Here is a 57,671-nt window from a genome sequence, read left to right as displayed (position 1 = left end):
AATTTGCCCGGCCACGTAGGCCCAACCGAATGCGGAGAAGATATAACCGAGGGTAACCGCGTCGATGCCGAGGTCTTTTTGCAGGCTGGAGCCCGCGATGGCGATAGTGGCCCGGTCGGCGTAGTTGATCGTGGTCACCAGGAAAAGCATGAGCAAAATCAAATAGCGGACGTGAGTCGGCTTGGTCGCTTGCATGTAGATGTACTCCCACTGATTATTTTTATGCGCGGGTGAATCTTTGGTTTTTCTGTGGGAGCAGCCGGTCGACGCTCGATTGCTCGCGATGCAGACGCCGCGCAGTGTCAGTCTCAACGCGGTGATGCTATCGCGAGCAAGCTCGCTCCCACAGGTATTGCGGTGTATCAGGAGCCGATGTAGCTGGTCTTCACGACCGTGTAGAACTCTTGCGCGTAGCGACCTTGCTCGCGGGAGCCATAGGATGAACCTTTACGCCCACCGAATGGAACGTGGTAATCCACGCCCGCCGTCGGCAGGTTGACCATCACCATCCCCGCCTGGGAGTGGCGTTTGAAGTGGTTGGCGTACTTCAACGATGTGGTGGCGATGCCCGCGGACAGACCGAATTCGGTGTCGTTGGCCATGGCCAGCGCGGCCTCGTAATCCGCTACGCGAACCACGTTGGCGACCGGGCCGAAAATCTCTTCACGGCTGATGCGCATCGCGGCTTCGCTGTCGGCAAACAGAGTTGGCGCGAGGTAGTAGCCCTCGGTATCGCAGGTCACCAGACCGCCGCCGCTGACCAGACGTGCACCTTCGGACTGGCCGATGTCGATGTACTTCATGTCTTGTTCAAGCTGAGCCTGGGAAACCACCGGACCGATGTCGGTGCCGGTTTTCAGCGCGTGACCGACCTTGATCGACTTCATACGCTCGGCCACCGCTTCAACGAACTTGTCGTGAATTGCGGCGGTGACGATGAAGCGGCTCGAGGCGGTGCAACGCTGGCCGGTGGAGTAGAACGCGCTCTGCACCGACAGCTCGACCGCTTGCTTGAGGTCGGCGTCGTCGAGAATGATCTGCGGGTTCTTGCCGCCCATTTCCAGCTGAACCTTGGCCTGGCGCGACACGCAGCTGACGGCGATCTGACGACCAACGCCCACGGAACCGGTGAAGCTGATGCCGTCGACTTTCGGGCTCTGCACCAGCGCATCGCCAACCACTCGACCGCTGCCCATCACCAGGTTGAACACGCCGGCCGGGAAGCCTGCGCGGGAGATGATTTCGGCCAGCGCCCAGGCGCAACCCGGCACCAGGTCCGCCGGTTTCAGCACGACGCAGTTGCCGTAGGCCAGGGCCGGAGCGATTTTCCACGCCGGGATCGCGATCGGGAAGTTCCATGGCGTGATCAGACCGACCACACCTAGCGCTTCGCGCGTTACTTCGACGTTCACGCCCGGACGCACCGACGGCAGGTAGTCGCCGGACAGGCGCAGGCATTCACCGGCGAAGAACTTGAAGATGTTGCCGGCGCGAGTGACTTCGCCGATGGCCTCAGGCAGGGTCTTGCCCTCTTCCCGGGCCAGCAAGGTACCGAGCTCTTCGCGGCGAGCGAGGATTTCGCTACCGACTTTATCCAGCGAATCGTGGCGAGCCTGGATGCCTGACGTGGACCAGGCCGGGAACGCGGCGCGAGCAGCGTCGATGGCGGCGCGAACCTGAGCCAGATCAGCCTTGGCGTATTCGCCAATGGTGTCGGACAACTCCGACGGGTTGATGTTGGTGGAGTAGTCGGCGCCGGCAACCCATTGGCCACCGATGTAGTTATCGAAACGCTTTAAATCAGTCACAGACTTTCCCCTTAAAAAGAAGTCCTCACGCAAAAAGCCGCTGATCACTCAGCGGCCTTGTTTAATCGGTTGTTATTGCGCGCCTTGCTTGTCGATCAGCGCAGCCAGAGCTTCGTACTCTTCTGGCAGCAGATCGGTCAGCGGTGCACGCACAGGACCTGCGTCGAAGCCGGCAATTTTTGCCCCGGCCTTGACGATGCTCACCGCGTAACCGGCTTTGCGGTTACGGATGTCCAGGTACGGCAGGAAGAAGTCGTCGATGATCTTGCCGACGGTGGCGTGATCCTCGCGGGCAACGGCGTGGTAGAAATCCATCGCGGTTTTCGGGATGAAGTTGAACACCGCCGAGGAGTAAACCGGCACGCCCAGGGCCTTGTAAGCCGCTGCGTAGACTTCGGCGGTCGGCAAACCGCCCAGGTAGCTGAAGCGATCACCGAGGCGACGACGAATCGACACCATCAACTCGATATCGCCCAGACCATCCTTGTAGCCGATCAGGTTCGGGCAGCGCTCGGCCAGGCGTTCCAGCAATGGCGCGGTCAGGCGGCAGACGTTGCGGTTGTAAATTACCACGCCGATCTTCACCGATTTGCACACGGCTTCAACGTGGGCGGCAACACCTTCCTGGCTGGCTTCGGTCAGGTAGTGCGGCAGCAGCAACAGACCTTTGGCGCCCAGACGCTCGGCTTCCTGTGCGTATTCGATGGCTTGACGAGTCGAACCGCCAACGCCGGCCAGAATCGGCACGCTGGTTTCGCAGGTGTCGACGGCCGTCTTGATGATTTCCGAATATTCGCTGGCCGCCAGAGAGAAGAACTCACCGGTGCCGCCCGCGGCGAACAATGCCGAGGCGCCGTATGGGGCCAGCCATTCGAGACGTTTGATATAGCCCGCGCGATGGAAGTCGCCCTGAGCATTGAAATCGGTAACCGGGAAAGACAGCAGACCGGAAGAGAGGATGGACTTCAGTTCTTGTGGATTCATTATTCGAACACCCTGAGTAGCGACGTATGTGTGTGTGTGAGAAAACCATTCAGCCTGCGCCGAAGTTGTAGGTCATCGTACAACTTAATAGGTAACCGTCAACTGCATTTCATCGCCAACCCTAAATTTCGAGTCGGAAAAGTAATTCCTTGGCATTGGAAATCTTCCCTTGTCGATTACAAGGGCAGCCGTTAGCTAGGCGATCAAGGACGGGAAACAACGCCTCAAGGCTAACGGCGAATTAGGTGATACGTTGTCGGAGGTGTTGATAGGACCGACGAAGGCGGCAGTTTCACCCGGCTCCGTCTTCATGGAAGCAATACGTGAAACTGGCGGGAACAATGCTGATCACTTCAAAGGATCGGGTCGACTGGCTTATGCCGCCGGCCGCCGCAGCTCGCAATAAACAATGATTGGGCCAATCGATCAGCGGTGTGTCGATTGAATGGACTGAGTTGCCACTCATCTGAACTGTCATTTCTGACAGTAGATGACGAAGACTCTTCAACTTAGAGTCTGGCTTGGGCCGGTATCGACCGTCTCGAGCAATTCCAGGCGATCCCAATTCATGAAGAAGGACATTCCAGCATGACTACGCAACCCGAAGACTATCCAGCTCCGAAATATCAAGATATCCATCATCGAGATCTCGGAGGCGAGATTTCCGTATCTGGTAACCCGGGAGACATTTATGTTCGCGTCGATACCAACGGTATGCCGGAAGACACTATCGTGTCGGTATTCATGACGTGGCAGTTTGGTAGCGAAGACCATACTGTAAAGCCTGGTAACCCAGGCTACGTTGACAGCAGAATCCGGCACAGCAACTTCGCAGACAAGGTAGGCGAAAAAGCTACCGCTAGGTACACCGTGAAGCTCCCGAACGAGCCAAACAAAGTCACATCTGACGAAGCAACTGCATCTGTAGTGGAGTAGTCAAGCCCGCGACAACGGTTGTTGAAAATGCTTCTGTCGCCGAGCAGTTAAACGCCTACCCCCGCTGCGCCTCTGCCTCTTCATGCGCATGACGCAGCCGCTCCCGGCTATTGGTCAGGTGCAAGCGCATAGCCGCCCGGGCCGCATCCGAATCCTGGCGGGCAATCGCGTCGTAAATTTCTTCGTGCTCACGGCTCAGGCGATTCATGTAGTGCTGCTGATCGTCATGGGCCAGGCGCGCGGAGTTGAGGCGTGTACGCGGAATGATGCTGGTGCCCAGGTGGGTCATGATGTCGGTGAAATAGCGGTTGCCCGTCGCCAGGGCGATTTGCAGGTGGAACTGGAAGTCAGACGCCACGGCATCGCTGGCATGGGAGACACTTTCATTCAACGCGTCCAGCGCTGCTCGCATCAACGCCAGCTGCTCGGGGCTGCGGCGTTGCGCGGCAAGGCCGGCGGATTCCACTTCGAGGCTGATGCGCAATTCCAGAATCGCCAGCACATCGCGCAACGTCACCACGGTGGCCGGGTCGATACGGAAACCGCTCGGGCTTGGGGTATCCAGCACGAAGGTGCCGATGCCGTGTCGGGTTTCTACTTGCCCTGCGGCCTGCAGACGCGAAATCGCTTCGCGCACCACGGTACGGCTGACGCCATGGGCATCCATGATCGCCGACTCGGTGGGCAACTTGTCGCCACGTTTGAGGTGACCGTCGCGGATCTGCTCGGACAGCACCGTCACCAGTTCCTGAGCGAGGCTGCGGCGCTTGCGAGGGAGGCGTGGTGCGTCGATCGGGTTTTCCATGGTGAACGTCTTTCTCGAAAGTTGCGGCTGAAACCGCATCATAGCTCAACGCGGTTGTACGATCACCACCGACCCTGTAGAGACGGCGGTGTTTATGCGGTCACGGTTTGATCCACCAGATGCCCATTTTCAATGCGCACATGCCGTGGATGGAACCGCTTCAGGCTGCTGCGATGCCCGACGCTGACAATGCTCAATCCCGGAATTTCATCGATCAAGACCTGATACAGCGATGCCTCGTCCTCCTCGTCCATCGCCGAGGTCGCTTCGTCCATATACAGCCATTGCGGTGCATACAGCAGCGCACGGGCAAAGGCCAGACGCTGTTGCTCACCCGGCGACAGCATGCGCTGCCAGTGATTCGCTTCATCAAGACGCAACACCAGATGCGGTAAACGGCAGGTTTCCAGCACATGAACGTAGCGCTCGTGCGGATACGTATCGCCAGGCTGTGGATAACTTAGCGCTTCACGCAACGTGCCAATCGGCAAATAAGGCTTTTGCGGCAGGAACAGATACCGCGCCGACGGCAGGCGAATGCTGCCATGACCCGCCGGCCACAAATGCCCCATTGCCCGCAGCAAGGTCGACTTGCCGCTGCCGGAACGCCCGCTGAGCATGACGCGCTCGCCCTCCTCCACGGTCATGTCGGCGTTGGTCAGCAGGTGACGACCATCCGCCAGGTCGAGGCCAAGGTTATGCACCTTCAACGCCGAGCCATGGTTTTGCACATCAATCGCCGGCGCACGCTCTTCGTTGTCGGTCATGGCCTGACGGAAACTCAGCAGACGATCACAGGTGGCGCGCCATTCGGCAAGGTCCTGGTACGCCGTGATGAACCAACTGAAGTTATCCTGGACGTTAGCGAACGCCGAGTTGATTTGCATCAGCTCACCCAGCTGGATCTTGCCAGTGAAGTAACGCGGCGCGGCGACCATGAACGGAAAAATGACTGCGATCTGCTCATAACCGGACGTAAAGAAGGTCAGGCGCTTGGACACTTTCATGATGTCCCAGTAGTTGTGCCAGACCATCCCGAAACGGCTGCTCAAGCGGCGGTTCTCATTAGGCTCGCCGTTGTACAGCGCAATGCTTTCGGCATTCTCGCGAACCCGCACCATGGAGAAACGCAGGTCGGCTTCGAAGCGTTGCTGGTTGTTGTTGAGGCCGATCAGGCGACGGCCAATCAAATGCGTCAGCCAACTGGCGACGGCGGCGTAAACCAGCGCGCACCAGAACATGTAACCGGGAATCGTGAAACCAAACACTTCGATACTGCCCGATACGCCCCACAGAATGATCGAGAACGATACGAGGCTGACGATGTTGCGAATCAACCCGAGCCCCAGGCCCAACGTGTTGCTGGTGAATTTATTGAGGTCTTCGGAAATCCGCTGGTCCGGGTTATCGGTGTATCCGCCCTGCTCCAACTGGTAGTAATTCTTGTGGCTGAGCCAACGGGCAAAATGCTTCTCGGTGAGCCAGGCCCGCCAGCGAATCGTCAGCATCTGCGTCAGATAGAGCCGATACACCGCGCCAAGGATCGCCACCGCAGCGATGCCGCAGAAATACAGAATCAACTGCCAGAAGGCCGCTTCGTCCTTTTTCTGCAGGGCGTTGTAGAAGTCCTTGTACCAACTGTTGATCCACACCGAAATCGCCACACTGAACAGCGACAGCGCGATCACGGCGATCAGCAACGTCCAGGCCTTGCCCTTCTCTTCACTGCGCCAGTAAGGGGTGGTCATGGCCCAGACTTTGCGAAAAAACTGCCCGCGCACAGCATCATTGACCGCGGAATATTCAGCGTTCTGATTCATGGATAAGGCTCGATAAAGAAAAGAACACACACGAACCGATCATAGATGATCGGTTCGGGTTATCGCGAGGGCTGGCGATAATCGTTCAGCGCCTGTTCAGCGACGAACGGGACGCTTCTGCAGTTTGCGCTGCAGCGTGCGGCGGTGCATGCCCAAGGCGCGGGCAGTGGCGGAGATGTTGCCTTCGTGTTCGGTCAGCACGCGCTGGATGTGCTCCCACTGCAGACGATCCACCGACATCGGGTTTTCCGGCACCAGCGTGTCGAGGTCAGCGTGCTCGGAAAGCAGCGCGGCCAACACGTCATCGGCGTCCGCCGGTTTGCACAGGTAATTGCAGGCGCCGCGCTTGATCGCCTCGACGGCGGTGGCGATGCTCGAGTAACCGGTGAGGATCACCACGCGCATTTCCGGGTCCAGCTCAAGTAGCTTGGGCAATAGCACCAGGCCGGAATCGCCGTCCATTTTCAGGTCCAGCGCGGCGTAGTCCGGCAGGTCGGCCTGAGCGATGGTCAGGCCTTCTTCGGCGGAACCGGCGGTGCTGACGCGAAAGCCGCGGCGGGACATGGCACGGGCCATCACCCGGGTAAAAGTTGCGTCGTCGTCTACCAGCAGCAAATGCGGCAGTTCTTCGCCTTCGCCTTCGACTTGGATCTCGTCACTCATGTTCGTCTCCTCGGGCGACACGGGGCAGGCGCAGCTCGGTGAGCGTGCCGCCTTCCTCATGACTGTAGAGTTTCACTGAGCCGCCGGCGCGTGTCACGCTGGCCTTGCTCAAAAACAGGCCCAGGCCGAAACCTTTGCCCTTGGTGGTAAAAAACGGCTTGCCGATCTGCTCAGCGATGGCCAGCGGCACACCGGCGCCGTGGTCGCGGATGCTGATGGTCAAGTCCTCGGCATTCCAGTCCAGCGTCACTTGCAACCCTTCGGGGCAAGCATCGGCGGCGTTGTTAAGCAAATTCAGCAGTGCCTGAGTCAGATCCGGCGGCGGCGCCATGCGCGGCACGGTGCCTTGGCCCAAGCGCTGAAAGCGATAACTGGCTTCCGGGCGCATCAGGTGCCAGCGATTCAGGGCTTCGTCGAGCCAATCGGTGACGTCCTGCATTTCCACTGCCAAACGGCGATTGGCCTCGGCAGCGCGCACCAGTTGCTGCAAGGTCTCTTTGCACAACTTGACCTGATCCTGCAGCACGCTCAGGTCGTCCTGCAACATCGGGTCGTGATGGTCCTGACGCATTTCCTTGAGCAACACGCTCATGGTCGCCAGCGGCGTGCCCAGTTCATGGGCAGCGCCGGCGGCTTGGGTGGCGACGGCCAGCAGTTGCTGATCGCGCAGGCCCTCTTCACGACGGATGGCACGCAGCTCTTCCTGACGGCGCAACTCTTCGGCCATGCGTGCGGCGAAGAAGGTGATGACCGCCGCGGCCAGGGCGAAACTCAGCCACATCCCGTAAACCTGGAGGTTTTCTCGAGCGATCGGGAAAGTTTGCAGCGGGTAGAAGCGCGCCAGCAGCAGGGTGTACATCGTCAACGCGATACCGGACAGAATCACCGAATAACGCCACGGCAAGGTCACGGCGGCGATGGTCAGCGGCACCAGGTAATAAGAGACGAAGGGGTTGGTCGAGCCGCCGGAAAAATACAGCAACGCACTGTGGATAAACAGGTCGCAGGCCAGTTGCACGGCGTATTCGAGCTCGGTAACCGGCCATGAGGTGCGCAAGCGAATGGCCGTGAACGCGCACAGCAACATCGAGCAACCGAGGGTTGCTGCCAGTTGAAACCAAGGCAGCGGCAGCAAGTCCAGCCAGTAGGCCAGGCCCACGGAACCGGCCTGAGCGGCCAACACCAACGTGCGGATGAACGTCAGCCGCCAGAGATTCTGGCGAGTCGCGGAAGTGATTTGAACGGGGGCGAGCATGAGCTCTCCTGATGAGCGCTCCAGGCGGATCGCACGGAGTATAACCAAGCACGGGGGCTGGCAGGCAAAAGTGCGGCAAACGGCCACACTAGTGAGTGTCCTGAAGGTCTTTGTGGCGAGGGGATTTATCCCCGTTCGGCTGCGAAGCAGTCGTAAACCGCTCTCTGCAATAATCTGACAAATTTGTTTGCTGATTTGGGGCGGCTTCGCCACCCAACGGGGATAAATCCCCTCGCCACAGTGTCACCTCCATCCCATCTGTATAGAAGTTGTAACTGTGCGAACCGGATCATAAAAGCTAGAGTCTGATGGTTTCACGCAGGCTCCGAACCATCACCTGCGCACTCATCAAGGAGCTTTCATGCACACATTCCGCCGCAGCGCCGCCCTCCTCGCCCTTAGCGTTGGCGCTATCGCCAGCCTTCCGGCCCTTGCCGCCGATGAGCTGCACTACAACCAGATCGCCCTGCGCGCCGAAGTCAGTCAGGAAGTCGCCCGCGACCTGATGATCGTGACTCTCTACACCGAAGAACAAAACAGCGACCCGGCCAAACTCGCCGCCGACGTCAGCACCACCATGAACAAAGCGCTGGCCCAGGCTAAAGAAGTCAAAGACATCACCCTGCGCCAAGGCAGCCGCAACAGCTACCCGATCTACGACACCAAGGGCCAGAAAATCACCGGCTGGCGCGAACGCGCCGAACTGCGCCTGGAAAGCTCTGACTTCGCCGCGCTGTCGAAACTGACCGGCGAACTGCTCACCGACCTGAAAATGGGCGGCATGGACTTCGCCATCGCCACACCAACCCGCAAGGCCAGCGAAGACGCGCTGCTTAAAGAAGCCGTGACGGCCTTCAAGGCCCGAGCTCAACTGGCGACCGACGCCTTGGGTGGCAAGGGTTACAAAATCGTTAACCTGAACCTGAACAGCAACGGTTATCCACAGCCGTACATGCGTGGGCCAATGATGATGAAAGCGACGAGCATGGATTCGGCGCCAGTCACGCCTGAGGTCGAGGCGGGTACAAGCCAGGTCAGCATGACGGCGGATGGGGCAATTGAAGTGCTGATGCCTTAACCCCCTCGCGAGGTGGTCATTACGATGACCACCTCGTTATTTATCCAAAACGTCATTCATTCTGCTGAAGACTGGCGATTCGACATGCCGGAAATCGCAACCGCCATAAAAATAACTGCCTGGTTAGTAACGAGCCTGTCAATTTAGTTTCCGGTATTGACATCCAGAAACAATAATGAAAGTATCAGCCGCGAGTAAGGACCGTACTCGCTGCAATCAATAAGAAATATAAACGCTCAAGGGATTAGCATGTTTCATATTACAGCTATAAATACGTCTATTCTTCCGCATACCTCCTCAAAAAATACTACGCGCCTTATTCATTTTCGCTAAATACCGTACCCGCCATCAATCTAATTACATCCCCGGTATAAGCCAGCCCATCGCTGACTGACGATCGCTCGATATAACGAGAGTCTCTACAGACTAACTTTTTACTTATGCGCGTGTCTTTCCGCCGTTCGTTTCTGGCACAGAAACGCGCGAAAAACTTTATTAACCAAAATAATCCGGAATTGATACATCAATAGCTAACGCACTACAAACAGGTATTAACCACCCTTTGCCCGCGACCCCCGTTCTCTAGCGAGCGCGTGGTCTATATATTTAATTGAAGGTACGTGATGAAGAACATCGTAATGATCGGCGGACATGATGAAACCTTCATGCACTATGGTGGCTTGAGTTTTGATTTTACCGTGTTGCAATTGCCTGATTCGGTGGGTCCCAATCTCACAGCGCTGACCGACAAGATTCACCTTGTCAGTGATTTTAGCGAAGCCACCGTTCTCGGAAAAATGGATGATATTCTAAAAACCCAGGCGGTCGATTTCATTTTTTCATTCACCGAAGATGGGCTGCTGCCCGCAGCACGCGCCAGCCAGCGTTATGCAATTGCCGGTATGGACTTCGACACCTGCGAAACGTGCATCGACAAGGCCTTGATGCGCACCCGGCTTGAAAATACCGAGTTCGCCGTCAATAGCGAAACCTGCAGATCACGCGCCGACGTCGAACGTTTTTTCAGCGGCCATACCGGTGCCATCGTCCTGAAAGACCCAAAGGGCTCCGGAAGTGAAAACGTCTTTATCATTAAGGACGCTGCGTCCCTGCGCAGTACGCTGGAAGGACTGCCTCAGGAAAACTTCGCCATGCTGGCGGAAGAGTTCCTTAACGGCCGGGAAGTCAGTGTCGAAACGCTGACCATCGATTCGCAACATCGTGTCCTCGCCGTTACCAACAAGCAACTGTACCGAACATCACTTGCAGAAGAGCAACACATCATCTCGCCGGACAATCTCGACAGCGACACGTTCGAGCAACTGAGTCGTTATTGCGAGCGCCTATTGACTGTCATCAACCATACACATGGCCCTTGCCATATTGAGGTCACTATCGCGGATGGACAGTTTCATTTGATAGAGATCAACAACCGGGTCGGTGGCGATTACATCGGCCTGCTGGTTGAACTCACCACCGGCGTTGATCTTTTCAGAGAAACATTGCAATTCCACAGTAACGCAGTCGAAACCAATGTTTGCGAAATACCGGTTCGTTACGAATTCGCCGGATCTCATCTTTTTTATGAGCCGCTGGATACGGAACTTCTCAAGGATGCGTTACAGGAAGTCGACATTATCCGGCTGGTAATGGGTGAGGCTAATCCACCTCTGGGCAGGACGCACACCAACGATGACAAAGTCGGCCTAGTGGTCATCGCCAGCCATGATCGCAAAAAGTTCTATGCCGCCATACACAAGCTAAACAAGCTAAGTTCCGCTAACTAATGCATTAACAACAGGAATAGAAGATATGGAAGTCATCTCCAGGAACGATATCGAAACCCTCAACAGCGTTGTTGTGAATGGCGCCTTGCACGATTTAGGCGTCGTAAAAATATTCTCCCAACATCCCGCGCTGGCCGAATTCATTCCGTCCCAAAGTGAGCTGGCCATCAGTTGGGTCCGGCTCGAAAAGGATCAGGAGCTGTCGGTTCACCAACATCCCGAAGCGAGCCTGATCCTGATTTGTGACGGTTCGGGGAAAACCCTGGGAGCGACCGAACGCAATATTGAGGCCGGCGATATGGTGTTGGTGCCACCCCACTCCCTGCATGGTTTTAAAGGCACCCATGATGGTTTCTGGGCTCTGTCCATTCAGTTCAACGGCAAGGCTTTGTACGAAGACACCACTCGGCCGAACGTAGTCTTCAAGACTCAGGAAACCGAGACTGCCAAGCCCGCCGATGTGCTGTTACGCGACAACGAGGCTTATCTGGATAGCTACAAGAACAGTCGACTATTGTCACTGATCAATTCGCCGTCGATCGACCAACCAGAAGTGCGCGAAAAACTCCTCGACTGCCTGCAGACCTGGTCTGACATGTTTCAGGACCTGCTGCATATCCGCGTGGCTATGACACTGGACCCTGCACACAAGAAAATTGCACTTGAGCACCTGGTGGAAGAACTGGGGCATAACAACAATTTGCGCAGTCAGCGCGATACCCACCACTCGCCCGTATCGGATGCCGCCTTTCACTCCACCATCGAATGGTTCAGGCATCAGATGCTTTACAAGAGTGACATGGTCAAGACGCTGTTGATGCACGTCGTACTCGAAGGTAGCGGAGAGATTTTCCATAGCGAAGCCTCCCGGGTCTTCGCCGACATGCCGCACTTCCAGGAACACGGTGAAGATGATGGCAGCCATGTCAGCATGGGAATAGAACTGCTGAATCAGGCGTCGCCAAAGGAAATCGAAGAGCTGCGTGAAACCCTGAGCGAAGGCTGGAACATGGTCACCCTGCTGTGCGATCGATTTGCCGATATCGCTTGCCCGGGCCACCCGGTGCGCGCAACCCCCTCCTCTCCTAAACCTGTGCCGGTATACAACTGACCCTCATGAAGATTGCAGAAATCCTGAAGACGATATTGTTGTTTCGCACGCCCGATCCGGAACGAAATCGAGGAGCACATTCGGTCCACGCCTCCCGCTGGCAACGCTGGTGCAAGGCTGCCATCAATGACGCGCGGGGAACCGGAAAAGGACGGCTCCATATCAGGGTTTTTGCAGCCATCAAACGCGATGTCGCGTTGGCGCTAGTGGCGATCGGCGTACATACCGCAGTGGCTTTTGGCGCCGCAATCACCCTCAAATCACTGCTGACGCAACTCATGCAGGATGACTCGACAGTCATCTCGAACATGACGCAGGGCGCCACCTGCCTGGCGCTGACTTACTGCGCCTGGCTAGCACTCAACCACACGTTTTTTCTGGCAGAACTAGTAGGTGTCGGCAGTCGTTCTTATGTGGAACAACGAGTTTTACTTAAAAGGACTGCTGCACAGAACGGCGCTTTCCCACTCAGCCTGACCACTTTGTTTGACCGCGAAGCGGCACGTGTCGAATCTTCATGGTCAGGGATGGTCACTATCGCCCTGGCGCTTGCAACGGTCATCTTCACGTCTACGTTTTTCTTTTTTGCCTTGGGTGTCAGTGCAATGGCCGCCCTGGCCGTCATCGCCAGCAGTTCACTGACCGTATTCTGGATTGCCCAACGGCTGAGCATGACCTATGAACAGCTATCGTTGAACTCCACTCAGCGCATAGAAATAAGTGCATTCGCTACAAAAAACCGGCGCCAAGCCTGGCTTAAGAACTGGAATGCCGAACTGATTCGCGACTATGCCGCCAAACGAAACCTTGAAGAAGCATCCCTGAAGAAAGCTGCCCGTCTGGTAGCGGCAATCAGCCTGATCTCGACCATGACGCCAATAGCCGCGCTGTTGAGCTCGGCGCTGTTACAACTGGTCTATCTAGGCCATGTCGATACGCCCGGGGTGCTCGCCGCCATCGCACTGATTGGGGGGCTGAGATCGGTCGCCAATAATATTCCGGACATTGTGCAAAGCATCTCTCAAGGGGTTGTCGGCCACCTGCATATAGAGCAATACCTTGATGGCAATGACGCCAGTTCACGTCCTGTCGAAATGCCGACGATGCCCTCCACGACGGCGAGGCATATCGCTATCGTTGGTGCCGCAGGCAGTGGCAAAACGTCCGTATTGAGAAACAGTGCGCAATGTGTCCCTGACACTGACGGCCAGGCGATTTTCATTCCCGACGAGCCGTGGATATTTGCCGGCGGCCTGGGCGAAAACCTGAGCCTTTATCGCAGGGACTTTTCAGATGAGGCGGTGCGCGCCGCCGTCGCCCTCGCCCGCTTGCCCGAGAGTTTTTACATCGATTACCTCAATGAGCGGACCCATGGCGCAACTCCCCACTGGGACGTCTCCAGAGGCCAGGGAAAACGCCTCGAACTGGTCCGCGCATTAGTGGCGCAGCCCGCATCGATCTACATTGATCAACCCACTTCAGGACTGGACGAAACGCTTGCAAAGGGGTTGTTAACGTCACTGCTGCAAGGCCCGTGGCGCGACACTAAAGTAATGTTTGTTACGGACAAACAGGAAGAAGAAGACGCCGCGGAAGAAATCTGGACAGTCTCGGATGGCATCGTCATTAACGTGCAAACCCATCACGCCGCAGCCCGCTCGCAACTTGACGCCACACCTGTTGTGAGCCCCGTTTATGCCATGCCGGCGACAAATGCAGAGTGCTCAACGGAAAACAACCTGCCAGAGCAGCCTCACGTCAGTTCCAGGTCAATGACCAGAAGCCTGGTTGATTTCGGTATTGGCGAAATTACATTGATTGCCTTCGCCCTGCTGGCGGTTAAAGAAGTGTTCACCATTGCCAGCGATTACCTGATAGCCAGCGGTTATCTGACTACACATCTGTACGCGTCCTTGATCGGACTCGCCAGCGTTTTACTGGTGAGTGCCTTCCTGTCGATTACCGGGGCGTTATTCACGGTCAGGAAAAGCATTGAGGCAGCGTCGACACAATGTATTCGCTACTTCTCCAATCTGATGAACCCTGGCCTGGATGAGCGCCTGACTGAAGAAGTAAATCGCGGCAGCCAAAACAAGCTGACCTGGGACCAGAGGCGCGTCGATGAAGTGCTTCCAGTCCTGTTGCTGGAAACTGTCAGCGCGGCAACCTTGCTATCCGTAACAACGGGCTACGTCGTACTGAACAACATCTATGTATTGTTTCCGTTCATTCTCATTGGCCTGTGTTACTGGCGGGGCGCAAGACGCTCCGGCGAGTTGTTACAGAGGTCCAATGCCCAGGAAATCGACGCTACCTCGGTGCTGTTTTCACGAGTGCAAGCGCTGAACTGGGACGGCGGCCGATTTGACAGCGCCGCGAATGGCTCAAGTATTCTGAACTGGTTGAGCACCAGCCTGGCTGCTCGGGCCTTCGCCTCTCTGGACAATGCCGCAACGCGTCGCTGGTATAGCTACAAACTGGATTTAATGGGCGTTTTTTTCCTGTCCGGTATCGTTGCGTCAACGATCTACTTTCATACCGCAGGCACAGCCACCATGGCTAACGTACTGGCGGTGAGCCTCTCCTACAGCCTGATTGCGATTTTTGCCCGATTAGGCAGATGCGCTGTTGAACTGCGACAAGTGCTTGACAGTGCCGATCGCCTGGTGGTGTCCAACAACTTCGCGGCGACAGCGCCAAGACGCCAGCCTGCTCGTAAAAATGCCCCGTTGGTGTCGTTTTCAAACGTCACTTTTGTTAACCCGCACAGCGGAACAACGGTGCTTGAACAATTCGACCAATCTTTTCATGAGAATGATGTTGTCGTGATTATGGGAGCCAGTGGCGTTGGCAAATCAACATTTGCCAACCTGGTGGTGGGCAGCCTGCTTCCAAGTCTGGGGCATATATCCACACTGGGTGGCTGTGATGGATATCTGGCCCGACAACATGCCCAAGACGTTCAGTTACTGACCTCCAGCCCTGTATTCAAACCTGGTTTGCTAGTCGAGCACTTTAATAGTCCGTCACGTGAAGAACTCTATCAGCGAGCGGCCTATCTCGGTCTCTCGGACATTGTCGATTGCTTGCCGGAAGGTTTTAACCAGCAGGTGCCATGGAGTGGCGAGATAAATCTGAGCAAGTCGGAACTTCAACGACTCGCGCTGCTTGACCTGACAATCAATACGCCAGCCATTGCCATTCTCGACGAAGCCACCTCGGAGCTAAACAGTGCCGAAGAGTTGAAAATCATCAAAAAAGTCATTACGGCGTTGCCAAAGACCTTATTTTTTATCATTACGCACAATCCTGAACTTTCCACCCTCGGGAACAGAAACTTTAACTTCAATCATGAAAAGCGCCTGGTTGAAAAAACAGCATAACCAACACTCAAACACATCCTCACAAGTAGTTATACAAGGATAGTAAACATGGAGTTGCACGCGCAGCGAGATGCGTTTTGTATCAGTTATGGAGTCTCTAGCCCACAACTACCCTTGAGCGGAATTGCCCACTGGGAAGCAACGCTTAAAGGGACGGTGGATGAACACAGCACCCTGCATGAGGAACAGGCCTATGTGGCGCCCGGTTTTTTTTACTTACCGGTCACCGTGCGACCCGAGCCGCAGTACCTGAAGCAATTGGTACAAGAGGCGTATACCGCCGACTGGCTACTGGTACCGTCCCTGGAAAAGACCACAAGCTCGCTGCGCCAACAATACGAAACAGAAATTATCCCAGTGCCCTTCATGCAAGTCGCGTATCTGCGCGTCGAGGGAAATCTGGACGATTGCCTGCTCACGATCATGGGCAGAAAGCCGTACAAAGAAATGGTACGCCTGACCCGAAGGGCCGAAGATGTGTGCCATACGCATGTGTATCGCCTTAGCGAATTAGATGAAAACAGCGAAGTCCTGAAAGCATTTTCAACGCTGCAGTCGTTCAATGTGGATAAATATCAGCACGTAAGGAACCTCTATTCCCTTGAGGCCATGCAGACGCTTGCACAATCGGCTGAAGGTCCAAAATACTATATAAAAATGAACTACGAAAAATCGAACAACGTGCCAGTCTATGGCTCTCTTAGTTATGCCGACGAACAACACGGTGTCTTCTCCCAGCTGGTACAAGGCCAAGATCGCACTCAGGTTCGGCCGGGACTTAACTTATACGTCAGCGATTACTATCAGCTGTATAAAGTGGCTGACGAGCTTGGATTCAAGATGAGTTGCCTGGGTCGCGGCGCCATCGGTATTAAAAAACGCATGGGGTCCAACCTGGTGGTCGACCTGGAAAACTGGTTAATCCCGATCAGAACGATCCAGCAAAAACAGATGCATGAGTTTTCAACCAAGAGAGACAGCTAACAAGGAGTTTTTTCATGTCTTTTTTTGATATTAACAAGCAACTAAATAGCCAACATATGATAGAGAATGGCATCTCCATCATGGACTATCCGACGTCGACCTTTGATCTAGCGGGCACCCTTCAGCAAACGCTGGTCAGTCGCTACAATCTCAGGAGTGACTTCCCGCTAAATAAGATACATGAATGCCTCAATCGGGAAGAAATCAGTAAACACCTTGAAGATTCCGGCCATTGGCATGACCCGCTACAAACACTCGGGGCGCCGATGATCAAGGCATACTACCAACTTGTTCACTGGCTTAGCCAACACATGGGTTTTGATTTTGTGTTCGAACATAACCCCTTGGTCCGCTACCACATTCCCTCAAAACTGGATGATCGATACAGACTGCCGGACGGTGAATTATTCACTCACCATTCGGACACCTTGCTGGGCGATTACTTCCAGCAAATAAACATGTGGCTGCCATTCTGCGATGTGAAAGATACCGCGGCACTCAGCGTTTGCTCGAAGCACACCAGCATCGCCACCCTCAAGGCATTTGCCAGAGATCAGGATTACAACTACGACCAATACAAAGAAAGCCGGGTCGCTTTTTTCGATTATGCCAAGCAGCGTCCACAACTAATGGCCGATCTTCGCACGGATGCCATGCCGACCAACCTTCGTTATGGCCAGTGCCTGATGTTCGATCCTCGGGTTCTGCACGGGACCGCCGAGAACACAGAGAACATGACACGCGTCAGCATGGACTTCAGGATCGTCCCCGTGGACGACTACGAGACCATCATCAAGGAACTTGAGCACCATGGTGGGCGCCCGAATAGTTACGAAGGCGAAGGCTTGATCAAAGGGGAGTTCTACAACGCTCTGACCGCACGTGAAGTCGTCAATCACTGACACCCTCGTCACCCTAAAACAATTTCAATCATCAACCAGGGAATGGATCATGACTACGGCAATCGCGTGGCTGGACGGCCAATATCTCCAGACTGATCAGATAACTTTGTCGCCAGTCACTCACTCGCTTTCTTATGCTTCCTCTGTCTACGAGGGCATGCGCAGTTATGGCGCAAAGATTTTCAAATGCGAGGAACACCTGCAACGACTGCAACAGTCGGCGCATTTGTTTAAACACGAATTGCAGTACAGCAACGCCATGCTGACCGACGCCTGTAACGAACTGCTGGCGCGAAACGGGTTTGTAGACGCGTACATTAAAATCATCGTGTTCTATGACGACGCCGACGTCAGTTTCATGGGTCGCGGTTGTCGCAGCAAAGTGGTGATATTTGTCCTGCCATTCGCCCCAAAGTCCGCAACCACGCCTTACAGACTGACGATGGCTAAATGGCGCCGAGCACCGGCTCACTGTCACCCCTATCAGGCAAAAACCTCGTCCACCTACGCACTCAGCTTTTTGAGCTTCGGTGACAAGGGTGAAGCCTTTGATGATGTGCTGTTTCTTTCGACGACTGACACCGTCTGCGAGTCGAGCGGCTCAAACATCTTCTTTGTGAAAGGAAATCAACTCATTACACCGACCACCGAAATGGCCCTGGCAGGAATTACCCGCCGCGTAATCATTGACGAACTGTCCCCCACACTGGATTTGCAAGTTGTGCAGCGCGACATTTCAAGCTCAGAACTGAGCCAGTTTGACGGAGCCTTTTTATGCGGCACAGCTATGGAGATTACTGACGTCAGCCGCATTGATGATGTGATTTATGAAAAGAATCCATGGGTTGGGTTGCTGGCAGCGCAATACAAAAAAAATGTGATGCGCGCATCGCACTGACCGAATTGGGGAGCATGCTCCCCTTTTGCGTGGCTGCCGCTTGCTACAGACGGTTCGCATGTATGCCCGAACTCAGGACGAGTCCCCCTCAAAAAACGACATTTCCGCGCAACCGGTCAACAACGCTACTCTCAGGGGTAAACCGCTACCCACATCCCACAGAGACTCCATGGAAAGAACCACCGTCAAACCACTCCTGCTCGCCCTCGCACTAGCCGCCATCACCCCACTCGCCCAAGCGGCCACGACATTGGTCTACTGCTCCGAAGCCAGCCCCGCCGGCTTCGACCCCAGCCAATACACCAGCGGCACCGACTTCGACGCCTCCGCCGAAACCGTCTTCAACCGCCTCACCCAATTCAAACGCGGCGGCACCGAAGTCGAACCCGGTCTGGCAACAAAATGGGAAGTGTCCACGGACGGTCTCACCTACACCTTCCACCTGCGCGACGGCGTGAAATTCCACACCACCGATTACTTCACCCCTACCCGGGACTTCAACGCTCGACGACGTGCTGTTCACCTTCCAGCGCCTGCTCGATCCGGAAAACGCGTTCCGCAAAGCCTACCCCGCCGAATCGCCCTACTTCACCGACATGGACCTGAACAAAACGATCAAGAGCGTCGACAAAATCGACGACCACACCGTGCGCTTCAGCCTGAACAACATCGACGCCGCCTTCATTCAGAACCTGGCCATGAGCTTCGACTCGGTGCGATCCGCAGAGTACGGCGCGCAGCTGTTAAAAGAAGGCAAAGCGGCAGACATTAACCAGAAGCCCGTCGGCACCGGCCCGTTCGTGTTCAAGCGCTATCGAAAGGACTCGCAGATCCGCTACGCCGCCAACAAGGCCTACTGGAAACCCGATGACGTAAAACTCGACAACCTGATTTTCTCGATCACCCCGGACGCCGCCGTTCGCTTGCAGAAACTCAAGGCAGGCGAATGCCAGGTCAGCGGCTACCCGCGCCCGGCAGACATCGAAGTCATGGAGAAAGACTCGAATCTCACCGTACTCAAGTAAGCCGGCTTCAACCTCGGTTTCCTCGCCTACAACGTGACCCATCCGCCACTGGACCGGCTCCAGGTCCGCCAGGCCCTGGACATGGCCATCGACAAACCCGCGATCATCAAAGCCGTCTACCAAAGTGCCGGCCAACTGGCGCAGAACGCCCTGCCTCCCGCTCAATGGTCCTATGACCCGAGCATCAAGGACGCACCCCACGACCCGACGAAAGCCAAGGCGCTACTGAAAGAAGCAGGGGTTGCACCCGGTACCACTATTAATTTGTGGGCGATGACCGTGCAGCGCGCATCGAACCCCAACGCACGAATGTCGGCACAGATGATCCAGCAGGATTGGGAGAAAGTCGGGATCAAGGCCAACATCGTCAGCTATGAGTGGGGCGAGTACATCAAGCGCGCCAAGAACGGCGAACACGACGCGATGATTTATGGCTGGACCGGCGACAACGGTGACCCGGATAACTGGCTCGGCGTGCTCTATAGCTGCGCCGCGGTGAAAGGTAGCAACTACGCCAAGTGGTGCGACCCGGCGTACGACAAATTGATTCAGCAGGCCAAAGTGTCCACTGACAAACAGCAACGGATCAATTTGTACCAACAGGCACAACAAATCCTTAAGCAACAAGTACCTATCACACCGATTGCGAACTCGACGGTATTCCAGCCGCTGCGCAAGGAAGTCACCGACTTCAAGATCAGCCCGTTCGGCCTCACACCCTTCTATGGTGTGGGTATAAATAAGTAACACCTCGCTCCAACCGGGTGCGCCAGGCGCCCCGGTCGCCCTCTGTCGGTGCGCGATTTGCACCGAAAAAAACCTGCGCAAACGGTCAAATGCGCAGGTATTTATACATATGCGACATTAAGGTACGTTCGTACCACTGTTTAAGGCTTGTTGCCACTCAGGATCTTGCAATGGGTATGGCCCCTGCATAAGTATCGGCAGGCACGACTCACGAGGTCGTCCTCTAATTCCAAAAATGACAACAAATCATGAGGCCACCATGCTTAAACACGCGGTCATTCCGTTTTTAGTCGGCGCAAGTTTGTTAGCTAGCGCACCTTTCGCCCAAGCGGCGACTAACCTGGTGTTTTGCTCCGAAGGGAGCCCGGCCGGTTTTGATCCTGGTCAGTACACCACCGGAACCGACTTCGACGCCTCTGCAGAAACCATGTTCAACCGTTTGACTCAGTTCGAACGTGGCGGCACCGCTGTCATTCCCGGTCTGGCGACCAAGTGGGACATCTCCGATGACGGCCTGAGTTACACCTTCCACCTGCGCGAAGGCGTCAAGTTCCACACCACCCCGTTCTTCAAGCCGACTCGTGAGTTCAACGCCGACGACGTTCTGTTTACCTTCAATCGCATGATTGACAAGAACGACCCGTTCCGTAAGGCGTACCCGACCGAATTCCCGTACTTCACCGACATGGGGATGGACACCAACATCACCAAGATCGATAAAGTCGACGACCACACCGTCAAGTTCACCCTCAAAGAAGTTGATGCCGCGTTCATCCAGAACATGGCCATGAGTTTCGCCTCGGTCCAGTCCGCCGAGTACGCTGCCCAGCTGCTCAAGGAAGGCAAAGCCGCCGACATCAACCAGAAGCCGATCGGTACTGGCCCGTTTGTGTTCAAGAGCTACCAGAAAGACTCCAACATCCGCTACACCGGGAACAAGGATTACTGGAAGCCTGAAGACGTCAAGATCGACAACCTGATCTTCGCCATCACCACCGACCCGTCGGTACGTATTCAGAAGCTGAAAAAGAACGAGTGCCAGATCACTCTGTTCCCACGTCCGGCCGACCTGAAGGCGCTGAAGGAAGACAAAACCCTGAAAATGCCTGACCAGGCCGGTTTCAACCTGGGCTACATCGCCTACAACGTGATGGACAAGGTCAAGGGCAGCAACGAGCCAAACCCGTTGGCCAACCTGAAAGTTCGCCAGGCGCTGGACATGGCGGTGAATAAACCGCAGATCATTGACTCGGTTTATCAGGGTGCCGGCCAATTGGCTGTTAATGCCATGCCGCCGACCCAGTGGTCCTACGACACCACCATCAAAGACGCCAAATACGATCCTGAGAAAGCTAAAGAGCTGCTCAAGGAAGCCGGCGTTAAGCCAGGTACCGAAATCGTTCTGTGGGCGATGCCGGTGCAGCGTCCATACAACCCGAACGCCAAGCTGATGGCAGAAATGCTGCAGTCCGATTGGTCCAAGATCGGTCTCAATGTCAAGATCCAGAGCTACGAGTGGGGCGAGTACATCAAGCGCTCCAAAGGCGGCGAAAACCAGGCGATGATCATCGGCTGGAGCGGCGACAATGGTGATCCGGACAACTGGCTCAACGTGTTGTTTGGTTGCGACTCGCTGAGCGGCAACAACTTCTCCAAGTGGTGCGACAAGAAGTTTGACGGCATCGTGAAAGAAGCCAAGCGCACAACCGACCAGGCAAAGCGCACCGAACTGTACAAACAGGCGCAACACGTCCTCAAGGACGCCGTTCCAATGACACCTATCGCTCACTCGACGGTGTACCAACCCATGCGCGCCAACGTGCAGGACTTCAAGATCAGCCCGTTTGGCTTGAACTCCTTCTACGGCGTCAGCGTCAGCAAATAAGGTTTGGCAACGGCGACGTTTTTGACGTCGCCGTTGCTTTATCTGCCGAGAAAGTAGGAAACAACCTACATCCATTTCCGCTAAGTATTACGGCAGCGGTGTCGGACGCGTTGACCTTTCCTACAAGTCTTTAGGACTTTACGCATTTACTGCCAGACCCATCGCTCATACCGTCGGGATCTGACCAGTGCAGGCGTGGGCTCTCGGTTTTTGCTGCACGCCATGGCTTGAGATCAATGAGGCCTCCACGTCCCTGGACGGGACGGCTCATTGTCAAAACACTAAAAATAAAGAGCGAGCGTCATGCGCCATACCTTGGTTTTATCCGCATTGCTGGGCACCGGCCTGCTGGCCGCCACTTCCATTAGCCAGGCCGCCAACAACAGCCTGGTGTTCTGCTCCGAAGGCAGCCCCGCTGGCTTCGACACCGCGCAGTACACGACCGCGACCGATAATGACGCCGCCGAGCCGTTGTACAACCGACTGGCAGAGTTCGAAAAAGGCGCCACCAACGTCGTACCAGGCCTGGCCACTCGCTGGGATATTTCCGAGGACGGCCTCAAGTACACTTTTCACCTACGCGAAGGGGTGAAATTTCACACGACCAAATACTTCACGCCGACCCGTGATTTCAACGCCGATGACGTGCTGTTCACGTTCAATCGCATGCTTGATCCACAGCAACCTTTCCGTAAGGCTTATCCGACCGAGTTCCCGTATTTCAACGGGATGAGCCTGAACAAGAACATCGCCAAGGTCGAGAAGACCGGGCCGCTGACCGTGGTCATGACGCTCAACAGCGTGGACGCCGCGTTCATCCAGAATATCGCCATGAGCTTCGCCGCCATTCTGTCCGCCGAATACGCTGACAAACTGCTGGTCGAGGGCAAACCGAGCGACATCAACCAGAAGCCGATCGGCACCGGGCCGTTCGTGTTCAAGAGCTACCAGAAAGATTCCAACATCCGTTACATCGGCAACAAGCAGTACTGGGACCCGAGCCGGGTCAAGCTCGAGAATCTGATCTTCGCCATCAACACCGATGCCTCGGTGCGCGTGCAGAAGCTCAAGGCCAACGAGTGCCAGATCACCCTGCACCCGCGCCCTGCCGACGTGACCGCGCTGAAGAACGACCCCACACTCAAGCTCATCGAGAAGCCTGGTTTCAACCTCGGCTACATCGCCTACAACGTGCGGCACAAGCCTTTCGATCAACTCGAAGTGCGCCAGGCGCTGGACATGGCGGTGAACAAGCAAGGGATTCTCAACGCCGTCTATCAAGGTGCCGGTCAACTGGCTGTCAACGCCATGCCGCCGACCCAATGGTCCTACGACGAGACCATTAAAGACGCCGCCTACAACCCGGAAAAAGCCAAGGAATTGCTCAAGGCTGCCGGCGTGAAGGAAGGCACTGAAATTACCCTCTGGGCCATGCCGGTCCAACGCCCGTACAACCCCAATGCCAAGTTGATGGCCGAGATGCTTCAGGCTGACTGGGCGAAAATCGGCCTCACGGTCAAGATCGTCAGCTACGAATGGGGCGAATACATCAAGCGCACCAAGAATGGCGAACACGACATCAGCCTGATTGGCTGGACCGGTGACAACGGGGACCCGGACAACTGGCTCGGCACGCTTTACAGCTGCGACGCCATTGGCGGCAACAACTACTCCATGTGGTGTGATCCGGCTTACGACAAGCTGATCAAGCAGGCCAAAGTCGTTACCGACCGCGACCAGCGCACCGTGCTTTACAAACAGGCGCAGCAGTACCTCAAGCAGCAGGTGCCGATTACGCCAGTCGCCCACTCAACGGTTAACCAGCCGTTGAGCGCCAAAATCGAAGGATTCAAGGTGAGTCCTTTCGGTCGTAACGTGTTCTCGGGCGTCAGCATAGAAAAATAACCGATTAGCCAAAAACGCTGGGGGCGGATTCCGCCCTCACGCAAGCGTATTGCCGTAATTCGTCAATCCGGCCGACAGCAAACGTTTGCGGTGCCTTGAATGAGTTCTGAACCAGATAGCCGGATCACCAAAAAAGACCGGCATTAAAAAAAGAAAGAAAGGAGCTTCACCCATGAAACTGAGCAGCACCGCGTTATTGGCCTTGGCCATCAGCAGCGTAACCGCCACGGCTTACGCAGAAACTCAAAGCCAGGACTTCGTTCCGACCCAACTGGCCAGCACCAATTCCCAGTCGGAAGCCAAAGGCTTCATCGATGGCCAGAGCCTGTCGGGTACTACCCGTAACTGGTATGCCAACGAAGACAAACAACGTGACGGTACTTTCAAGTACGAACGCCATGGGGAAACACTGACCGGTTCGCGTCGCATCAACTGGGTTCAGGGCACCATCCTGAACTACACCTCGGGCTTCACCCAAGGCACCGTGGGTTTCAGCACCGAAGTCGCTGCCTACAACGCCATTGCGCTGGATCGCAGCCGCGAAGATATCAAGGGCGGTTCCAACCGTACCCTGGCCCACACCAACGGCGATGCCGTGGATCAGTGGAGCAAACTGGGCCTGGCCAACGTCAAGGCGCGTATCTCCAACACCACCCTGACCGCCGGCCGCATGAACTTCAGCAGCCCGATCGTCGACGTCATCGGCAACCGTCCGTTGCCTTCGAGCTTTGAAGGTGTGGCCATTCACAGCGAAGAGTTCGACAACCTGTCGTTCGACCTCGGCACCTTCGACCGCGTGTCGCCACGTACCGAGCAGAGCCTGTCGAAATTCCGCTCCGAATACACCAACAACGGCGCTGAAACCGATCACGTGAACACGGCAGGCCTGAACTATCAGCCGCTCAAAAGCCTGAAAACCAGCCTGTACGCGACCAACGTCGAAGACTTCTGGAACCAGTACTACTTCGGCGCCACCCACGAGCTGGGTGACAGCCAGATGCTGAGCCTGACCACCGGCCTGAACTACTACAAAACCGTCGACGAAGGCAAAAAGTTGATGGGTGAGATCGACAACGACACCTACTCGCTGTCGCTCGGCCTGACTCACCAGGCCCACAGCCTGACATTCTCGTACCAGGAAGTGAACGGTAACGAGTACTTCGACTACCTGCACGAAACCAACGGCATCTACCTGGCCAACTCCCTGCTGTCGGACTTCAACGGCCCGAACGAGAAGTCCTTCCAGATCGCCTACGGCCTCAACATGGCTGAATACGGCGTACCCGGTCTGAAGTTCAACATCTACCAGGCTCGCGGCTGGGGCATTGACGGTACTCACTACACCGGTACCGCCTACGACGTTCGCAACATGGACGGCGAAAACCACTATGAATACGGCATCGGTACTGCTTACGCCGTGCAGAGCGGTCCACTCAAGGCCACCACTGTTCGTGCGACCTACACCACTCACCGCGCCAGCGATAACCAGGCTGACGGCAGCATCAACGAGTTCCGTCTCGTGACCACCATCCCGTTCAAGATTTTGTAAAAACACTGCCCGACGGCTGACTCATGACGAGTCGGCCGTTTGGTTTTTTCCTGTTCAACCGATTGCAGAGGGTTCTTGATGAAAATGCTTCCCCTACGTGCGGCCATCGCTGCCGCGTTGCTGAGTGTCGCTGTTGGCGTCTCGGCCAAACCCCTGGTGGTTTGCACCGAAGCCAGTCCGGAAGGCTTCGACATGGTCCAGTACACGACTGCAGTCACCGCCGATGCAGTGGCCGAAACCATCTTCAATCGTCTGGCGGACTTCAAGCCTGGTACCACTGAAGTGATTCCGGCACTGGCCGAATCCTGGGACATCAGCGAGGACGGTCTGACCTACACGTTCCACCTGCGCAAAGGCGTCAAGTTTCACACCACCGAATACTTCAAGCCGACGCGCGACATGAACGCCGACGACGTGGTCTGGAGCTTCCAGCGTCAGATGGACCCGAAACACCCGTGGCACAACAAGTCGAGCGTGGGCTTCCCGTACTTTGAAAGCATGGGCTTCAAAGAACTGCTCAAAAGTGTCGAGAAGATCGACGACAACACGGTCACGTTCACCCTGACCCGCCGCGAAGCGCCGTTCCTGGCCGACATCGCCATGGCCTTCTCCTCGATCTACTCCGCCGAGTATGCCGACCAGCTGCTCAAGGCCGACAAGACCGGCGACCTGAACAACAAGCCTGTCGGCACCGGCCCGTTCATCTTCCAGCGTTACAACAAGGACGCTCAAGTCCGATTCAAGGCCAACCCGGATTACTTCCGTGGCAAGCCACCGGCCGATTCGCTGATCCTGGCCATCGCCACAGACAACAACGTGCGTCTGCAAAAACTGAAAGCCAACGAGTGCCAGATTGCGCTGTATCCGAAACCGGATGACATCCCGAGCATCAAGAAAGACGCCAAACTGAGTGTTGATGAGCTGAACGCGATGACCGTCTCGTACATCGCCATGAACACCTCGCACAAGTACATGAGTGATGTGCGCGTACGTAAAGCCATCGACATCGCCTTCGACAAGGCCGCGTACGTCAACGCGCTGTTCGGCAAAGGCAATGCGACCGTGGCGGTCAATCCGTACCCGGACACCCTGCTGGGCTACAACCACGACCTGAAGAATCCGCCACGTGATCTGGACAAGGCTCGCGCCTTGCTCAAGGAAGCCGGCGTACCGGAAGGCACCACGTTCACCCTGTTTACCCGTAACGGTGGCGGTCCAACCAACCCGAACCCGATGCTCGGCGCACAGATGATGCAGGCCGACTTGGCCAAGGTCGGGATCAATGTCGATATTCGCGTCATGGAATGGGGCGAAATGCTCAAACGCGCGAAAAACGGCGAGCACGACATGGTGTCTGCCGGATGGGCGGGCGATAACGGCGATCCGGATAACTTCCTGACGCCTATGCTCAGTTGCGAGGCGGCCAAAAACGGCGAAAACTACGCGCGCTGGTGCAATGAGAAGTTCCAGGCGCTGATCGATGAAGCCCGGGCTAAAGTGAACCCGGCGGAACGCGCAGCGCTCTATGAGCAAGCCCAGGAAGTTTTCAATCAGGACCAGCCATGGATCAGCATGGCGCACACCCGTATGTTCACCGCAATGCGCAACAACGTAGAGGGCTATCACATTAGCCCGCTCACCACTAATAACTTCGCCACCACCCAGGTGAAGTAGATAAGAAACTACCGGCATTCCTGACCCAGGAATGCCGGGCACGCCTAACCGGCTGATGAGGTACACCACAAGATGTTTAGTTTTATTGCCCGCCGATTGGGGTTATTGATCCCCACATTCTTCGGCATCACCTTGCTGACTTTCGCGTTGATTCGCATGATTCCAGGCGACCCCGTGGAAGTGATGATGGGCGAACGTCGCGTCGACCCCGAAATGCATGCTCAGGCAATGGAACGCCTGGGGCTGAACAAACCCTTGTATGCCCAATACCTGGATTACGTTGGCAAACTGGCCCACGGCGATCTCGGCGAATCCCTGCGTACCCGTGAAAGCGTCTGGACCGAATTCACTTCTCTATTCCCCGCGACCCTGGAACTGTCCATGGCCGCCCTGTTGTTCGCCGGCATCCTGGGCCTTCTGGCCGGGGTGATCGCGGCACTCAAGCGAGGATCCCTGTTCGACCACGGGGTGATGGGCATCTCCCTGGCGGGATATTCGATGCCGATCTTCTGGTGGGGCCTGATCCTGATCATGTTCTTCTCGGTATCGCTGGGCTGGACCCCGGTGTCCGGGCGGATCGACCTGCTCTATGACATCGAGCCGCGGACCGGCTTCATGCTCATCGACACGCTGCTGGCCGATGACGTCGGTGCGTTCTTCGATGCGCTGCACCACCTGATCCTGCCGGCCATTGTGCTTGGCACCATCCCGCTGGCGGTGATTGCGCGGATGACCCGCTCTTCGATGCTAGAAGTGCTGCGTGAAGACTACATTCGTACCGCCCGCGCCAAAGGCCTGTCGCCGTCGCGCGTGGTGTTCGTTCACGGCCTGCGCAACGCGCTGATTCCGGTACTGACCGTGGTCGGCCTGCAAGTCGGCACATTGCTGGCCGGTGCGGTCCTGACCGAAACCATCTTCTCCTGGCCCGGCATCGGCAAATGGCTGATCGAAGCCATTGGCGCACGGGATTATCCCGTGGTGCAGAACGGCATCCTGCTAATCGCCTGCCTGGTGATTCTGGTCAACTTCGTGGTGGACATCCTCTACGGCTTTGCCAACCCACGCATTCGTCATCAGCGCTGAGATCATCATGACCATGACCACTTCAATTCCATCGGTAGCAGTCGATCAAAGCCTGCTGTACCCGTCCCCGTACAAAGAATTCTGGCAAGCGTTCTCCAAGAACAAAGGCGCCGTCGCCGGCCTGATGTTCATGCTGCTGGTGATTTTCTGCGCACTGTTCGCCCCTTGGGTGGCACCGCATAACCCGAGCGAGCAATACCGCGACTTCCTGCTGACCCCGCCGTCCTGGCTGGAAGGTGGGCAAATCCAGTTCCTGCTCGGCACCGATGAACTGGGTCGCGACCTGCTGTCGCGTCTGATCCACGGTTCGCGCCTGTCCCTGCTGATCGGCTTGTCGTCGGTGGTGATGTCGCTGATTCCAGGGATCCTTTTGGGTCTGTTCGCCGGGTTCTACCCGCGCTTGCTCGGCCCGACCATCATGCGTCTGATGGACATCATGCTGGCCCTGCCGTCCCTGCTGCTGGCGGTGGCGATTGTCGCCATCCTCGGCCCTGGCCTGATCAACACCATTATTGCCATCGCCGTGGTGTCCCTGCCGTCCTATGTTCGTCTGACCCGCGCTGCGGTGATGGGCGAACTGAACCGCGACTACGTGACCGCTGCGCGCCTGGCCGGCGCCACGCTGCCACGCCTGATGTTCATCACCGTGCTGCCTAACTGCATGGCACCGCTGATCGTTCAGGCGACCTTGAGTTTCTCCTCGGCGATTCTCGATGCCGCGGCACTGGGCTTCCTCGGCCTTGGCGTGCAACCGCCAACCCCTGAGTGGGGCACCATGCTGGCTTCGGCTCGCGACTACATCGAACGCGCCTGGTGGGTCGTCAGTCTGCCTGGTTTGACCATTTTGCTCAGCGTGCTGGCAATCAACTTGATGGGCGACGGCCTGCGCGATGCGCTGGACCCGAAACTCAAGAACGCCGCCTGAGGAGATTCAAATGTCACTGTTAGAAATCAAGAATCTCAACGTTCGCTTCGGCGACAAGAACGCCGTACCGGTGGTCGACGGTCTCGACATTACCGTGGACAAGGGCGAAGTTCTGGCCATCGTTGGCGAATCGGGTTCCGGCAAGTCCGTGACCATGATGGCGCTGATGGGCCTGATCGAACATCCGGGGATCGTCACCGCCGACGCGCTGAATTTCGACGGCAAGGACATGCTCAAGCTCAGCAACCGTCAGCGTCGCAAAATCGTCGGCAAAGACCTGGCCATGGTCTTCCAGGACCCGATGACCGCGCTGAACCCGAGCTACACCGTCGGTTTCCAGATCGAAGAAGTGCTGCGCCTGCACCTGAAAATGTCTGGCAAGCAAGCCCGCGCACGCGCCATCGAACTGCTGGAAAAAGTTGAAATCCCGGGCGCCGCCAGCCGTATGAATGCTTACCCGCATCAACTGTCCGGTGGTATGAGCCAGCGCGTTGCGATCGCCATGGCGATTGCCGGCGAACCGAAACTGCTGATCGCCGACGAACCGACCACGGCACTGGACGTAACGATTCAGGCGCAAATCATGGACCTGCTGTTGGCGCTGCAGAAAGAGCAGAACATGGGCCTGGTGCTGATCACTCACGACCTCGCGGTCGTGGCCGAAACCGCTCAGCGTGTGTGCGTGATGTACGCCGGCCAAGCGGTGGAAGTGGGCCAGGTGCCTCAGCTGTTCGACATTCCGGCGCACCCGTACAGCGAAGCGCTGCTCAAGGCGATTCCGGAACACAGCCTGGGCGCCACGCGCCTGGCCACGCTGCCGGGCATCGTTCCCGGTCGTTATGACCGTCCGCAGGGTTGCCTGCTGTCGCCGCGCTGCCCGTACGTGCAGGACAACTGCCGCGTGCAGCGTCCGACCCTTGACCCGAAAAGCAACAGCCTCGCCCGCTGCTTCTACCCGCTGAATCAGGAGGTGGCGTAATGGCCGTCGTACTTACCGCCCGCGACCTGACCCGTCACTACGAAGTGTCCCGTGGCCTGTTCAAGGGCCATGCGACCGTTCGCGCCTTGAACGGTGTGTCGTTTGAACTGGAAGCCGGCAAGACCCTCGCTGTCGTCGGCGAATCGGGCTGCGGCAAATCCACCCTGGCCCGCGCCCTGACGCTGATTGAAGAGCCGTCCTCCGGTTCCTTGAAAATCGCCGGACAAGAAGTCACCGGCGCGAACAAGGCTGAACGCAAGCAACTGCGCAAAGACGTGCAGATGGTGTTCCAGAGCCCTTACGCGTCGTTGAACCCACGGCAAAAAGTCGGTGATCAACTGGCTGAGCCGCTGCTGATCAACACCAACCTGTCGGCTTCCGAACGTCGCGAGAAAGTTCAGGCGATGATGAAGCAGGTGGGCTTGCGTCCCGAGCACTACCAACGTTATCCGCACATGTTCTCCGGCGGTCAGCGCCAGCGGATCGCCCTGGCCCGCGCGATGATGTTGCAGCCTAAAGTGCTGGTCGCGGATGAACCGACTTCGGCGCTGGACGTGTCCATTCAGGCACAGGTGCTGAACCTGTTCATGGACTTGCAGCAAGAGTTCAACACCGCTTACGTGTTCATCTCCCATAACCTGGCGGTGGTGCAACACGTCGCCGATGACGTGATGGTGATGTACCTCGGTCGCCCGGTAGAAATGGGTCCGAAGAACGACATCTACGAGCGTCCTCTGCACCCGTACACCCAGGCGTTGCTGTCGGCGACGCCGACCATTCACCCGGACCCGAACAAGCCGAAAATCAAGATCGTCGGCGAGTTGCCCAACCCGCTGAACCCGCCATCCGGTTGCGCGTTCCACAAGCGCTGCCCGTACGCGACCGAGCGCTGCAGCACCGAAGAGCCGGCCTTGCGCCTGCTCGACAGCCGCCAGGTGGCTTGCCACTACGCCGAGCAATTCCTCGACGGCGCGGCATAAAAAAGCGCGCCCCGATCACCGGGGCGCGCTTTTATGAGTTGAAAAAACTCCTTCTTTTGAATTGCGCATCAGTCCGGCAGAAGGGGTTTTCTTTTGTTTGTCATTTAAGCCCCTTCATCCTCGTCGGCGTCCGGTTCGTCGGTGGTCGAGTCGTCATCGTCCGCGCTGCCACCCTGACCCTGGTCACCGGGTTCCGATTCGGATTTGGCGATCATCAGATTACTGTTCCCCACCTGTCCGCTCGATGCCTGCTCACCGTGGTCCGGGCACTCCGCCCACGCCCCCGCCGACAGGCCAACGGACAGCATCACCAAAACCTTAAACAACAGCACAATGCGTTGAACAATGCTCATAGCCGATTCCATCCTTCATAAGTGAGGCGTGGGTGCCTGTCTGGCGCTGAATGAAATTTAGTTCCGATCAGCGCGGTTCTCCAGATAGGACGCTAACGAATGGACGGAATGCCGTTGGCGGGGAGATTGGTTTTGAATAATGCCTATAACCAGATCAGCTAAGTGGAGCGGGCTCGCCGTGCGCCGAGGAGAGAACCCGTTGCCGCTCCGACAAACGCGTTGCTTGATAAAACAGCGGTATGGACAACACCGCCAGAGCCGCGCTTGCGAGCCAGACACTGTGGCCACCGAAATGACCGTAAAGCTGCCCGCCAAGCACAGGCGAAAGCAGTGCACTCGCACTCCAGCACATGAAAAAAAGGCCAAAGTAGTGCCCGCTTTTTCCTCCTTGCGCATGCTGCATGACCAGCACATTCAGGGGCGGCATGAAAAGCGCTTCGCCAAGCCGGCGTTTTTCAAGGTAGTTGTCGCGTCAACCGTTCAACTATGCCGCTCTTTTCTCGTCCTGCTGCTCCCGATCCGGATTCAGCATCACCGCTCCTATCGGCTCCCAGTTCCGCGTCTGGCCTGACCAACGTTCCGGGCTTTTCTTGCGCGCTCGCTGGTACAGTTCATGCCGCCGCGCCAGGATCTGCTGGTCCAGCCCTCGATGCCGCTCCGTCGGTGTCACGAAGCGGATCCGGCTATGCCGGTGCTCGTTGTTGTACCAACGCATAAAATCTCTCACCCACGCGCGTGCGGCGTCCAAGCTGGCAAAACCCTCCTGCGGCCATTGCGGGCAATATTTCAGCGTTCTAAACAGCGACTCCGAGTACGGATTGTCGTTGCTCACTCGCGGTCGGCCACGGGACGGCGTGATACCCAGGTCGTACATCTTGCTCAACAGCGTCAGCGATTTCATCGGCGCACCATTGTCCGAGTGCAGCACCAGCGGCTCGTGTAAACACTGCTCGCCGATCACGCTGCGTTGCAGCAGCGCAGCCGCTTTTTCGCCGCTTTCTTCTTCGTAAACTTCCCAGCCCACGGCCTTGCGGCTGTAAATATCTTCGATCAAATACAGGTAGTAGTACTTGCCGCGTATCGGCGACGGCAAATACGTGATGTCCCACGACCACACCTGATTGGGCGCTTTGGCGACATGCGTCGTCGGTGCCGCATGCCGTCTGGGTCGCTGGCTACGGCCCCGATGATGTTGCTGACCGGCTGCACGCAGGATGCGATAAAACGTCGCTTCCGACGCCAGATAACGCCCCTCGTCAGCCAGCCTCGGTACGATCTGACTCGGCGGCAAATGGGCATACGCAGGGCTGTTACACAGCGTCACGATCGCTTGTCGTTCGATCTCGCTCAACGCATTACGCGGCGTGGGCCGCACGGTGGTTGTGCGGGCATCGGCTTGAAGATCCTCACTCTGCGTCCATCGCTGCAAGGTTCTGAGCGACAGCCCCACCTCTTGGCACGCTCTGATTTTTCGAGCACCGGCCTCGATGGCTTCGATCAACCAAGCCACCAACAACTGCCGTTCCGGCAAAGAGGTCAGGTGTCCTCGTTGTCGATCCCCCAGTAATCGTTGAGCTTTTTTCGCAGCACCAACAACGCGGCGGTTTCGGCCAGCGCCTTGTCTTTACGCAGCAGTTCGCGCTCAAGTTGCTGAATACGTTTCTTGTCCTTGCGAGATTGTTCGCGGTCGACCTTTTGTTGGTTCTGAACACTCTGCTGCCCCGTGATACAGGCTTGGCGCCAGGCGCTGACGTGTTCGGGGTACAGACCTTTTCGTCGGCAGTACTCACCCAGTTCGAGCTGCGACAGACCGGCGGTTTCAAGGACGACAGCGAACCGGGCTTCAGCAGACCAGTTCTCGGGGAGTGGCTTGTCTTCAGGCACTGCGCTTCCTTCAGAACTGACCTTCTTGCGCCAGTTGGACAAAGACATTTCGCTAACCCCTTCACGCCGGGAAACCTCGGCCATCGTCAGGTTCAGCGGGGGAAGCAGCATCTTGAGTAATGCGGCTTTGCGTTCAGGTGAATAGTACGGCACGACCAGTCTCTTTCCGCCCCCGATATGCTTTTTCAGGAAAATTCGGAGAGGCGACAACTATCCTGACACCGGGGGAAGCGTCCAAATCACAGTCGATAAGCAGACATAAAGCACCCCGGAACCCAAGGGCAACATCCCGAGCCCGCAGGCCAATAACAGGCTCCCTGCCAGCAGTTGCCGACGCGCGCCCCATTGCTCACTCCAATGAGATAACGGTATTTGCAGCACCACCACCAGCACCGCATTGAGTGCAAATTGCCACCCAATGACTTCAGTGCTCAACCGGTAGTACTCGAATAAATAGTTGCCCAACATGCTGTAGACCGGGTCAAAGGCCAGGCCGAGCACGACAGAAGCCGCCAACAACCAAAGGAATGGTTTATCTCGATACGGGACGCATGAGCCTGAAGCACTATCAGACACCTCATCCGGCATCAGAACCGGTCGATGCCATGTCGTCCGGACAAACCAGAGCAACGCCAACAGTGTCATGACCGCACTGGCAAAAAACACCCAGCGAAAATCAGTCTGCGCCAAAACCCCACCGACCACCCCTGCGACAGCCATACCCAGGTTTCTGGCAACACGACTCAGTGACTGTGCACGAGCGCGCTGCGCAACCTGGCAATATTCCATGATCAAACGCTGATGAAGCGTTCGAATCGCACCATCGAGTACACCGCTGAACAGCAGCAACCCAGCCAGCCAAGGCACTTCAGTGACCAGCCCCAACAAGAGCAGTACCCACGCCGAGACAAAAAACAACGCCGCAGTGAGCCTCGCCGTGGAAAAGTGATCACTCAGCAGTCCACCCACCATTGACCCTATCAGCAAGCCGGCCCCGTAACCGGACAACAACCAGCCAACAGTTTCAATCGCCAGCCCCAGTTCCTGGCGCAGGTACAGCGCCATGAACAGTTTGACCATGGTGCTCAACCGATTGATGAAGAGCAGCGCCGCCAGCACCCAGGCCATTGGACAGAAGTAGCCATCTAACCGAATCAGGTGTGTGAGCCGACTGGTCATTCCATTGATCCCTTGTGCTCCTGCTCGCGGAAAGTCGCTGCTTGTGAAGTGTTCTCTGAACACTAGACTTCAACGGTGTCGTTGTCTCGGGTAAAAACGCCAGTAACGGAAAATCGGAGTCCAGCTACAGAATCAGGAAAAAAGACCTACAGAAAACACCCCTCACCCCAGCCCTCTCCCCAAAGGGGAGAGGGGGAAAGGGAGCAAATCTTCATCGCTTTCAAGACCTGAGTTCGACTCGGTCTTTCAGGTCGATGTAGCTCCAAGAACACCTCGATCAGTCCCCTCTCCCCCCGGGAGAGGGCTAGGGTGAGGGCGGCGATTCACCAGCTAATAAAAAACCCCGAGGCTCACACATCGGGGTTTCCGGTTTCTCAGTTCAACGCTTAATGATGCTCACGCGTCGCACGGAACTTCACATCCGGCCAGCGCTCTTCCATCAGCGCCAGGTTGACTCGGGTCGGAGCCAGGTAGGTCAGGTGACCGCCGCCGTCAATCGCGAGGTTTTCCACAGCCTTGATCTGGAACTCTTCAAGCTTCTTCTTATCGCTGCAATCAATCCAGCGCGCGGAATAAACGGTGATCGGCTCGTAGGAGCACTCAACCTTGTATTCCTCTTTCAAGCGACTGGCGACCACATCGAACTGCAGCACACCGACGGCGCCGAGGATGATGTCGTTGCTGCGCGTGGGGAAGAACACCTGGGTCGCGCCTTCTTCCGCCAGTTGCTGCAGACCCTGACGCAGTTGCTTGGACTTGAGCGGATCACGCAGGCGCACGCGACGGAACAGTTCCGGGGCGAAGTGCGGGATACCGGTGAAGCCCAGGACTTCGCCTTCGGTGAAGGTGTCGCCGATCTGGATAGTGCCGTGGTTGTGCAGGCCGATGATGTCGCCGGCGAATGCTTCTTCCAGTTGCTCACGCTCGGAGGAGAAGAACGTCAGCGCGTCGCCGATCCGCACGTCTTTGCCGGTGCGCACGTGGCGCATCTTCATGCCTTTTTCGTACTTGCCGGAGCAGATACGCATGAAGGCGATACGGTCGCGGTGTTTGGGGTCCATGTTCGCCTGGATCTTGAACACGAAGCCGGCGAATTTCTCTTCAACCGGTTCCACGGTGCGCTCGTTGGCGACACGGGCCAGCGGTTTCGGCGCCCAGTTGACCACGGCGTCGAGCACGTGATCGACACCGAAGTTGCCCAGTGCAGTACCGAAGAACACCGGGGTCAGTTGGCCGTCGAGGAATTCCTGTTGATTGAATTCGTGACAGGCACCCTGCACCAGTTCCAGCTGATCGACGAAGCGATCGTACTCGTCGCCCAAGTGCGCGCGGGCTTCATCGGAGTCGAGCTTCTCGATGATTTTCACGTCAGTCCGCTCGTGGCCGTGGCCAGCGGTGTACACGATGATGTAGTCGTCGGCGAGGTGATAAACGCCCTTGAAGTCGCGGTAGCAACCGATCGGCCAGGTGATCGGCGCCGCCTTGATCTTCAGGACCGCTTCGATTTCGTCGAGCAGTTCGATCGGGTCGCGAATGTCACGGTCGAGTTTGTTGATGAAGCTGACAATCGGCGTGTCACGCAGACGGCAGACGTCCATCAGCGCGATGGTCCGTGGCTCTACACCCTTACCGCCGTCGAGGACCATCAATGCCGAGTCAACCGCCGTCAAGGTGCGGTAGGTATCTTCGGAGAAGTCTTCGTGGCCCGGGGTGTCGAGCAGGTTGATCATGTGATCGCGATACGGGAACTGCATGACCGACGTGGTAATGGAAATACCCCGTTGTTTTTCCATTTCCATCCAGTCGGAGGTGGCATGGCGGTCAGATTTGCGAGATTTCACCGTGCCAGCAATCGCAATCGCCTTGCCCATCAGCAAGAGCTTCTCGGTGATGGTGGTTTTACCGGCATCGGGGTGGGAAATAATGGCGAAAGTGCGGCGTTTCGCGACTTCGGCGGCCTGTTTGGTCATGGGAAATCGCCTGGCAGGTGATTCAAAAAAGGGCGGCGAGTATAGCGCAAACCGAGCCTAACGGACCACCGCTCGCCCTGTCGCCAAAGGCAAACGACGGGACCGAAGGGACATCAAGGGTGGCTAATTGCTGCTAAATATGGAACCTTTTAAAAGGTGGAGGCGTCCACTCCCCTGTTACTGCACTCGTACCAGGGGCTGAAAAATCAGCAAGTTGGCCTGACGAGGCTGCGCTTATGGCTCGATTCATGTCCCTTTGAGGACATAGAACGCGCTGCTTCTCGCGAACGTTGTTTTCCCGGCAGCCAGGAATGGCATTGCCACACGGGACTGCGTTCGCCGACAAAGAAAAAAGGAGTCCGCCTGTGGCTATTCGCTATGGCAAAGGGCTGATAGGAGGTGCGGTTGTCGTCGCCCTTCTGGCCCTGCTGGTCCACTGGATTGGCACCAACACGATCGAACATTACCGCGACGATTTGTTGTTTTACCTGCAAGCTCATCTGATTCTTGTCCTCGTTTCCATGCTCGCCGCCCTCGTTGTGGGCATACCCGCCGGCATCTTCCTCAGCCGCCCGACCATGGTTGGACGCGCCGAACGCTTCATGCAGATCTTCAACATCGGCAACACCGTGCCGCCTCTTGCCGTACTGGCCATCGCCCTGGGTATCCTCGGCATCGGCAGCGGCCCCGCGATTTTCGCCCTGTTCCTCGCCTCGCTATTGCCGATCGTGCGCAACACCTATGAAGGCCTGAAAAACGTTCAGGGATCGCTCAAGGAAGCGGCCGTCGGCATCGGCATGACGCCGACTCAGGTGCTGTGGCGGGTCGAACTGCCGAACGCCGTGCCGATCATCATCGGAGGCGTGCGCGTGGCCCTGGCGATCAACGTCGGCACCGCACCGCTGGCGTTCCTGATCGGCGCCAACAGTCTGGGCAGCCTGATTTTCCCCGGCATCGCCCTGAACAATCAGCCGCAACTGCTGCTCGGCGCGGCATGCACCGCCCTGCTGGCCTTGCTGCTCGACGGACTGGTGACACTCGCCAGCCGCCTCTGGCTCGAACGCGGCTTGCGCCCGTATTAAGCCTCGGCAAAGGAATTTTTATGAAAAGACTGACCTTATTATTGGGCTGCGTCCTGCTGTTCGCAGGATTTGCCCACGCCGCTGAAAAACCCGTGATCCGCATTGGCGCCCGGGTGTTCACCGAACAAACCCTGCTGGCGGAAATCACCTCCCAATACCTGCGCACCAAGGGTTACGACACTCAGGTGACCGGCGGTCTGGGCAGCAACCTGGCTCGCAGCGCCCACGAAAGTGGCCAACTGGATTTGATGTGGGAATACACCGGCGTGTCGCTGGTGGCTTACAACCATGTCACTGAAAAGCTCGACAGCGCTCAGTCCTACGCCAAGGTGAAAGAACTCGACGCGAAAAAAGGCCTGATCTGGCTCACCCCGTCGAAATTCAGCAACACCTACGCCCTGGCCCTGCCGGAAAACACCGCGAAGGCCTACCCGCAGATCAACACCATCAGCGAGCTGAACACGGTAATGCAGGCTGAGGCGAAGACCCATCACCTGGTGGCGCTGGACACCGAGTTCGCCAACCGCTCCGACGGTCTGGACGGCATGGTGGACCTCTACGGCATGAACCTGACCCGCAAAAACATCCGCCAGATGGATGCAGGGCTGGTCTACACCGCCCTACGCAATGGTCAGGTGTTTGCCGGTCTGGTCTACACCACTGACGGTCGTTTGAACGCTTTCAAGCTGAAACTGCTCGAAGACGACAAGCACTACTTCCCTGACTACACCGCCGCGCCGGTGGTGCGTCAGGTCTACCTCGACGCTCACCCGAAACTCGCCGAAGAACTCAAGCCGCTGGCTGAACTATTCGACGACGCCACCATGCGCCAGCTCAATGCGCGGGTCGATGTCGATCACGAAAGCCCTTCATCCGTTGCCGCCGATTTCCTGCGCCAGCACCCACTCAACTAAGGAGGAAAAGACATGGAATTTCTGAACGCCTTTTTCCATCTCGACTGGCCGCTGGTCCTGCAACTGACCGGGCAGCACATCACCCTCGTCGGTATTGCCGTGACCTTGGCGATTCTGGTCGGCGTGCCGCTGGGCATCCTGATGACACGCTTCCCGACCCTCGCCGGCCCGTTGCAAGCCAGCGCCACGGTGCTGCTGACGGTGCCGTCGATTGCGCTGTTCGGCCTGCTGCTGCCGTTCTACTCCAAGTTCGGCCAGGGCTTGGGGCCGATGCCGGCGATTACCGCGGTGTTTTTGTATTCGCTGCTGCCGATCATGCGTAACACCTACCTCGCCCTGACCGGCGTCGAACCGGGCATTCGCGAAGCCGCCCGCGGCATCGGCATGACCTTCGGCCAGCGCCTGCGCATGGTCGAGTTGCCGATCGCCGTGCCCGTGATCCTCGCCGGCGTGCGCACCGCCGTGGTCATGAACATTGGTGTCATGACCATCGCCGCGACCATCGGCGCCGGTGGCCTCGGTGTACTCATTCTCGCTTCCATCAGCCGCAGCGACATGTCGATGCTGATCGTCGGCGCCGTGCTGGTCAGTCTTCTGGCCATCTTCGCCGACCTGCTTCTGCAATGGCTGCAACGCACGCTGACTCCAAAAGGATTACTCAAATGATCGAACTTCAAAACCTCAGCAAAACCTTCCAAAGCAACGGCAAAGATGTGAAAGCCGTGGACTCGGTAAGCCTGACCGTCAATGAAGGCGAGATCTGTGTGTTCCTCGGGCCATCGGGCTGCGGCAAAAGCACCACGTTGAAGATGATCAACCGCCTGATCAAGCCGACCTCCGGCAAGATCCTGATCAACGGCGAAGACACCACCGACCTCGACGCCGTGACCCTGCGCCGCAACATCGGTTATGTGATCCAGCAGATCGGTCTGTTCCCGAACATGACCATCGAGGAAAACATCACCATCGTTCCGCGCCTGTTGGGTTGGGACAAACAAAAATGCCACGACCGCGCCCGCGAGTTGATGAGCATGATCAAGCTTGAGCCCAAGCAATACCTGACTCGCTACCCGCGTGAATTGTCCGGTGGCCAGCAGCAACGGATCGGCGTGATTCGTGCGCTGGCAGCAGATGCGCCGTTGCTGTTGATGGACGAACCGTTTGGCGCGGTGGATCCGATCAACCGCGAGATGATCCAGAACGAGTTCTTCGAGATGCAGCGGGCGCTGAACAAGACCGTGATCATGGTCAGTCATGACATCGACGAAGCGATCAAGCTGGGCGACAAAATTGCGATCTTCCGCGCAGGTAAACTGCTGCAGATCGATCACCCGGACACGCTGCTGGCGCACCCGGCGGATAACTTTGTCAGCAACTTCGTCGGCCAGGACAGTACCCTCAAGCGTCTGTTGCTGGTGAAAGCCGAAGATGCAGCGGACAACGCACCGTCGGTGAGCCCGGAAACGCCAGTGGCTGAAGCCCTGGAGTTGATGGACGAGCTTGACCGTCGCTACGTGGTGGTCACTTGCGCCGACAATAAAGCACTGGGCTACGTGCGCCGTCGCGACCTGCACCGTCAAACCGGCACCTGCGCGCAATACCTGCGCGAGTTCAACGCCACTGCAGCCTACGACGAGCATTTGCGCATCCTGCTGTCGCGTATGTACGAGTTCAATCGCTCGTGGTTGCCGGTGATGGATGCCGAGCGGGTGTTCCTTGGGGAGGTGACCCAGGAATCGATTGCCGAGTACTTGAGTTCCGGTAAGTCCCGTGGGGGCAAGACCAGCATTGTTTCGCCGGCCGAGACAGCGTTGGCCTGATCTGACGTCTTCGCGGGCAAGCCTCGCTCCTTGGATTTGTGTCGTGCGTCTATTTTTTGCACGACACCGAACCTGAGCGAGGCTTGCCCGCGAATGGGCCGCCACAGATCCCTCTGAAACACCTCAAATCGCGCTGCCAGGGGAACATCACACTGTCATGCAGGTCGGTTACATCAGTAACTGTCCGGGACCGCACGACGGATGTGTGCAAAAACGCGACATTTTTTGTTGATCTCAAGCCCCTCACGCCCTAAAGTTCGCGCCGAACGTCCATGCTGGAAACGATCCATCCGGCTCAAGTACTGACGACGAGACAGCAAGGCCAAGGGAAGCACCGCCTCCCGTGGCCTTTTTGCTTTCGGCGACATGCCTTGGGAAGTAGGCGAACCAAAGTGGGGATACGGAGGACGTTCATTTGCACCCATTGATTAATCTAGTTTGCCAGTAGGAGTTCCCAGCATGTCGATCAACGTCGAAGACTATTTCGCGCGCGATACCTTCCAGAAAATGAAGGCCTTCGCCGACAAACAAGAAACCCCGTTCGTGGTGATCGACACCGCGATGATCAGCCAGGCCTACGACGACCTGCGCGCCGGTTTCGAATTCGCCAAGGTCTACTACGCGGTCAAGGCCAACCCGGCCGTCGAAGTCATCGACCTGCTCAAAGAGAAAGGCTCGAACTTCGACATCGCCTCGATCTACGAGCTCGATAAAGTGATGAATCAGGGCGTTGGCCCGGATCGCATCAGCTACGGCAACACCATCAAGAAATCCAAGGACATTCGCTACTTCTACGAGAAGGGCGTGCGTCTGTATGCCACCGACTCCGAAGCCGATCTGCGCAACATCGCCAAGGCTGCACCGGGTTCGAAAGTCTACGTGCGCATCCTCACCGAGGGCTCGACCACCGCTGACTGGCCTTTGTCGCGCAAATTCGGCTGCCAGACCGACATGGCCATGGACTTGCTGATCCTCGCCCGCGACCTGGGCCTGGTGCCGTACGGCCTCTCGTTCCACGTTGGCTCGCAACAGCGCGACATCAGCGTCTGGGACGCGGCGATCGCCAAGGTCAAAGTGATCTTCGAACGCCTGAAAGAAGAAGACGGCATCCACCTGAAGCTGATCAACATGGGCGGTGGCTTCCCGGCCAACTACATCACCCGCACCAACAGTCTGGAAACCTACGCTGAAGAAATCATCCGTTTCCTCAAGGAAGACTTTGGCGATGAGCTGCCGGAAATCATTCTGGAGCCAGGCCGTTCGCTGATCGCCAACGCCGGCATCCTGGTCAGCGAAGTGGTGCTGGTTGCACGTAAATCCCGTACCGCCGTCGAGCGATGGGTGTACACGGATGTAGGCAAGTTCTCCGGCCTGATCGAAACCATGGACGAAGCCATCAAGTTCCCGATCTGGACCGAGAAGAAAGGCGAAGTGGAAGAAGTGGTTATCGCCGGCCCAACCTGCGACAGCGCCGACATCATGTACGAAAACTACAAGTACGGTTTGCCGCTGAACCTGGCGATTGGTGATCGTTTGTACTGGCTGTCGACGGGTGCGTATACCACCAGTTACAGCGCGGTTGAATTCAATGGCTTCCCGCCGCTGAAGTCGTTTTACGTTTAACCCCGTATAGACTGTATAAAAAACCCGTGATCGCTCACGGGTTTTTTTATATTTACATCGATAGACACCCCACTTTCCAACCACCAAAAAAAGTTACAGATTAATCAACTGACAACATCCAAAGTAAAGTTATGCTGCGCACTCAGCCCATTACTTGAAAAGGATTTCAATCATGCAACTCAATGTCACAACCACTGCATCTCCACCGATTATCACAAAAAGCGACATCGCACGAATCAAAGAATACATCAGCACTGTAAAAGCACTTCCGATCACCATCGGAGAAGTTCAAAAGCTCTTGGAAAGCGAAGCCACTGGCATTGCCAACCTAGAGCCTTATGACATTGTCAGTACTTTTACTAAAATCATTAATAACGCGAATAGCTGGAACGATATCGAATTATCGATGAAAAAAGTTGCCAGTGGCCTTAATGCTTTTCATGCGGACCTCTCCTCCTTCGGGAAAGATATTATCGACGCTATTGTGACAATGCCTGGTTACAAAAACTACCTCGGCACTCTCGACGGGCTGACCGAAGAAGAAATCGCCAGTCTTCCACCTTTGAAAGTTGGACAAGATGAGAAAAACAGGTTCCCCACTATCAAAGACTCCATCCACTTTATTGCCAGCTCAATTGAACAGAAAAGGATGAGTAGCACTGACATTCAGCTGCGTCTCGGCGCTTTCAAAAATGAGTTGAGCAATGAGATATCGGTAATGATTGGCGAAAAGCTGAAGCTGGCCGGCGGTCATGAATTGAATGCCCAGATCACCAAACTCAATGCCGACATTGATGCAGCCCAGCAATTGGTCGATGAAAAAACCCGGGAACACGAGCCCAATTTTTTCGACTATTTCATGGCTGTCGCTTCCCCGGTGGGGAGCCTTTACATGCGGACGAAAGCACTGCTTCAAGACGTTCACGTCGCCCCCTTGATTCGTCAGAGGGATGAACTCACCGAGCAAGTCCGCAAGAAGCATGTGCTCACGGGAACGTTGCAGACGCTGCATAATCGTCTGTACAGCGTAGACACTTACATTATCGGTGCTGTCAGCAGCACCGCCCTGCTGGAAACCTTGTGGATCACAATTTCCGAATATATCGACTCGTCAAAAAACAAAATTGATGGCATTCACGAATTCCTGTCGTTAAGAACATTTGTTACGAGCCTACGGGTTGTTCTCGAAGACTGGAAAAAAGTGGATGCTAACGCAAAAGCCCTTACCACTGCATTCGACTGACTCTACCATTCCTCCCTTTAGCAAAACCCTCCATAAATAAGGATATTTATGACAACTCTATTGTTTACCGCACCTGATATGTCGCTGATTCGTGACAGCCGGGAAACTATCCGTTATCAAGCTATTATCGGCTCTGCAGACTTATATATTGAAGCGCTTAGAAATGAACTTCTTAAACTTAATGCCGAGATCACCAGCACGGACCAGGCAGTCTCCAGGACATTAACTTCTGCCATCATCAGCCTGGATACCAAAGCGCTGCGTGATACGCTGGAAGCGCTGGTCGCACTGACAGAAGACGAAACAAATGCAGAGACTGAAAAAGTCATTCAATCCTATACAAAAATCGCCGACCAATTGATCACAATGTGCACAGAAAAGCTGGATGAGTTACAGACGGAATTGAGCCACGCTGTCTTCAGTGTCAAAAACGCCCCCATCAGTAATAACAGGTTCAGAATTGCCGAATTAGCGGAAGCCCGCGAGGCACTGGCCGCAGAGTTGGACAAAGAAAAGCCACCTGTGGATTTGCTTCTCGAAGATGAAAAGACCCTGAACAAAGCGATCAGCCTGTTTGAAAGTCTCACCTTTATCGATCGCCTGAAACCGCTGTTTGCGCAACTGACCGGGATGATCGGCACCCAACCTGAAACGCCTGAAACCGCAGCAATGAAGGCGGGCCTGGTGGTCGCGAACAAGCTTCTTGATGAGGCTAACGAACTGATCAAATACCAGGGCTTGATCAAAGCTCGAACGACGCTGCGGGTCCGCCTCAACGCGCGCCAGGAACGTCTGGACTCGCTGGTCGCACAGATGAGTGACAACGACAAGAAGACCAAACAGCTGAACGATACAAAAAAAGTGATCGAGCCCCGAAACATTTATGCGGATGAAACGAGCAAAATCGTTGAGTCACTGTCGCAGCTTCTGGATGCGATCACCCAGGATGCCGAAAACGACATCATCAAAAAGGGTCATCAACTAGTAGCTCATGCGAAGTCTTTTACGCCACACCTTGAAAACCTCAGAGGTCAGTGGCTGCGCGGTTAATTCAGTTGTTGAGCGAGTTGGGTCGCCCGTTGCTGATATTGCTGAGCCATTGCGCGAATCCCGGGATGTGGAGCGTTGAGTAACGCTTCCCCGCTTACCCGCAGAAAGTTCTGGTTACCGTCGGCCAATGCCCGGCGTAACCAGGACATTGCTTCGTCAACCTGCCCTTCACCTGCCAACAGCGCCGCGTAACTGAACTGACCTCGAAAATCCCCGCCTTCGGCAGATCGTTGATACCACTGCCGTGCCGCGAGTGGATCGGCAAGGCAAACCTCACCATCTTCCAGATAACGTCCCAGCAGATTCATGGACTTCGCATGGCCCAATTCGGCCGCCTGTCGATACAGACTCAAGGCTTGCAGCTGATTCACCACCACACCACGTCCAGTCGCCAGCAGATTGGCGTAGTTGTACATCGCCCAATCCAGTCCCGCTTCAGCAGCCTGACGATAATGCCTTGCGGCTACCGAGGCATCGGTGACGCAACCCCAGCCATGTTCATGACAACGACCGAGCATGTTGCGCGCCATCAAATGTCCGCCCTGGGCGGCGATCTCGAACCAGCGCACGGCCAGCGGCTGATCCCGTTCGATGCCCTGCCCGTCCAGCAGAATCTGCCCCAACAGTGCCTGAGCATCGAGCACGCCTTCGCGGGCGGCGAGCAGAATCGCCTGAGCCGCCCGCGCCGGGCTTTCCTCGAGCATTGATTTGAGCCGATCACCGTCGAGGACTTCCTCTCGGCGTAAACGAAAGTCTGACACTTACACCTCGACCCAGCGACGCAACAGGTTGTGGTATGTGCCGGTGAGGCGAATCAGCGAAGGGTGATCGGGCATGTCCTGGGTCAGCTGCTGGATCGCTCCGTCCATCTCGAACAACAAGGCGCGCTGGCTGTCTTCGCGAACCAGGCTTTGGGTCCAGAAAAATGAGGCGTATCGGGTGCCGCGGGTGACGGCATTGACCTTGTGCAGGCTGGTGCCGGGGTACAAGACCATGTCACCGGCGGGCAACTTCACCCGTTGAGTGCCGAAAGTGTCCTGGATTTCCAGTTCACCGCCGTCGTAGTCGTCCGGCTCGCTGAAGAACAGGGTGGCCGACAGATCGGTGCGCACCCGCTCGATGCTGCCCTTGGGCTGGCGCACGGCGTTGTCGATGTGAAAGTCGAAACTGCCGCCGGCCGTGTAACAGTTCAGTAACGGAGGAAAAACTTTGTGCGGTAACGCCGCCGACATGAACAGCGGATTTTTCCACAGCCGTTCAAGCATCGCCGCGCCGACTTCCTTGGCCAGCGGGTGACCTTCGGGCAGTTGCAGATTGTGCTTGGCTTTGGCCGACTGGTAACCGGCGGTGATCTTTCCATCAGCCCAATCTGCCTGCTCCAGAGCTTCGCGGATGCGCTGCACTTCTTCTTTCGCGAACACGCCGGGAATATGCAGCAGCATGGGGATGACACCTGAAGACAAAGAGGCGGCAATGGTATTGATTCTTATTGCCCGTGTAAAACCCCCACGACGAACGAGACGCCAAAAACCGTAAGGGTAAATTGTAAAGAATGTAAATTTAATGCGAATAGTAAAGTTTCGCAATTGATACAAATACCTGTTTACCCTATATTCCGCGGCCTCAAATCCTTGGGGAGGGGAATTCTCATGTCACGCCAACAATTACAATTACCGGTCAGTTCACCGCGTTTGCTCGCGTCTGCAATTGGCGTGGCGATCACTGCCGGCTCTGCGGGCCACATGGCTTTCGCGGCTGAACAGGCCGACGAAAAAGCACCGAGCAATGTGATTTCCCTGGGCGCTACCGCTATCAACGGCGAAGCTCAGGACGAGACCTCCTACAAGACCGATACCTCGGCCAACAAGAAGTACACCGCGCCACTGCGTGAGACGCCGAAAAGCGTCACCGTGATTCCGCAACAAGTGATTCGCGACACGGGCGCCACCAGCCTGGTCGACGCGTTGCGCACCACACCGGGTATCACGTTTGGTGCCGGTGAAGGCGGCAACCCGGCTGGCGATCGTCCGATCATTCGCGGCTTCAACGCAGAAAGCGACGTGTTCATCGACGGCATGCGCGACCCGGCCTCCCAGAGCCGCGAGATCTTCAACGTAGAATCGATCGAAGTCAGCAAGGGCCCGGGGTCGGCCTTCACCGGCGCGGGTTCCACCGGTGGCAGCCTGAACCTGGTGAGCAAGACCGCCAAGCTGGGCAATGCCTACAACGGCGGCTTCACCTGGGGCTCGGACCAGACCAAGCGCACCACCCTCGATCTGAACCAGCAGATGACCGACACCTCGGCCTTCCGTCTGAACCTCATGAAGCATGAAGCCAACGTCGCCGGCCGTGATGCCGTGGACGTCAGCCGTTGGGGCGTGGCACCTTCCTTCGCGTTCGGCCTGGGTACCGACACCCGCCTGACCGTCGGCTACTACCACGTCGAAACCGACGACATGCCCGACTACGGCCTCCCGTTGACCTTGAGCCCCAACCGCAGCAAGTACAACGTCGATAAACCTGTGCATGTTGATCGCGACAACTTCTACGGCCTCACCGGTCGCGACTATCGCCAGACCAGCAACGACAGCGGCACCCTCAAGATCGAACACGATCTGAATGATGACCTGACCGTCTCGAACAGCTTCCGCATGTCCCGTTCGACCCTCGACTACATCGTCACCAACCCGGACGACAGCAAGGGCAACGCGGTCAATGGCAACGTGTATCGCGGCGCGAAAAGCCGTAATTCGACGTCCAGCGGCTGGATCAACCAGACTGACCTGAGTGCCAAGTTCAACACCGGCGCCATCGAACACAGCCTGGTCACCGGCCTTGAGTTTTCCTATCAAGACACCCACAACCGCCCGTACATCCTGACCTCGACCGCCAGCGGCACCCGCTGCAACCGTGCCCTGTTCAACTCCGGCGACTGCACCAGCCTGCAAAACCCGACGCCTGGGGATAACTGGAACGGCAGGATCACCGACAGTGCCGCGTTCACCGACACCGACACCAAAACCGCTGCGGCCTACGTGTTCGACACGCTGAAGTTCAACGAGCAATGGTCCCTGAACTTGGGCCTGCGTTATGACAACTACCAGGTCGAATCCAGCGGCCACGCGAACGCTAGCAGCACCGCTCCAGCGAACGACTTCTCCCGTGAGAACACCAGCGACCTGGTCAACTACCAGATCGGCGTGGTCTACAACGTGTTGCCTAACGGCAGCATCTACGCGGCCTACTCCACCTCCAGCAACCCGTCCGGTGAAACCAGCGGCAACGGTGGCCTGGAACTGGCGGCGAACAACAGCGATCTGGACCCGGAAAAGAACCGCAACTACGAGATCGGCACCAAGTGGGACTTCTTCGGTGACGACCTGTCGCTGACCGCCGCACTGTTCCGCACCGAGAAAACCAACGCCCGCATCAACGATCCGGACGGCGGCACCACTCAAGTGCTGGACGGCGAACAGCAGGTCAATGGCCTGGAACTGAGCTACGCCGGCAAGCTGACTCGTAACTGGAGAGTCTTCGGCGGCTACACCTACATGGACAGCGAAGTGGTCAAAACCACCCTCGCCGCCGATGAAGGCAACCACATGCCAAGCACTCCACAGAACAACTTCACGTTCTGGTCGACCTACGATCTGGTGCCGGACAAGTTGACCGTCGGTGCCGGTGCGACCTACGTCGATTCCCAGTTCGGCAACGTCGTCAACTCGGTGGAGATCCCGTCCTACTGGCGTTACGACGCGATGGCCAGCTACCGCCTGACCAAGAACGTCGACCTGCAACTCAACGTACAGAACCTGACCGACGAGCGTTACTTCGACCAGATACTGCAGAACCACTACGCCCACGTGGCGGCGGGTCGTACCGCCCTGCTGAGCGCCAACTTCCACTTCTGATAGAAGCGTGAAGACCAAGGCCCCGTTCATCCAGGTGAACGGGGCTTTTGTGCGTAAAAAAGAATGTTTCTCGACAACCCACGGCATAATGCGCGCCGTGATGATTATTTCCGAACGAACAAGGCGAGCGACGTGTTGAAGAAAACCCTGTTCCAGTTGCACTGGTTTTTCGGCATCAGCGCCGGACTGGTCCTGGCCCTGATGGGCATCACCGGGGCGACGGTGTCGTTTCAGGATGAAATCCTGCGCGCGCTGAACCCTTCTGTGTTGCAGGTCGAGAAGCAGGTCGCTGGCGTCCTGCCGCCCGTTGAGCTGGTGGAGAAAATCGAGGGTGCATCCGGCAAGAAAGTCGCGATGCTCTGGGTCGAGACTGACAGCGGCAACGCCGCGCGGGTGTCCTTTACCCCGCCACCGGGTGAACGCCGCGGCGAGATGCGCTACTTCGATCCGTACACCGCCGAGTTCATGGGCGATGCCACTGGCCAGGACTTCTTCGGCCTGATGCTGCAACTGCACCGCTTCCTCGCCATGGGCGATACCGGTCGGCAGATCACCGGCGCGTGCACGCTGATTCTGGTGTTCTTCTGCCTGTCCGGTCTGTACCTGCGCTGGCCACGTCAGTGGAAAAGCTGGCGCGCCTGGCTGACCCTCGACTGGAAGAAAAAGGGCCGCAGCTTCAACTGGGATTTGCACTCGGTGGCCGGCACCTGGTGCATGGCGTTTTACCTTCTGGCGGCGCTGACCGGGTTGTCCTGGTCCTATGAGTGGTACAACAAGGGTCTGACCCAATTACTTTCCGACTCGCCGCAGAACGAGCGTGTTCGGGGCGGTCGTGGCCCTGCACCGAGCGGCCCGGCGCCCACCGCCGATTACGCAGTGATGTGGAGCAGCATCTACAGCGCTGCCGGTCCTGCACTGAGCGCCTACAACATCCGCATGCCGCCCGTGGCCGGGCAGCCGGCCAACGTGTTCTACCTTTTGAGCAGCTCGCCCCACGACCGCGCGCAGAACCAGATCAGCCTCGATCCGGTGACCGGCATCGTCAAACGGCATGACCGCTACAGCGACAAGAGCCTCAAGGCGCAACTACTGACCAGCATTTACGCGCTGCACGTCGGCAGCTACTTCGGCATTGTCGGGCGGATTATCCTGACAATTACCGCGCTGACCATGCCGCTGTTTTTCGTCACCGGTTGGTTGTTGTACCTCGATCGTCGACGCAAGAAAAAGCAGATCAAGGATACCCGCAAAGGTCTCGCGCAACCGGGTAGCGACGCTCCCGCATGGCTGATCGGCTTCGCCAGCCAGAGCGGGTTTGCCGAACAACTGGCGTGGCAGACCGCCGGGCAATTGCAGGCAGCCGGATTGCCGGTGAAGGTTCAGCCGCTGGCGGATGTCAGCGAACAGGATCTGCGTGATTCCGGCAATGCGCTGTTCGTGGTCAGCACCTTCGGCGACGGTGAAGCGCCGGACAGTGCCCGCAGGTTTGAGCGCAAAGTGCTGGGCCAGGCATTGAGCCTGGAAAGCCTGAACTACGCCGTGCTCGGCCTCGGTGATCGGCAGTATCAGCACTTCTGCGGTTTCGCCCGAGGCTTGCACACCTGGCTGGGCGAGCATGGCGGCAAGACCCTGTTCGCGCCGGTAGAAGTCGACAGCGGCGACCCTTACGCCTTGCGTCACTGGCAGCAACAACTGGGTCTGCTGACCGGACAGGCGCCCGTGGACACTTGGCAAGCGCCAAGCTATGACAACTGGAACCTGACCCGCCGTGAGTTGCTCAACCCTGACAGCACGGGTTCAGGCGTGTACTTGCTGGGCCTCACAGCCCCGACCACAAGCAGCTGGCTGGCCGGTGACCTGGTGGAAGTGTTGCCGCGCAATTGTCCGTGGGCGATCGAACATTTCCTCGATGGCCTGGGCATTGACGGTCGGGCCACGGTGACGCTCGATGACCTGTCGCAACCTCTGGAGCAAGCCCTCGCCAGTCGACAACTGCCCGAGAACAGAACCCATCTGGTCGGCCTGCACGCTCAGGCACTGGTGAATGCCTTGGTGCCCCTGGCCATGCGCGAATACTCCATCGCCTCGATCGCCGCCGACGGCATCCTCGAACTGATCGTGCGCCAGGAACTGCACCCCGATGGCAGCCTGGGCGTCGGCTCCGGCTGGTTGACCGAACACGCTCCTGTGGGCGGCACCATCAGCTTGCGCGTACGGCGCAACAGCGGTTTCCACCTGCCAGTCGAACCGGCACCGATGATCCTGCTGGGCAACGGCACCGGCCTGGCCGGGCTGCGCAGCTTGCTCAAGGCGCGGATCGCCGATGGGCAGCAACGTCATTGGCTGTTGTTCGGCGAACGTCATCGGGAACATGACTACCTGTGCCGCGCCGAGCTTGAGGAATGGCTGATTTCGGGGGATCTGGAGAAGTTGGACCTGGCGTTCTCGCGGGATCAGGCCGAGAAGATCTACGTGCAGGATCGACTGCGCGAGTCGGCGGGCGAGTTGAAAAAATGGCTGGCCGAGGGTGCGGTCATTTACATCTGCGGCAGCTTGCAAGGGATGGCGTCGGGGGTGGATCACGTGCTCAACGAAATACTCGGAATGGCAGAGGTCGACCGCCTGATCGAGCAAGGCCGCTACCGACGCGACGTCTACTAATAGCCCCCTCACCCTAGCCCTCTCCCCAAGGGGCGAGGGGACTGACCGTGGATTTCTTTAGAAATTTTGCGACCTGAAATTACGCGTCGAACTCAGGCTCTGAAAAGCCCCCGATTAGCCCCCTTTCCCCCTCTCCCCTCTGGGGAGAGGGCTGGGGTGAGGGGTCGATTTCAAGTCGTCCCCAAAATCCCGACTACAGTAAAACCTCCATCCCCCCTTCACACGGACGTGAAGCATGCCCACCCGCCCCACCTCCAACCAACGCCAATTCGCCCGCTATCTGCGCACCAATCAAACTGACTGCGAACTCCTGCTCTGGCAAAAACTTCGTTCTCGGCAAATCGCCAATCTGAAATTTCGTCGACAGTTTCCGTGCCCGCCGTACATCCTGGATTTTTATTGCGTGGAACTGAAGTTGGCCATCGAACTGGATGGTGGTCAGCATTACGAGACAGCGGCAAAAATACATGACCGGCGTCGAACGCTTTACCTTCAGCAGCAAGGTATTGAGGTAGTGCGGTTTAGCAATCTGGAGGTAATTGAGCGGATGAGTGAAGTGCTTGAACAAATCATGAGGATTGCTGTGAATCGAACGTCGTGATTCTGATCTTAAATCCCCCCTCACCCTAACCCTCTCCCGGAGGGCGAGGGGACTGACCGAGGGTTTCTTTAGACATTCTGCGACCTGAAATTCCGCGTCGAACTCAGGCTTCAAAAACGATGAAGATCTGCCCCCTTTCCCCCTCTCCCCTCTGGGGAGAGGGTTGTGGTGAGGGGTGGATCTATCAGACTGGCTGCAGCTTCTGCTCAAACACCCCAACCCCATCCAGATCCCGCAACACCACACTCATCTCCCCCGTCTGCCCATCAATATTCACCTCACCAAAAAACTGAAACCCGGCAAACGGCGAAGTGTTCTGTGCCGGTGGTGCTTTCTCGAATACCACCTGCGGGCCAAAGGTTTTATCCAGCGGATTAGGTCCGAAGCTCCCCGCATTCAAAGGCCCGGCGACAAATTCCCAGAACGGTTCGAAATCCTGAAACGCCGCACGCTCCGGATGGTAGTGGTGCGCTGCGCAATAATGCACATCCGCCGTCAGCCAGACAAAATTGCGCACCTGCTGCGCCCGCAGGAAGCCCAACAACTCGGCGATTTCCAGCTCACGCCCCTGGGCCGGACCCGGATCACCGTTGGCCACGGCTTCCCAACGCGCCACACCGGGACTGACTTCACCATCCGGTACGCCGAGACCAATCGGCATGTCGGCAGCGATGACTTTCCACTGGGCATTGGAGGCCTTCAATTCACGCTTGAGCCAGTCCAGTTGTTCACGGCCGAGGAACGGCTTGGCGGCACCCAGGTTGTCGTCATTGGCTTCGCGATAGCTGCGCATATCGAGCACGAACACATCGAGCAACGGACCGTAACTGAGCTTGCGATAAATCCGCCCACCGCCATCGGCACTCTGCAACCGCATCGGTGCGTATTCGAGCCAGGCCTGACGCGCGCGACCGACCTGGCTGTGGATATCTTTACTCTTGTAGCGCTCATCGAGTTGCTTGCCCGGCGACCAATTGTTCACCACTTCATGATCGTCCCACTGCCAGATCTGCGGGACCTCGGCGTTGAAGCGGCGGATGTTTTCGTCCATCAAGTTGTAGCGGTAATTGCCGCGATATTCATCGAGGGTTTCCGCGACTTTGCTCTTGGCTTCAGTGGTGATGTTGCGCCACACACGGCCGCTCTCTGTGGTGAGCTGCGCAGGTACGGGACCGTCGGCGTAGATGGTGTCGCCGCTGTGGATAAAGAAGTCTGGCAGGCGCAAACGCATCGCTTCGTAGATACGCATGCCGCCGATGTCCGGGTTGATGCCGAAGCCCTGGCCGACGGTGTCGCCGCTCCAGACGAAACGGATGTCGCGACGGGTTTGCGGCACGCTGCGCAGATGGCCAAACCACGGTTCGCTGGCGACGCCGCTCTGGGCGTCTTCGAAGTGCACACGGTAGAAAATCGCCTGGTCGGCGGGCAGGCCCGTGAGTTCGACGCGGGCAGTGAAATCGGTATTGGAATCGGCCAATGGCGAGACAAAACGACGAGGGTTACTGAATAGGCTGCGGGTGTCCCATTCCACCACCATTCGCGCCGGGCGATCGCAGCGGCTCCAGATCATCGCCCGGTCACCCTGCACGTCACCGGACTGCACGCCATCGGTGAGTTGCGGACGATCCTTGACCGAGGCAATGACCGCCGGTGCCAGGCCTGGCAACAGCAGCCCGGCACCGACGGCTTGTATGACACGACGACGGCCGAGGTCGAATTCGCTCATGGTGTTCTCCCTGAAAAGGAAAACTTAAACATGTACGCATGACGTCCATGTGAAAACGCTCCCACAGTATCCGGCGACTAGCCGGGCGGATCCAGATTATCCAGCACCCGGTTCACCGCCAGTTCTCCCAACATGATCGACTGCTGAATCCCCAACATCGTGTTGCTCTGTGATCCATGCAGAAAGCTCGCGAAGTCACTCGCCATGACATTCGCTGATGCCAGCGATTCACACGCGTATTCCAGCAACGTCCGGTTGTCGGTTTCGGGGGCGATGAAGAAGATTTTGCTGGGTGTGCGTTGAGTCTGGTTGATGATTGCAGCGTTGGGATCGGATGGAGCGACCGGATCGGTGTCCGGCGGGTTTGGCATAGATTTGAACATTATTTGGGGTCCTATACGTGAGAGCTACCACTGCCTCTCTACTAATAAGAAGGGTGGCAGCTGTGCGCAGGTTAGTAGACCGGGGACCCAGGAAGCCGGCGCGCCCGAGGGCGCCCTACGCACAGCCACCATAAAGTACAGGGATGGGATACCTGACTGTCTGGTGCGCTATACGCCATGGGAAACCACGGGCTACTAAACCCGATCACTGATGGGCAGTGACGAGAACCAAGTTACCGACAGCCCCTAAGGCGCACAAGCCGGCGGATTCTGGCGCAGTTGTAGGCAACGACGCAACGTCGTGTAGCCCTCAGGACGACGGCATTTTGATGCAAAACATCGCGATTTCCGAAGCCATATGCCGGACTACAGTCGATCCCAAGCTATTCCCCTCTCCCGCTCGCAACACCATGAAATAGGAAATTTCAGCGCCGCTTTTAGGAAACGTCCTAACGCCTACGCCTGAGCGTCCCGGATAGGGTCGAGGCAAACCCGGCTACACGCCGGGATTGCCCAGGGACGAACAAGAAGCGCTGATGAAAAAGCTCGGTTTCCCGGAATCCCCGGACTTTCTGCACGCCCCAAGACAACTACCCACCAGGGAGGAGATCCAGGCCTTCCAGGATGCGGGCGCAGCAGTATCTGCCAAGAACGAAAAGCATGAACTGGACGCCAACGCCCGGCTCAGCGGTTGTGGCGACTGGTGCAGCGGTCGGGACAGTTGCGCTATTGATGCCGAACACCAGCATTTCGCCAGACAGTGCCTTTTACCAAAATGAGCAATACGCAATGCTGGATACGGGGCGAACCCGTGTCCGTATCAACGTAAAGACATTGCCGGATGGCTCAGTCAACGCTTACGGCTTTTACACAGGCGGGAAAAAAGACTGGGAGTTTGTCCCGGTCATCAAGGCCACTCAAGAAGGCGAGAAGTTTGTTGCTGACATCGGCAACGGCATTGGCCTGACCTGGACGCCCGCGGCAAATCCTGACGACGCCCCAACGGTCCCCGCCCTGGAAGGCGCCCCACCGCTGCCGACGATCTGGGTCTACCCGCCCACCGAGCAGGCCAACAAGATCCTGGTGAACCCGGAGCATCCGCCCGAGTATCAGGATGCGATCATCTGGTTTCCTGCCGACGCGGGGCTTGAGCCGATTTACATCGTGCTCAACGCTCGGTATGAGCCGGGTGGCGTTACGGGGATGGGTGAGGATGTGGCAGGGATTTGGCTTGCTGGGGCAGGCACCGGGCTAGGCGCCCCCATTCCAACGCGGATTGCGGATGTGCTACGAGGACAAAACTTCAGAGACTTCGACGCTTTCAGGGCCGCGTTTTGGACCGCCGTTGGAAATGATCCCGAGCTACTCAGCCAGTTCAAACCGACTAACAGAGGCAAGCTCTTGAATGACAAAGCACCATTTGCCCAAAGGCCGGAACACAACGGAGAAAACGCTCGCTACGAAATACATCATATTGAGCACATCAAGAATGGAGGTGCAGTTTATGACGTGGATAGTCTCTCCGTAGTTACACCGAAGCGGCACGTCGAAATTCACCGGGAGGACAGGCAATGACCATAAAAAGTAGTGTTTCAGATTACACAGAAGAAGAATTCATCGGGATGCTTCAACGCATCCTAGGGAACGATGAAAGCGAAGAGGAAGAGAACAAGCTTGTGCATCACTTCAACACCATATGTGGGCATCCTGCAGGCTCTGACTTGATCTTCTACCCGGAAGACGATGCTGATGATTCGGCAGAAGGCATCACACGCAAGATCAAGGAATGGCGTGCAGCTCAGGGCTTGCCGGGATTCAAAGAAAAATGAAGCATGACGACGTTACCGGGACATGACACAGAAATCTGCCAACACAGCAGATCCCTTGTGGGAGAGGCGGTGCGGCGATCCGACTTGCTCGCGAAAGCGGCCTGACAGCCAATATATTTAGTGAATGTCAGCCCGTCTTCGCGAGCAAGCCCGCTCCCACAGGGTTTGGTGTCAGGCCTTGGCTGGTTCGAGTGCCAGCTCAACAACTTCCGGTCGCTTGAGCAGCGCATACGCCACCGCCGTCAGCAAACTCCCCGCCACAATCGCCAGCAAATACAGCAGCGCATGGTTGATCGCATTCGGGATCGCCAGCACGAACAACCCGCCGTGCGGCGCCATCAGTTTGCAGCCGAAATACATCGACAACGCCCCCGTCAGCGCACCACCGGCAATGCTCGCAGGGATCACCCGCAACGGGTCCTTGGCGGCAAACGGAATCGCGCCTTCGGAGATAAAGCACAACCCCAATACCAACGCGGCTTTACCGGCCTCGCGTTCAGCCTGGGCGAACTTGCGTCGCGCGATAAACGTGGCGATACCCAAGCCAATCGGTGGCACCATGCCGGCCGCCATGGTCGCGGCCATCGGTGCATAACTTTGCGACGCCAGCAGCCCCACCGAGAACGCATACGCGGCTTTGTTGATCGGCCCGCCAAGGTCGACGCACATCATCCCGCCCAGCAACACACCGAGCAGAATCGCGTTGGTGGTGCCCATGCTGTCGAGGAAGTGCGTCAGCCCTTCGAGCATCCCTGCCACCGGTTTACCGACCACGTAGATCATCACCAGACCGGTGAACAGACTCGCCAGCAACGGGATGATCAGAATCGGTTTCAGTGCCTCAAGACTTTGCGGCAAGCGCGCATAACGATTGATCGCCTGCGCCGCGTAACCGGCGATGAAACCGGCAATGATCCCGCCGATAAAACCGGCGCCCAAGGTGCTTGCCAGCAGACCGCCAATCATCCCCGGCGCCAGGCCCGGGCGGTCGGCAATCGAGTAGGCGATGTAACCCGCCAACAGCGGCACCATCAGCTTGAACGCGGTCTCGCCGCCGATCTGCATCAGGGCTGCCGCGAGCGTGCCGGGCTCCTTGAAGGCCGTAATGCCGAACACGAACGACAAGGCGATCATCAGACCACCCGCCACCACCATCGGCAGCATGAACGACACGCCCGTCAGCAGGTGTTTGTAGACACCGGTTTTCTCTTGCCTTGCCGGGCCTTTGGCACCGGTCGATGCGGTTTCCTGCGTGCCTTCGGCCAACGCCTTGTTCAGCGTCGCCTCGGCCTGTTTGAGGGCGATGCCGGTGCCACAACGGTAAATCTTCTTGCCGGCGAAACGCTCGGTGGCGACTTCGATGTCCGCCGCCAGCAGCACCACATCAGCATCGGCAATGGCGTCGGCGCTCAAGGGATTGCGCGCACCGACCGAACCCTGGGTTTCCACTTGCAGGTCGTAGCCCAGACGCTTGGCCGCTTGCTGCAAGGCTTCAGCGGCCATGAAAGTGTGAGCAACGCCGGTCGGGCATGCGGTGACTGCAACCAGTCGCGGCGCATTTTTTACCAGGGCAGCAGGCTCGGCGACGACGTCGGGCGCGACGTGGACTTGAGCTTCTTCAGCACCGCGCCGTAGCACCGCTTCAACATCTTGCAGGGCTTGCGCCGGAGTGGTTTGGAAGACCCGTTTGCCGACGAATCGCGACATATCCACAGGCGCGCTGGTCACCAGCAACACCCACTCGGCCGCCTCGATTGTGGCCGCCGACAATTGACGTTCAGGGTGCGCGGCATCGTTGACTTCGACACTGGTGCTCCAGCCCTGACGCTGAGCCGCTGCATCGAGCAAACGGGCGCACAACACACTGGTGACCATGCCATTCGGGCAGGCAGTAACAATCGCTAACTTCATTACAAACCCTCTTATTGTTCTGTCAGGGTGCGCATGCGCACGCCCTGTTCGAGTCGCGCCAACTGCGTGGCGTCGCCAATACCGAAACCGATCTGGGTGACCGCCATCGCGGCAATCGCCGTGGCGGTGCGCAAGGTCTGTTCAGGCGTGTCGGCGCTGAGCAAACCGTGGAGCATGCCGGCCAGTAACGAATCGCCTGCGCCCACCGTGCTGACGACACTGACCTTGGGCGGCGTGGCATGCAGCGCCGAGCCGACACTGAACCAGTTCACCCCGTCGGCACCGTGGGAGATCACCACGTGTTCGATGCCTTGAGCGTGCAGGCGGCTAGCCGCTTGCGCCTGGGCGGCCACCGAAACCACATC

General features: G+C 57.1%; 44 protein-coding genes and 3 pseudogenes (2 of these 47 cut by a window edge). 29 read left to right on the top strand and 18 right to left on the bottom strand.

The annotated features are described in order from the left end of the window. The 3 genes from ACYZT7_RS05500 to kdgD form a co-directional block, all read right to left on the bottom strand. On the bottom strand, positions 1 to 285 hold the 5' portion of the coding sequence (locus ACYZT7_RS05500) for an MFS transporter (RefSeq protein ID WP_462041742.1). It extends 1,173 nt beyond the left edge of the window; the window shows 285 of its 1,458 coding nt (coding positions 1–285); the start codon lies at positions 283 to 285; its stop codon lies off the left edge, out of view. Between the two features lie 77 nt (positions 286 to 362). Then, the gene (locus tag ACYZT7_RS05495) at positions 363 to 1,808 is read right to left on the bottom strand and encodes an aldehyde dehydrogenase family protein (protein WP_462040254.1); all 1,446 of its coding nucleotides are present in this window, start codon (positions 1,806 to 1,808) and stop codon (positions 363 to 365) included. Positions 1,809 to 1,880: 72 nt separating this feature from the next. Further along, positions 1,881 to 2,792, bottom strand: coding sequence for a 5-dehydro-4-deoxyglucarate dehydratase (kdgD, locus tag ACYZT7_RS05490; RefSeq protein WP_462040253.1), 912 nt, complete (start codon positions 2,790 to 2,792; stop codon positions 1,881 to 1,883). Between the two features lie 588 nt (positions 2,793 to 3,380). Between kdgD and ACYZT7_RS05485 the strand changes: the two genes are divergently transcribed. Next, positions 3,381 to 3,728 (top strand): hypothetical protein, encoded by a 348-nt coding sequence (locus ACYZT7_RS05485; protein WP_449643209.1) that lies wholly within the window; start codon positions 3,381 to 3,383, stop codon positions 3,726 to 3,728. 55 nt (positions 3,729 to 3,783) lie between these two features. On the opposite strand, the gene ACYZT7_RS05480 is transcribed toward ACYZT7_RS05485, so the two are convergent. The 4 genes from ACYZT7_RS05480 to ACYZT7_RS05465 form a co-directional block, all read right to left on the bottom strand. Then, positions 3,784 to 4,533 carry a FadR/GntR family transcriptional regulator gene (locus ACYZT7_RS05480; protein WP_046045828.1) on the bottom strand — a complete coding sequence of 250 codons (750 nt, stop codon included), beginning with the start codon at positions 4,531 to 4,533 and terminating at the stop codon, positions 3,784 to 3,786. Positions 4,534 to 4,625: 92 nt separating this feature from the next. Beyond that, complete coding sequence (locus tag ACYZT7_RS05475; protein ID WP_462040252.1) at positions 4,626 to 6,353, bottom strand: ABC transporter ATP-binding protein/permease; 1,728 nt, start codon at positions 6,351 to 6,353, stop codon at positions 4,626 to 4,628. Positions 6,354 to 6,449: 96 nt separating this feature from the next. Beyond that, positions 6,450 to 7,016: a response regulator transcription factor gene (locus ACYZT7_RS05470; RefSeq protein WP_449643206.1), complete on the bottom strand. Its 567-nt coding sequence runs from the start codon at positions 7,014 to 7,016 to the stop codon at positions 6,450 to 6,452. Beyond that, positions 7,009 to 8,271 (bottom strand): ATP-binding protein, encoded by a 1,263-nt coding sequence (locus tag ACYZT7_RS05465; protein WP_095129467.1) that lies wholly within the window; start codon positions 8,269 to 8,271, stop codon positions 7,009 to 7,011. The genes ACYZT7_RS05470 and ACYZT7_RS05465 overlap by 8 nt, the downstream gene beginning before the upstream one ends. 361 nt (positions 8,272 to 8,632) lie before the next feature. On the opposite strand from ACYZT7_RS05465, the gene ACYZT7_RS05460 reads away from it, so the two are divergent. From ACYZT7_RS05460 to ACYZT7_RS05385, 16 genes and pseudogenes are all read left to right on the top strand, one after another. Next, positions 8,633 to 9,349 (top strand): SIMPL domain-containing protein, encoded by a 717-nt coding sequence (locus tag ACYZT7_RS05460; protein ID WP_462040251.1) that lies wholly within the window; start codon positions 8,633 to 8,635, stop codon positions 9,347 to 9,349. A gap of 623 nt (positions 9,350 to 9,972) precedes the next feature. Further along, a complete protein-coding gene (locus ACYZT7_RS05455; RefSeq protein ID WP_462040250.1) occupies positions 9,973 to 11,136 on the top strand; it encodes an ATP-grasp domain-containing protein in 1,164 nt (387 codons plus the stop codon). 25 nt (positions 11,137 to 11,161) lie between these two features. Continuing rightward, positions 11,162 to 12,247 carry a cupin domain-containing protein gene (locus ACYZT7_RS05450; protein ID WP_462040249.1) on the top strand — a complete coding sequence of 362 codons (1,086 nt, stop codon included), beginning with the start codon at positions 11,162 to 11,164 and terminating at the stop codon, positions 12,245 to 12,247. A 5-nt stretch (positions 12,248 to 12,252) separates the two neighbouring features. Beyond that, positions 12,253 to 15,630: an ATP-binding cassette domain-containing protein gene (locus tag ACYZT7_RS05445; RefSeq protein WP_462040248.1), complete on the top strand. Its 3,378-nt coding sequence runs from the start codon at positions 12,253 to 12,255 to the stop codon at positions 15,628 to 15,630. Positions 15,631 to 15,678: 48 nt separating this feature from the next. Then, positions 15,679 to 16,614: a hypothetical protein gene (locus tag ACYZT7_RS05440; RefSeq protein ID WP_462040247.1), complete on the top strand. Its 936-nt coding sequence runs from the start codon at positions 15,679 to 15,681 to the stop codon at positions 16,612 to 16,614. Between the two features lie 14 nt (positions 16,615 to 16,628). After that, complete coding sequence (locus tag ACYZT7_RS05435; RefSeq protein WP_462040246.1) at positions 16,629 to 17,516, top strand: phytanoyl-CoA dioxygenase family protein; 888 nt, start codon at positions 16,629 to 16,631, stop codon at positions 17,514 to 17,516. A 49-nt stretch (positions 17,517 to 17,565) separates the two neighbouring features. After that, positions 17,566 to 18,414: an aminotransferase class IV gene (locus ACYZT7_RS05430; protein ID WP_462040245.1), complete on the top strand. Its 849-nt coding sequence runs from the start codon at positions 17,566 to 17,568 to the stop codon at positions 18,412 to 18,414. Positions 18,415 to 18,583: 169 nt separating this feature from the next. Then, positions 18,584 to 20,186, top strand: a pseudogene (locus ACYZT7_RS05425) (ABC transporter substrate-binding protein). Positions 20,187 to 20,445: 259 nt separating this feature from the next. After that, a complete protein-coding gene (locus ACYZT7_RS05420; protein WP_462040244.1) occupies positions 20,446 to 22,071 on the top strand; it encodes an ABC transporter substrate-binding protein in 1,626 nt (541 codons plus the stop codon). Positions 22,072 to 22,374: 303 nt separating this feature from the next. Then, positions 22,375 to 23,976 (top strand): ABC transporter substrate-binding protein, encoded by a 1,602-nt coding sequence (locus ACYZT7_RS05415; protein ID WP_462040243.1) that lies wholly within the window; start codon positions 22,375 to 22,377, stop codon positions 23,974 to 23,976. 172 nt (positions 23,977 to 24,148) lie between these two features. After that, entirely contained in the window at positions 24,149 to 25,525 is a 1,377-nt protein-coding gene (locus ACYZT7_RS05410) for an OprD family porin (RefSeq protein ID WP_462040242.1), read from the top strand. A gap of 78 nt (positions 25,526 to 25,603) precedes the next feature. Then, a complete protein-coding gene (locus tag ACYZT7_RS05405) occupies positions 25,604 to 27,199 on the top strand; it encodes an ABC transporter substrate-binding protein (RefSeq protein WP_462040241.1) in 1,596 nt (531 codons plus the stop codon). Between the two features lie 72 nt (positions 27,200 to 27,271). Next, positions 27,272 to 28,282, top strand: coding sequence for an ABC transporter permease subunit (locus ACYZT7_RS05400; protein ID WP_282375033.1), 1,011 nt, complete (start codon positions 27,272 to 27,274; stop codon positions 28,280 to 28,282). Between the two features lie 13 nt (positions 28,283 to 28,295). Beyond that, positions 28,296 to 29,207: an ABC transporter permease subunit gene (locus ACYZT7_RS05395; protein ID WP_282375325.1), complete on the top strand. Its 912-nt coding sequence runs from the start codon at positions 28,296 to 28,298 to the stop codon at positions 29,205 to 29,207. A 10-nt stretch (positions 29,208 to 29,217) separates the two neighbouring features. After that, on the top strand, positions 29,218 to 30,186 hold the full coding sequence (locus ACYZT7_RS05390) for an ABC transporter ATP-binding protein (protein WP_462040240.1): 969 nt from the start codon (positions 29,218 to 29,220) through the stop codon (positions 30,184 to 30,186). Next, on the top strand, positions 30,186 to 31,166 hold the full coding sequence (locus ACYZT7_RS05385) for a peptide ABC transporter ATP-binding protein (protein WP_462040239.1): 981 nt from the start codon (positions 30,186 to 30,188) through the stop codon (positions 31,164 to 31,166). Before ACYZT7_RS05390 ends, ACYZT7_RS05385 begins: the two co-directional genes overlap by 1 nt. Positions 31,167 to 31,270: 104 nt before the next feature. On the opposite strand, the gene ACYZT7_RS05380 is transcribed toward ACYZT7_RS05385, so the two are convergent. The 5 genes and pseudogenes from ACYZT7_RS05380 to ACYZT7_RS05360 all read right to left on the bottom strand — a co-directional run bounded on the left by ACYZT7_RS05380 (position 31,271) and on the right by ACYZT7_RS05360 (position 36,552). Further along, entirely contained in the window at positions 31,271 to 31,519 is a 249-nt protein-coding gene (locus tag ACYZT7_RS05380) for a hypothetical protein (RefSeq protein WP_462040238.1), read from the bottom strand. Positions 31,520 to 31,673: 154 nt separating this feature from the next. Continuing rightward, a pseudogene (locus ACYZT7_RS05375) lies at positions 31,674 to 31,964 on the bottom strand (MFS transporter); the annotation flags it as partial. Positions 31,965 to 32,003: 39 nt separating this feature from the next. Next, positions 32,004 to 33,556 (bottom strand): IS3 family transposase gene (locus ACYZT7_RS05370; RefSeq protein WP_462037356.1). Its coding sequence is split into 2 segments (ribosomal slippage): positions 32,004 to 33,094 and positions 33,094 to 33,556, totalling 1,554 coding nucleotides; the frame shifts between segments, so codons are not numbered across the junction. A 75-nt stretch (positions 33,557 to 33,631) separates the two neighbouring features. Further along, positions 33,632 to 34,582, bottom strand: a pseudogene (locus ACYZT7_RS05365) (MFS transporter); the annotation flags it as partial. Positions 34,583 to 34,968: 386 nt separating this feature from the next. Beyond that, positions 34,969 to 36,552 carry a peptide chain release factor 3 gene (locus tag ACYZT7_RS05360; protein ID WP_131062973.1) on the bottom strand — a complete coding sequence of 528 codons (1,584 nt, stop codon included), beginning with the start codon at positions 36,550 to 36,552 and terminating at the stop codon, positions 34,969 to 34,971. Between the two features lie 365 nt (positions 36,553 to 36,917). Between ACYZT7_RS05360 and ACYZT7_RS05355 the strand changes: the two genes are divergently transcribed. The 7 genes from ACYZT7_RS05355 to ACYZT7_RS05325 all read left to right on the top strand — a co-directional run bounded on the left by ACYZT7_RS05355 (position 36,918) and on the right by ACYZT7_RS05325 (position 44,284). Beyond that, the gene (locus tag ACYZT7_RS05355) at positions 36,918 to 37,634 is read left to right on the top strand and encodes an ABC transporter permease (RefSeq protein WP_462040237.1); all 717 of its coding nucleotides are present in this window, start codon (positions 36,918 to 36,920) and stop codon (positions 37,632 to 37,634) included. Positions 37,635 to 37,654: 20 nt separating this feature from the next. Then, positions 37,655 to 38,548 (top strand): glycine betaine ABC transporter substrate-binding protein, encoded by an 894-nt coding sequence (locus tag ACYZT7_RS05350; protein ID WP_462040236.1) that lies wholly within the window; start codon positions 37,655 to 37,657, stop codon positions 38,546 to 38,548. A gap of 12 nt (positions 38,549 to 38,560) precedes the next feature. Continuing rightward, positions 38,561 to 39,214, top strand: a complete 654-nt coding sequence (locus tag ACYZT7_RS05345) for an ABC transporter permease (protein ID WP_462040235.1) — start codon at positions 38,561 to 38,563, stop codon at positions 39,212 to 39,214. Then, entirely contained in the window at positions 39,211 to 40,368 is a 1,158-nt protein-coding gene (locus ACYZT7_RS05340) for an osmoprotectant ABC transporter ATP-binding protein OsmV (RefSeq protein WP_462040234.1), read from the top strand. Before ACYZT7_RS05345 ends, ACYZT7_RS05340 begins: the two co-directional genes overlap by 4 nt. 459 nt (positions 40,369 to 40,827) lie before the next feature. Beyond that, complete coding sequence (locus ACYZT7_RS05335) at positions 40,828 to 41,991, top strand: type III PLP-dependent enzyme (protein ID WP_462040233.1); 1,164 nt, start codon at positions 40,828 to 40,830, stop codon at positions 41,989 to 41,991. A 172-nt stretch (positions 41,992 to 42,163) separates the two neighbouring features. After that, positions 42,164 to 43,234 (top strand): alpha-xenorhabdolysin family binary toxin subunit A, encoded by a 1,071-nt coding sequence (locus ACYZT7_RS05330; protein ID WP_462040232.1) that lies wholly within the window; start codon positions 42,164 to 42,166, stop codon positions 43,232 to 43,234. Between the two features lie 48 nt (positions 43,235 to 43,282). After that, complete coding sequence (locus tag ACYZT7_RS05325) at positions 43,283 to 44,284, top strand: alpha-xenorhabdolysin family binary toxin subunit B (RefSeq protein ID WP_462040231.1); 1,002 nt, start codon at positions 43,283 to 43,285, stop codon at positions 44,282 to 44,284. Here the strand turns inward: ACYZT7_RS05325 and ACYZT7_RS05320 are convergent. Both ACYZT7_RS05320 and ACYZT7_RS05315 read right to left on the bottom strand, forming a co-directional pair. Next, entirely contained in the window at positions 44,281 to 44,988 is a 708-nt protein-coding gene (locus ACYZT7_RS05320) for a tetratricopeptide repeat protein (RefSeq protein WP_462041741.1), read from the bottom strand. The genes ACYZT7_RS05325 and ACYZT7_RS05320 overlap by 4 nt on opposite strands. 57 nt (positions 44,989 to 45,045) lie before the next feature. After that, a complete protein-coding gene (locus ACYZT7_RS05315) occupies positions 45,046 to 45,726 on the bottom strand; it encodes a Fe2+-dependent dioxygenase (protein WP_008148973.1) in 681 nt (226 codons plus the stop codon). Between the two features lie 207 nt (positions 45,727 to 45,933). Between ACYZT7_RS05315 and ACYZT7_RS05310 the strand changes: the two genes are divergently transcribed. The 3 genes from ACYZT7_RS05310 to ACYZT7_RS05300 all read left to right on the top strand — a co-directional run bounded on the left by ACYZT7_RS05310 (position 45,934) and on the right by ACYZT7_RS05300 (position 51,457). Continuing rightward, positions 45,934 to 48,195 carry a TonB-dependent receptor gene (locus tag ACYZT7_RS05310; RefSeq protein ID WP_462040230.1) on the top strand — a complete coding sequence of 754 codons (2,262 nt, stop codon included), beginning with the start codon at positions 45,934 to 45,936 and terminating at the stop codon, positions 48,193 to 48,195. A gap of 132 nt (positions 48,196 to 48,327) precedes the next feature. Then, positions 48,328 to 50,856 carry a PepSY domain-containing protein gene (locus tag ACYZT7_RS05305; protein ID WP_462040229.1) on the top strand — a complete coding sequence of 843 codons (2,529 nt, stop codon included), beginning with the start codon at positions 48,328 to 48,330 and terminating at the stop codon, positions 50,854 to 50,856. A gap of 235 nt (positions 50,857 to 51,091) precedes the next feature. Then, positions 51,092 to 51,457 carry an endonuclease domain-containing protein gene (locus ACYZT7_RS05300; protein WP_462040228.1) on the top strand — a complete coding sequence of 122 codons (366 nt, stop codon included), beginning with the start codon at positions 51,092 to 51,094 and terminating at the stop codon, positions 51,455 to 51,457. A 184-nt stretch (positions 51,458 to 51,641) separates the two neighbouring features. Here the strand turns inward: ACYZT7_RS05300 and ACYZT7_RS05295 are convergent, their stop codons facing one another. Both ACYZT7_RS05295 and ACYZT7_RS05290 read right to left on the bottom strand, forming a co-directional pair. Further along, positions 51,642 to 53,183 carry an alkaline phosphatase D family protein gene (locus ACYZT7_RS05295; protein ID WP_462040227.1) on the bottom strand — a complete coding sequence of 514 codons (1,542 nt, stop codon included), beginning with the start codon at positions 53,181 to 53,183 and terminating at the stop codon, positions 51,642 to 51,644. Positions 53,184 to 53,260: 77 nt separating this feature from the next. Further along, positions 53,261 to 53,566, bottom strand: a complete 306-nt coding sequence (locus ACYZT7_RS05290) for a DUF6124 family protein (protein WP_462040226.1) — start codon at positions 53,564 to 53,566, stop codon at positions 53,261 to 53,263. A 660-nt stretch (positions 53,567 to 54,226) separates the two neighbouring features. Between ACYZT7_RS05290 and ACYZT7_RS05285 the strand changes: the two genes are divergently transcribed. Together ACYZT7_RS05285 and ACYZT7_RS05280 are read left to right on the top strand one after the other, a co-directional pair. Continuing rightward, on the top strand, positions 54,227 to 55,141 hold the full coding sequence (locus ACYZT7_RS05285) for an S-type pyocin domain-containing protein (protein WP_462040225.1): 915 nt from the start codon (positions 54,227 to 54,229) through the stop codon (positions 55,139 to 55,141). Next, complete coding sequence (locus tag ACYZT7_RS05280) at positions 55,138 to 55,395, top strand: bacteriocin immunity protein (RefSeq protein ID WP_111450450.1); 258 nt, start codon at positions 55,138 to 55,140, stop codon at positions 55,393 to 55,395. The genes ACYZT7_RS05285 and ACYZT7_RS05280 overlap by 4 nt, the downstream gene beginning before the upstream one ends. Before the next feature lie 171 nt (positions 55,396 to 55,566). Here the strand turns inward: ACYZT7_RS05280 and ACYZT7_RS05275 are convergent, their stop codons facing one another. Continuing rightward, complete coding sequence (locus tag ACYZT7_RS05275) at positions 55,567 to 57,306, bottom strand: PTS fructose-like transporter subunit IIB (protein ID WP_462040224.1); 1,740 nt, start codon at positions 57,304 to 57,306, stop codon at positions 55,567 to 55,569. An 11-nt stretch (positions 57,307 to 57,317) separates the two neighbouring features. After that, positions 57,318 to 57,671, bottom strand: the final stretch of a protein-coding gene (gene pfkB, locus ACYZT7_RS05270; protein ID WP_462040223.1) for a 1-phosphofructokinase. Its footprint extends 588 nt past the window's final position; only the last 354 of its 942 coding nucleotides appear in the window; its start codon lies beyond the right edge, outside the window; its stop codon occupies positions 57,318 to 57,320.

The sequence above is a fragment of the Pseudomonas sp. RT4P38 genome (assembly GCF_054897765.1).
Note: the sequence above shows the minus strand (reverse complement) of the source record. Positions and strands in the feature narration are given on the sequence as shown.

What these genes read in the sequence shown, in the direction of transcription:
- kdgD (WP_462040253.1), bottom strand. Translation starts at nt 2,792, where the DNA reads ATGAATCCACAAGAACTGAAGTCCATCCTCTCTTCCGGTCTGCTGTCT.
- ACYZT7_RS05485 (WP_449643209.1), top strand. Translation starts at nt 3,381, where the DNA reads ATGACTACGCAACCCGAAGACTATCCAGCTCCGAAATATCAAGATATC.
- ACYZT7_RS05480 (WP_046045828.1), bottom strand. Translation starts at nt 4,533, where the DNA reads ATGGAAAACCCGATCGACGCACCACGCCTCCCTCGCAAGCGCCGCAGC.
- ACYZT7_RS05475 (WP_462040252.1), bottom strand. Translation starts at nt 6,353, where the DNA reads ATGAATCAGAACGCTGAATATTCCGCGGTCAATGATGCTGTGCGCGGG.
- ACYZT7_RS05470 (WP_449643206.1), bottom strand. Translation starts at nt 7,016, where the DNA reads ATGAGTGACGAGATCCAAGTCGAAGGCGAAGGCGAAGAACTGCCGCAT.
- ACYZT7_RS05465 (WP_095129467.1), bottom strand. Translation starts at nt 8,271, where the DNA reads ATGCTCGCCCCCGTTCAAATCACTTCCGCGACTCGCCAGAATCTCTGG.
- ACYZT7_RS05460 (WP_462040251.1), top strand. Translation starts at nt 8,633, where the DNA reads ATGCACACATTCCGCCGCAGCGCCGCCCTCCTCGCCCTTAGCGTTGGC.
- ACYZT7_RS05455 (WP_462040250.1), top strand. Translation starts at nt 9,973, where the DNA reads ATGAAGAACATCGTAATGATCGGCGGACATGATGAAACCTTCATGCAC.
- ACYZT7_RS05450 (WP_462040249.1), top strand. Translation starts at nt 11,162, where the DNA reads ATGGAAGTCATCTCCAGGAACGATATCGAAACCCTCAACAGCGTTGTT.
- ACYZT7_RS05445 (WP_462040248.1), top strand. Translation starts at nt 12,253, where the DNA reads ATGAAGATTGCAGAAATCCTGAAGACGATATTGTTGTTTCGCACGCCC.
- ACYZT7_RS05440 (WP_462040247.1), top strand. Translation starts at nt 15,679, where the DNA reads ATGGAGTTGCACGCGCAGCGAGATGCGTTTTGTATCAGTTATGGAGTC.
- ACYZT7_RS05435 (WP_462040246.1), top strand. Translation starts at nt 16,629, where the DNA reads ATGTCTTTTTTTGATATTAACAAGCAACTAAATAGCCAACATATGATA.
- ACYZT7_RS05430 (WP_462040245.1), top strand. Translation starts at nt 17,566, where the DNA reads ATGACTACGGCAATCGCGTGGCTGGACGGCCAATATCTCCAGACTGAT.
- ACYZT7_RS05420 (WP_462040244.1), top strand. Translation starts at nt 20,446, where the DNA reads ATGCTTAAACACGCGGTCATTCCGTTTTTAGTCGGCGCAAGTTTGTTA.
- ACYZT7_RS05415 (WP_462040243.1), top strand. Translation starts at nt 22,375, where the DNA reads ATGCGCCATACCTTGGTTTTATCCGCATTGCTGGGCACCGGCCTGCTG.
- ACYZT7_RS05410 (WP_462040242.1), top strand. Translation starts at nt 24,149, where the DNA reads ATGAAACTGAGCAGCACCGCGTTATTGGCCTTGGCCATCAGCAGCGTA.
- ACYZT7_RS05405 (WP_462040241.1), top strand. Translation starts at nt 25,604, where the DNA reads ATGAAAATGCTTCCCCTACGTGCGGCCATCGCTGCCGCGTTGCTGAGT.
- ACYZT7_RS05400 (WP_282375033.1), top strand. Translation starts at nt 27,272, where the DNA reads ATGTTTAGTTTTATTGCCCGCCGATTGGGGTTATTGATCCCCACATTC.
- ACYZT7_RS05395 (WP_282375325.1), top strand. Translation starts at nt 28,296, where the DNA reads ATGACCACTTCAATTCCATCGGTAGCAGTCGATCAAAGCCTGCTGTAC.
- ACYZT7_RS05390 (WP_462040240.1), top strand. Translation starts at nt 29,218, where the DNA reads ATGTCACTGTTAGAAATCAAGAATCTCAACGTTCGCTTCGGCGACAAG.
- ACYZT7_RS05385 (WP_462040239.1), top strand. Translation starts at nt 30,186, where the DNA reads ATGGCCGTCGTACTTACCGCCCGCGACCTGACCCGTCACTACGAAGTG.
- ACYZT7_RS05380 (WP_462040238.1), bottom strand. Translation starts at nt 31,519, where the DNA reads ATGAGCATTGTTCAACGCATTGTGCTGTTGTTTAAGGTTTTGGTGATG.
- ACYZT7_RS05360 (WP_131062973.1), bottom strand. Translation starts at nt 36,552, where the DNA reads ATGACCAAACAGGCCGCCGAAGTCGCGAAACGCCGCACTTTCGCCATT.
- ACYZT7_RS05350 (WP_462040236.1), top strand. Translation starts at nt 37,655, where the DNA reads ATGAAAAGACTGACCTTATTATTGGGCTGCGTCCTGCTGTTCGCAGGA.
- ACYZT7_RS05345 (WP_462040235.1), top strand. Translation starts at nt 38,561, where the DNA reads ATGGAATTTCTGAACGCCTTTTTCCATCTCGACTGGCCGCTGGTCCTG.
- ACYZT7_RS05340 (WP_462040234.1), top strand. Translation starts at nt 39,211, where the DNA reads ATGATCGAACTTCAAAACCTCAGCAAAACCTTCCAAAGCAACGGCAAA.
- ACYZT7_RS05335 (WP_462040233.1), top strand. Translation starts at nt 40,828, where the DNA reads ATGTCGATCAACGTCGAAGACTATTTCGCGCGCGATACCTTCCAGAAA.
- ACYZT7_RS05330 (WP_462040232.1), top strand. Translation starts at nt 42,164, where the DNA reads ATGCAACTCAATGTCACAACCACTGCATCTCCACCGATTATCACAAAA.
- ACYZT7_RS05325 (WP_462040231.1), top strand. Translation starts at nt 43,283, where the DNA reads ATGACAACTCTATTGTTTACCGCACCTGATATGTCGCTGATTCGTGAC.
- ACYZT7_RS05320 (WP_462041741.1), bottom strand. Translation starts at nt 44,988, where the DNA reads ATGCTCGAGGAAAGCCCGGCGCGGGCGGCTCAGGCGATTCTGCTCGCC.
- ACYZT7_RS05315 (WP_008148973.1), bottom strand. Translation starts at nt 45,726, where the DNA reads ATGCTGCTGCATATTCCCGGCGTGTTCGCGAAAGAAGAAGTGCAGCGC.
- ACYZT7_RS05310 (WP_462040230.1), top strand. Translation starts at nt 45,934, where the DNA reads ATGTCACGCCAACAATTACAATTACCGGTCAGTTCACCGCGTTTGCTC.
- ACYZT7_RS05300 (WP_462040228.1), top strand. Translation starts at nt 51,092, where the DNA reads ATGCCCACCCGCCCCACCTCCAACCAACGCCAATTCGCCCGCTATCTG.
- ACYZT7_RS05295 (WP_462040227.1), bottom strand. Translation starts at nt 53,183, where the DNA reads ATGAGCGAATTCGACCTCGGCCGTCGTCGTGTCATACAAGCCGTCGGT.
- ACYZT7_RS05290 (WP_462040226.1), bottom strand. Translation starts at nt 53,566, where the DNA reads ATGTTCAAATCTATGCCAAACCCGCCGGACACCGATCCGGTCGCTCCA.
- ACYZT7_RS05285 (WP_462040225.1), top strand. Translation starts at nt 54,227, where the DNA reads ATGAACTGGACGCCAACGCCCGGCTCAGCGGTTGTGGCGACTGGTGCA.
- ACYZT7_RS05280 (WP_111450450.1), top strand. Translation starts at nt 55,138, where the DNA reads ATGACCATAAAAAGTAGTGTTTCAGATTACACAGAAGAAGAATTCATC.
- ACYZT7_RS05275 (WP_462040224.1), bottom strand. Translation starts at nt 57,306, where the DNA reads ATGAAGTTAGCGATTGTTACTGCCTGCCCGAATGGCATGGTCACCAGT.